At 64.5% G+C, this 56,933-nt stretch carries 59 protein-coding genes (2 of these 59 cut by a window edge); 24 read left to right on the forward strand and 35 right to left on the reverse strand.

Annotated features, from left to right (window positions below):
• The 4 genes from GGC64_RS31005 to GGC64_RS31020 form a co-directional block, all read right to left on the reverse strand.
• Positions 1-440, reverse strand: the 5' portion of a protein-coding gene (locus GGC64_RS31005) for a hypothetical protein (RefSeq protein ID WP_192726390.1). The gene continues 79 nt to the left of window position 1, outside the view; 440 of the gene's 519 nt are visible here — the first part of the coding sequence; the start codon lies at positions 438-440; its stop codon lies beyond the left edge, outside the window.
• A gap of 85 nt (positions 441-525) precedes the next feature.
• Positions 526-1,302 carry a hypothetical protein gene (locus GGC64_RS31010; protein WP_192726391.1) on the reverse strand — a complete coding sequence of 259 codons (777 nt, stop codon included), beginning with the start codon at positions 1,300-1,302 and terminating at the stop codon, positions 526-528.
• 232 nt (positions 1,303-1,534) lie between these two features.
• A complete protein-coding gene (locus GGC64_RS31015; protein WP_192726392.1) occupies positions 1,535-1,834 on the reverse strand; it encodes a hypothetical protein in 300 nt (99 codons plus the stop codon).
• Positions 1,831-2,169, reverse strand: coding sequence for a hypothetical protein (locus tag GGC64_RS31020; RefSeq protein WP_192726393.1), 339 nt, complete (start codon positions 2,167-2,169; stop codon positions 1,831-1,833). The genes GGC64_RS31015 and GGC64_RS31020 overlap by 4 nt, the downstream gene beginning before the upstream one ends.
• Positions 2,170-2,311: 142 nt before the next feature.
• Between GGC64_RS31020 and GGC64_RS31025 the strand changes: the two genes are divergently transcribed.
• Entirely contained in the window at positions 2,312-2,518 is a 207-nt protein-coding gene (locus GGC64_RS31025; protein WP_192726394.1) for a hypothetical protein, read from the forward strand.
• 712 nt (positions 2,519-3,230) lie between these two features.
• Positions 3,231-3,650: a hypothetical protein gene (locus tag GGC64_RS31030; protein ID WP_192726395.1), complete on the forward strand. Its 420-nt coding sequence runs from the start codon at positions 3,231-3,233 to the stop codon at positions 3,648-3,650.
• A 104-nt stretch (positions 3,651-3,754) separates the two neighbouring features.
• Here the strand turns inward: GGC64_RS31030 and GGC64_RS31035 are convergent, their stop codons facing one another.
• Complete coding sequence (locus tag GGC64_RS31035) at positions 3,755-4,816, reverse strand: FHA domain-containing protein (protein WP_192726396.1); 1,062 nt, start codon at positions 4,814-4,816, stop codon at positions 3,755-3,757.
• A gap of 331 nt (positions 4,817-5,147) precedes the next feature.
• On the opposite strand from GGC64_RS31035, the gene GGC64_RS31040 reads away from it, so the two are divergent.
• From GGC64_RS31040 to GGC64_RS31060, 5 genes are all read left to right on the forward strand, one after another.
• Positions 5,148-5,447 (forward strand): WhiB family transcriptional regulator, encoded by a 300-nt coding sequence (locus GGC64_RS31040; protein WP_192726397.1) that lies wholly within the window; start codon positions 5,148-5,150, stop codon positions 5,445-5,447.
• Positions 5,448-5,565: 118 nt separating this feature from the next.
• Complete coding sequence (locus GGC64_RS31045; RefSeq protein WP_192726398.1) at positions 5,566-6,264, forward strand: LpqN/LpqT family lipoprotein; 699 nt, start codon at positions 5,566-5,568, stop codon at positions 6,262-6,264.
• Positions 6,265-6,508: 244 nt separating this feature from the next.
• Positions 6,509-7,009, forward strand: coding sequence for a hypothetical protein (locus GGC64_RS31050; RefSeq protein ID WP_192726399.1), 501 nt, complete (start codon positions 6,509-6,511; stop codon positions 7,007-7,009).
• Between the two features lie 112 nt (positions 7,010-7,121).
• Positions 7,122-7,532: a hypothetical protein gene (locus tag GGC64_RS31055; RefSeq protein ID WP_192726400.1), complete on the forward strand. Its 411-nt coding sequence runs from the start codon at positions 7,122-7,124 to the stop codon at positions 7,530-7,532.
• A 17-nt stretch (positions 7,533-7,549) separates the two neighbouring features.
• Positions 7,550-7,831 carry a hypothetical protein gene (locus tag GGC64_RS31060; RefSeq protein WP_192726401.1) on the forward strand — a complete coding sequence of 94 codons (282 nt, stop codon included), beginning with the start codon at positions 7,550-7,552 and terminating at the stop codon, positions 7,829-7,831.
• A gap of 439 nt (positions 7,832-8,270) precedes the next feature.
• On the opposite strand, the gene GGC64_RS31065 is transcribed toward GGC64_RS31060, so the two are convergent.
• Positions 8,271-8,684: a hypothetical protein gene (locus tag GGC64_RS31065; RefSeq protein ID WP_192726402.1), complete on the reverse strand. Its 414-nt coding sequence runs from the start codon at positions 8,682-8,684 to the stop codon at positions 8,271-8,273.
• A gap of 132 nt (positions 8,685-8,816) precedes the next feature.
• Here GGC64_RS31065 and GGC64_RS31070 point away from each other — a divergent pair, with 132 nt between their 5' ends.
• Together GGC64_RS31070 and GGC64_RS31075 are read left to right on the forward strand one after the other, a co-directional pair.
• On the forward strand, positions 8,817-9,362 hold the full coding sequence (locus GGC64_RS31070; RefSeq protein WP_192726403.1) for a hypothetical protein: 546 nt from the start codon (positions 8,817-8,819) through the stop codon (positions 9,360-9,362).
• A gap of 442 nt (positions 9,363-9,804) precedes the next feature.
• Positions 9,805-10,131: an SseB family protein gene (locus GGC64_RS31075; protein WP_192726404.1), complete on the forward strand. Its 327-nt coding sequence runs from the start codon at positions 9,805-9,807 to the stop codon at positions 10,129-10,131.
• A gap of 111 nt (positions 10,132-10,242) precedes the next feature.
• Here the strand turns inward: GGC64_RS31075 and GGC64_RS31080 are convergent, their stop codons facing one another.
• The 6 genes from GGC64_RS31080 to GGC64_RS34905 form a co-directional block, all read right to left on the reverse strand.
• Positions 10,243-10,698, reverse strand: a complete 456-nt coding sequence (locus GGC64_RS31080; protein ID WP_192726405.1) for an Imm63 family immunity protein — start codon at positions 10,696-10,698, stop codon at positions 10,243-10,245.
• A 116-nt stretch (positions 10,699-10,814) separates the two neighbouring features.
• On the reverse strand, positions 10,815-12,779 hold the full coding sequence (locus GGC64_RS31085; RefSeq protein ID WP_192726406.1) for a serine/threonine-protein kinase: 1,965 nt from the start codon (positions 12,777-12,779) through the stop codon (positions 10,815-10,817).
• A gap of 61 nt (positions 12,780-12,840) precedes the next feature.
• Positions 12,841-14,082 carry a hypothetical protein gene (locus GGC64_RS31090; protein WP_192726407.1) on the reverse strand — a complete coding sequence of 414 codons (1,242 nt, stop codon included), beginning with the start codon at positions 14,080-14,082 and terminating at the stop codon, positions 12,841-12,843.
• Between the two features lie 136 nt (positions 14,083-14,218).
• Entirely contained in the window at positions 14,219-15,514 is a 1,296-nt protein-coding gene (locus GGC64_RS31095) for a MinD/ParA family protein (RefSeq protein ID WP_192726408.1), read from the reverse strand.
• Between the two features lie 21 nt (positions 15,515-15,535).
• On the reverse strand, positions 15,536-15,664 hold the full coding sequence (locus GGC64_RS35100; RefSeq protein WP_255528997.1) for a hypothetical protein: 129 nt from the start codon (positions 15,662-15,664) through the stop codon (positions 15,536-15,538).
• A gap of 92 nt (positions 15,665-15,756) precedes the next feature.
• On the reverse strand, positions 15,757-16,539 hold the full coding sequence (locus tag GGC64_RS34905; RefSeq protein WP_225952653.1) for a hypothetical protein: 783 nt from the start codon (positions 16,537-16,539) through the stop codon (positions 15,757-15,759).
• Between the two features lies 1 nt (position 16,540).
• On the opposite strand from GGC64_RS34905, the gene GGC64_RS34910 reads away from it, so the two are divergent.
• Both GGC64_RS34910 and GGC64_RS34915 read left to right on the forward strand, forming a co-directional pair.
• Positions 16,541-17,053, forward strand: coding sequence for a hypothetical protein (locus GGC64_RS34910; protein WP_225952654.1), 513 nt, complete (start codon positions 16,541-16,543; stop codon positions 17,051-17,053).
• Between the two features lie 806 nt (positions 17,054-17,859).
• On the forward strand, positions 17,860-18,096 hold the full coding sequence (locus GGC64_RS34915) for a hypothetical protein (protein ID WP_225952655.1): 237 nt from the start codon (positions 17,860-17,862) through the stop codon (positions 18,094-18,096).
• 146 nt (positions 18,097-18,242) lie between these two features.
• Here GGC64_RS34915 and GGC64_RS31105 read toward each other — a convergent pair whose 3' ends face one another.
• Positions 18,243-18,743 carry a hypothetical protein gene (locus GGC64_RS31105; protein ID WP_370582441.1) on the reverse strand — a complete coding sequence of 167 codons (501 nt, stop codon included), beginning with the start codon at positions 18,741-18,743 and terminating at the stop codon, positions 18,243-18,245.
• A 336-nt stretch (positions 18,744-19,079) separates the two neighbouring features.
• Positions 19,080-19,565: a hypothetical protein gene (locus GGC64_RS31110; protein WP_192726410.1), complete on the reverse strand. Its 486-nt coding sequence runs from the start codon at positions 19,563-19,565 to the stop codon at positions 19,080-19,082.
• Between the two features lie 148 nt (positions 19,566-19,713).
• On the opposite strand from GGC64_RS31110, the gene GGC64_RS34920 reads away from it, so the two are divergent.
• The 6 genes from GGC64_RS34920 to GGC64_RS31140 all read left to right on the forward strand — a co-directional run bounded on the left by GGC64_RS34920 (position 19,714) and on the right by GGC64_RS31140 (position 24,796).
• Positions 19,714-20,859 carry a hypothetical protein gene (locus tag GGC64_RS34920; RefSeq protein ID WP_225952656.1) on the forward strand — a complete coding sequence of 382 codons (1,146 nt, stop codon included), beginning with the start codon at positions 19,714-19,716 and terminating at the stop codon, positions 20,857-20,859.
• Positions 20,860-20,971: 112 nt separating this feature from the next.
• Positions 20,972-21,472, forward strand: coding sequence for a hypothetical protein (locus GGC64_RS31120; protein ID WP_192726411.1), 501 nt, complete (start codon positions 20,972-20,974; stop codon positions 21,470-21,472).
• A gap of 40 nt (positions 21,473-21,512) precedes the next feature.
• Positions 21,513-21,995 carry an anthrone oxygenase family protein gene (locus tag GGC64_RS31125; protein ID WP_192726412.1) on the forward strand — a complete coding sequence of 161 codons (483 nt, stop codon included), beginning with the start codon at positions 21,513-21,515 and terminating at the stop codon, positions 21,993-21,995.
• A gap of 104 nt (positions 21,996-22,099) precedes the next feature.
• Positions 22,100-23,695, forward strand: a complete 1,596-nt coding sequence (locus GGC64_RS31130; protein WP_192726413.1) for a serine/threonine-protein kinase — start codon at positions 22,100-22,102, stop codon at positions 23,693-23,695.
• 234 nt (positions 23,696-23,929) lie between these two features.
• Positions 23,930-24,328, forward strand: coding sequence for a DUF732 domain-containing protein (locus GGC64_RS31135; protein ID WP_192726414.1), 399 nt, complete (start codon positions 23,930-23,932; stop codon positions 24,326-24,328).
• Positions 24,329-24,490: 162 nt separating this feature from the next.
• On the forward strand, positions 24,491-24,796 hold the full coding sequence (locus GGC64_RS31140) for a hypothetical protein (RefSeq protein WP_192726415.1): 306 nt from the start codon (positions 24,491-24,493) through the stop codon (positions 24,794-24,796).
• A gap of 37 nt (positions 24,797-24,833) precedes the next feature.
• Here the strand turns inward: GGC64_RS31140 and GGC64_RS31145 are convergent, their stop codons facing one another.
• Positions 24,834-25,322, reverse strand: coding sequence for a hypothetical protein (locus GGC64_RS31145; protein ID WP_192726416.1), 489 nt, complete (start codon positions 25,320-25,322; stop codon positions 24,834-24,836).
• Positions 25,323-25,375: 53 nt separating this feature from the next.
• Here GGC64_RS31145 and GGC64_RS31150 point away from each other — a divergent pair, with 53 nt between their 5' ends.
• A complete protein-coding gene (locus GGC64_RS31150; RefSeq protein WP_225952657.1) occupies positions 25,376-25,831 on the forward strand; it encodes a hypothetical protein in 456 nt (151 codons plus the stop codon).
• 32 nt (positions 25,832-25,863) lie between these two features.
• On the opposite strand, the gene GGC64_RS31155 is transcribed toward GGC64_RS31150, so the two are convergent.
• The 4 genes from GGC64_RS31155 to GGC64_RS31170 all read right to left on the reverse strand — a co-directional run bounded on the left by GGC64_RS31155 (position 25,864) and on the right by GGC64_RS31170 (position 28,952).
• Positions 25,864-26,217: a DUF732 domain-containing protein gene (locus GGC64_RS31155; RefSeq protein WP_192726417.1), complete on the reverse strand. Its 354-nt coding sequence runs from the start codon at positions 26,215-26,217 to the stop codon at positions 25,864-25,866.
• A gap of 1,514 nt (positions 26,218-27,731) precedes the next feature.
• Positions 27,732-27,959, reverse strand: coding sequence for a hypothetical protein (locus tag GGC64_RS31165; protein WP_192726419.1), 228 nt, complete (start codon positions 27,957-27,959; stop codon positions 27,732-27,734).
• A 77-nt stretch (positions 27,960-28,036) separates the two neighbouring features.
• Complete coding sequence (locus tag GGC64_RS35105; RefSeq protein WP_255528998.1) at positions 28,037-28,165, reverse strand: hypothetical protein; 129 nt, start codon at positions 28,163-28,165, stop codon at positions 28,037-28,039.
• Between the two features lie 136 nt (positions 28,166-28,301).
• On the reverse strand, positions 28,302-28,952 hold the full coding sequence (locus tag GGC64_RS31170) for a DUF1345 domain-containing protein (RefSeq protein WP_192726420.1): 651 nt from the start codon (positions 28,950-28,952) through the stop codon (positions 28,302-28,304).
• Between the two features lie 241 nt (positions 28,953-29,193).
• Between GGC64_RS31170 and GGC64_RS31175 the strand changes: the two genes are divergently transcribed.
• The gene (locus tag GGC64_RS31175) at positions 29,194-29,922 is read left to right on the forward strand and encodes a hypothetical protein (protein WP_192726421.1); all 729 of its coding nucleotides are present in this window, start codon (positions 29,194-29,196) and stop codon (positions 29,920-29,922) included.
• Between the two features lie 15 nt (positions 29,923-29,937).
• Here the strand turns inward: GGC64_RS31175 and GGC64_RS35420 are convergent, their stop codons facing one another.
• The 11 genes from GGC64_RS35420 to GGC64_RS31230 form a co-directional block, all read right to left on the reverse strand.
• The gene (locus GGC64_RS35420) at positions 29,938-31,707 is read right to left on the reverse strand and encodes an AAA family ATPase (RefSeq protein WP_192726422.1); all 1,770 of its coding nucleotides are present in this window, start codon (positions 31,705-31,707) and stop codon (positions 29,938-29,940) included.
• Positions 31,708-31,725: 18 nt separating this feature from the next.
• Positions 31,726-33,675 (reverse strand): hypothetical protein, encoded by a 1,950-nt coding sequence (locus tag GGC64_RS31185; protein ID WP_192726423.1) that lies wholly within the window; start codon positions 33,673-33,675, stop codon positions 31,726-31,728.
• A complete protein-coding gene (locus GGC64_RS31190) occupies positions 33,672-36,266 on the reverse strand; it encodes an ATP-binding protein (RefSeq protein WP_192726424.1) in 2,595 nt (864 codons plus the stop codon). Before GGC64_RS31190 ends, GGC64_RS31185 begins: the two co-directional genes overlap by 4 nt.
• The gene (locus tag GGC64_RS31195) at positions 36,263-36,619 is read right to left on the reverse strand and encodes a hypothetical protein (protein ID WP_192726425.1); all 357 of its coding nucleotides are present in this window, start codon (positions 36,617-36,619) and stop codon (positions 36,263-36,265) included. Before GGC64_RS31195 ends, GGC64_RS31190 begins: the two co-directional genes overlap by 4 nt.
• On the reverse strand, positions 36,619-36,897 hold the full coding sequence (locus GGC64_RS31200) for a hypothetical protein (RefSeq protein ID WP_192726426.1): 279 nt from the start codon (positions 36,895-36,897) through the stop codon (positions 36,619-36,621). Before GGC64_RS31200 ends, GGC64_RS31195 begins: the two co-directional genes overlap by 1 nt.
• Before the next feature lie 13 nt (positions 36,898-36,910).
• Positions 36,911-37,864, reverse strand: coding sequence for a conjugal transfer protein (locus GGC64_RS31205; protein ID WP_225952658.1), 954 nt, complete (start codon positions 37,862-37,864; stop codon positions 36,911-36,913).
• Positions 37,851-38,831, reverse strand: a complete 981-nt coding sequence (locus tag GGC64_RS31210) for a hypothetical protein (protein WP_192726427.1) — start codon at positions 38,829-38,831, stop codon at positions 37,851-37,853. The genes GGC64_RS31205 and GGC64_RS31210 overlap by 14 nt, the downstream gene beginning before the upstream one ends.
• The gene (locus GGC64_RS31215; protein WP_192726428.1) at positions 38,824-39,123 is read right to left on the reverse strand and encodes a hypothetical protein; all 300 of its coding nucleotides are present in this window, start codon (positions 39,121-39,123) and stop codon (positions 38,824-38,826) included. The genes GGC64_RS31210 and GGC64_RS31215 overlap by 8 nt, the downstream gene beginning before the upstream one ends.
• 70 nt (positions 39,124-39,193) lie before the next feature.
• Positions 39,194-39,859, reverse strand: a complete 666-nt coding sequence (locus tag GGC64_RS31220; protein WP_192726429.1) for a hypothetical protein — start codon at positions 39,857-39,859, stop codon at positions 39,194-39,196.
• 76 nt (positions 39,860-39,935) lie between these two features.
• A complete protein-coding gene (locus GGC64_RS31225; protein WP_192726430.1) occupies positions 39,936-40,319 on the reverse strand; it encodes a type II toxin-antitoxin system death-on-curing family toxin in 384 nt (127 codons plus the stop codon).
• Positions 40,316-40,522, reverse strand: coding sequence for a CopG family transcriptional regulator (locus tag GGC64_RS31230; protein ID WP_192726431.1), 207 nt, complete (start codon positions 40,520-40,522; stop codon positions 40,316-40,318). Before GGC64_RS31230 ends, GGC64_RS31225 begins: the two co-directional genes overlap by 4 nt.
• Positions 40,523-41,129: 607 nt before the next feature.
• Between GGC64_RS31230 and GGC64_RS31235 the strand changes: the two genes are divergently transcribed.
• Both GGC64_RS31235 and GGC64_RS31240 read left to right on the forward strand, forming a co-directional pair.
• Complete coding sequence (locus GGC64_RS31235) at positions 41,130-41,996, forward strand: triacylglycerol lipase (RefSeq protein ID WP_192726432.1); 867 nt, start codon at positions 41,130-41,132, stop codon at positions 41,994-41,996.
• Between the two features lie 26 nt (positions 41,997-42,022).
• Positions 42,023-43,111, forward strand: a complete 1,089-nt coding sequence (locus GGC64_RS31240) for a hypothetical protein (protein ID WP_192726433.1) — start codon at positions 42,023-42,025, stop codon at positions 43,109-43,111.
• Here the strand turns inward: GGC64_RS31240 and GGC64_RS31245 are convergent.
• From GGC64_RS31245 to GGC64_RS31255, 3 genes are all read right to left on the reverse strand, one after another.
• The gene (locus GGC64_RS31245; RefSeq protein ID WP_192726434.1) at positions 43,092-47,159 is read right to left on the reverse strand and encodes a hypothetical protein; all 4,068 of its coding nucleotides are present in this window, start codon (positions 47,157-47,159) and stop codon (positions 43,092-43,094) included. The genes GGC64_RS31240 and GGC64_RS31245 overlap by 20 nt on opposite strands.
• A 265-nt stretch (positions 47,160-47,424) precedes the next feature.
• A complete protein-coding gene (locus tag GGC64_RS31250) occupies positions 47,425-48,810 on the reverse strand; it encodes a type IV secretory system conjugative DNA transfer family protein (protein WP_192726435.1) in 1,386 nt (461 codons plus the stop codon).
• A gap of 56 nt (positions 48,811-48,866) precedes the next feature.
• Positions 48,867-49,253 carry a hypothetical protein gene (locus GGC64_RS31255; protein WP_370582446.1) on the reverse strand — a complete coding sequence of 129 codons (387 nt, stop codon included), beginning with the start codon at positions 49,251-49,253 and terminating at the stop codon, positions 48,867-48,869.
• Positions 49,254-49,279: 26 nt separating this feature from the next.
• On the opposite strand from GGC64_RS31255, the gene GGC64_RS31260 reads away from it, so the two are divergent.
• The 3 genes from GGC64_RS31260 (at position 49,280) to GGC64_RS31270 (ending at position 52,754) form a co-directional block, all read left to right on the forward strand.
• Complete coding sequence (locus GGC64_RS31260; protein WP_192726436.1) at positions 49,280-49,489, forward strand: hypothetical protein; 210 nt, start codon at positions 49,280-49,282, stop codon at positions 49,487-49,489.
• Positions 49,490-49,588: 99 nt separating this feature from the next.
• Entirely contained in the window at positions 49,589-49,984 is a 396-nt protein-coding gene (locus GGC64_RS31265; RefSeq protein WP_192726437.1) for a hypothetical protein, read from the forward strand.
• 1,216 nt (positions 49,985-51,200) lie between these two features.
• Complete coding sequence (locus GGC64_RS31270; RefSeq protein ID WP_225952746.1) at positions 51,201-52,754, forward strand: CHASE2 domain-containing protein; 1,554 nt, start codon at positions 51,201-51,203, stop codon at positions 52,752-52,754.
• Between the two features lie 66 nt (positions 52,755-52,820).
• Here GGC64_RS31270 and GGC64_RS31275 read toward each other — a convergent pair whose 3' ends face one another.
• On the reverse strand, positions 52,821-55,619 hold the full coding sequence (locus GGC64_RS31275; RefSeq protein ID WP_192726439.1) for a TIR domain-containing protein: 2,799 nt from the start codon (positions 55,617-55,619) through the stop codon (positions 52,821-52,823).
• A gap of 286 nt (positions 55,620-55,905) precedes the next feature.
• On the reverse strand, positions 55,906-56,933 hold the 3' portion of the coding sequence (locus GGC64_RS31280; protein ID WP_192726440.1) for an NAD-binding protein. Its footprint extends 853 nt past the window's final position; only the last 1,028 of its 1,881 coding nucleotides appear in the window; the start codon falls outside the window, past its right edge — the gene reads right to left on this strand; it ends in the stop codon at positions 55,906-55,908.

A 56,933-nucleotide genomic window follows, 5' to 3' on the forward strand; every position in this document is an offset into this window, starting at 1 on the left:
GGGCGTGCGCGCACATAAGGCTGATCTAGCAATTTGGCGAGCAGAACCGTCCATGCGATGACACCGCCAAACAGCGATATCCACCACAACAGCGCACTGAACTGCTCTAGCGTCTCGCCTCCGCCGAACAGCTTCATCAGCGGTGACTCGTAGGTGCCCATCGCATCTGTGTCGCCGAGCGCCGCACCGTAAGTGAACATCGCTGCCCAGCAAGCGATCTGCGCCCACGCCTGCCCGGAGGTGAGCCGCACCGGTCTGCGACGCTGACGGAACATCAGCACAGTGGTGATCGTCAGGCAGGTCAGGAATATGGGGCTCGCCAGCAAGGTGACCTGAGCCGTCCATGCCAGCGTTGTGAACAGCCCCGGGCCGAAGATCATCCACGCCAGCATGGCGAGGTTGAGAGGAATCGCGAGTACGAGCACCGATTGCCTGAACATCACCGTGTCCTCCCGTCGTCGGCGTTGAGGCTGAGTTTGGTTGTGCAGTGTTCTCGCCACGCATGCAGCCGCTGCCGGGCGTGGCTCATTGCCGGGTGCCCGGCGGCGGAGGCGGCGCCGGTTCATCGGGGTCGCTGATGATGCCGTAGGAGATGTAATCGCATTTGGCGAAGTCGAGCTTCGCGTCGCGGCCGAGCGTGTGGTCAATGACATACGCCACCCGTATCGGAAAACCCTTCATGCCGGCATGGAGCTGCGTGCCGGCCATGAGGCTGGCAACGATGATCGCGTAGACCCACACGAACCGACCGGCCTCGTCCTCGGCGACGAACTGAGGAAGGGACCTCCCCCAGTCGAAGCCGTCTACGGGGTGGTACTTGATTGGTTGGTCGAGACGGCCGACAAAGTAGTCGGCGCGATCCGGTCCGGGGATCTGCCGCATCAGTGTGGCGGTCACCGGAAGCTGTCGTTGCAGCTCTTCGACGGCAGGAAACACTCCCCCGCCCATCTGGTCGTAATCGACACTGCTCAGAACGAAGCGCGCCATATCTAATTCCGAAACCCTTTGTAGTTGAGCGTTACTCGTTGGGATTGCCGGCGAGGACGTCATCACATGGTCCCAGGCCTGTTTGCGTAGCTCGCCGCCGATCTCGACCGCGAAGTCCAGGTCTTGGCGCGTGTACATCCACCCCGCTCCGTCGACCCACTGGCGTGGGACCAGTTGGGCGATTACGGGCTGCGGCAGGCCGCATGCATCTGCGACGTCTTTGACCGTCAGCGTCGCCTCGTCATCGCGGCATGCGCAGCCCGGGCTCTCTACACGCGGAAACGTCCGAGTCCTGGTCGGATTGGATATGGCCACAGTTTTGAGCCTAATGCCGGCGCAGATAGCGTCTGTACGCCAAAAGTTCATTCCGGTTGGCCCGTAAAACCCGACATCGTGATTGCTCGGTTGGCCCTTCATGACCCGCACATCGGTGGCACCGATTTTCTTACCCGCGGCTTGCGCAGTCATCAAGAATCAGAAGCCCCCGCGTCGCCGTCGCCGCCACGGGTGCGGGATCCACAGCCTGGCAGTGTCTTTGGCATGGGATCTAGTCGAACGCGACTGTTGCCGCGGCAATCACGAACACCGCAGAGAACAGCCACGCCAGTAGCGCACCGTGAGCGAGATGCTTGAGAGGGCGGCGATACCGCCGAGACTGTGCTGCCAGACCGAGGACTGCTGCGATCGCGATCGGGCCAACCGGGGCAAAAAGCCAGTAGTACAAAAACCAGTACGTGCACGACGACCAGATGCCGGCGCTGAAACCGGCGAGCATCAGCGGTGACCCGCAGGGTTGGTTCAGTCTCTGCCAGACGGCAGGGGCTTGCTGCTCCGACACCCTGTTCACCCGCCCAAGCTCGACTGCACGCCCACCCACGCCAGCATCATCCAGCCGCTCACGCTGCAAACGATCGAGCCGACACCCACGCTGCGGACAAGAACCGACGCCGCGAAGGCGGCCGTGAGGCCGCCGAGCGCTAGGGGCGCTGATGAAACCGCGGCGACTATGAGCCATTTCGTGTTCGGGGGAAGTTCGTCGACGAGCGGTGTTCCCAGCAACAGCCCGGCCAGCACGCCCCATAACGCGCCGCCGGTGATCGCGCCGAAGCAGAGCGCAGCCGGCCAGTGTACTGATCCGCGCTGGCTACCGGGACGGTCTGTTGGCGCTGCTGGTATGTACACGGGGTCGATCGTGTCACGCCCCGGCCCATGCGGTGCACGCCAATTTCCGCCCCCCACAGCGTGTTTGCGGACGCAGGTATCACCAGTCGAGGATCGTGACACTGAGTACGAGGACCCCGCGACTGGCCTGTGGTGGCGTCGCATGGATTGCCTCGACTGCTTGCGGATCATCAACTCTGCACGCCGTGACCGTGCGCAGCGCGCGCTCACGGACGAGTTGATAAAGCTCGCGGCACATGTTCGAGAACTGACGGCCGATAAGGTTGTCATCCTGCGCGAGCAAATCAAATTGGTGCGTCCGCCGGCGGAGGCACTCGTTAGGCTCGAAATTGCACGGTCCGTCACCTAGATCCCCACGGTGCCGCCCGATCTGACCGACGTCGATCAGATTGGCCTGTCCCGCCTGCTAATAGCGGCGAGTTCCGCGGTCAATCACGACCGTAAGACCAAGGGTGATCTGAGTAAGGTGTGATCGTTTCGCAGGGATAGCCGGGGGGGCCACACACGAACGTTTGAGTTTCGTCGGGGGGCTGCGGTGCGATGTACCCCTGCCCCGGGGACGACCCCGCGGGGTGAGTGGATTCGTTCGGCGGATGCGGCGGAGGGCACTGCCCGTCTTCACATTGGTTCGGCCTCGCCGAGGCAACACCAGCTGCCTCCATCGAGACGCCCGCTGCGGCCCCGAAGGCGGCCGCAGCGATGAGGACGGCGGGCGCTAGGCGACGTAACCGGGTCGAACGCGCGATCCTGCCTGTCATTTCTTCTCCCGATATGTGGTCGCGGTGCCCGAGCTGGGCCGCTAGTACTCAAGAGATTTCGCGATCACACAGGGGGTTCGTAATCACCGGAAAGCCAGACTCCACTTTCAAACAGGAAGGGTTTCCTATCCGCCAGGTAAGCCCAGCGGTGGTTCAATCCGCCACTCCAGATTCCCCACGGTGGCGGGCCGAACCTCGGCGCGAATTTCTTCCACAAAAAAGTGTGGGAGTTGGGGTGCCTGGTTGCTCCTAGGTGTTGAACGCAGCCCACAAGGGGCTACGAGCAAACCAAAGGAGAACATCATGAAGATCAACAACCACACCATGCGCGACCACTCAACCCGCACCCTTAAAAGGACGGCAGCCGCCGTCGCAATGCGAGCGGCTCGTCCGATTCTGCTGGCGGCCGTGGGGTTCGGGCTGATCCTCGGCGCAGCCGGAACAGCGAACGCCTTTCCGAACATCCCCCCCGGCGGGGACTCATACCAGCAAGCTTGCGCAGCCCAAGTGAACCAGATCCGTGATGCACTTCAGGAGTACTACGACAGTCCAAAGACGGCGGCGAACCTTCAGGCCGCGCAAGACAAGATTCGCCCTGCGGCCGAAAAGTACAACTCGTTGGGCTGCGCAAAAATCTGGGGCCCGCTCCGCCCAGAGTCTCTACCGGAGCCCCGGCGCGCAGCTTCGCCGGTGGTGGGCCAGGGGGCAACGAATTTGAACTAGCGTCTGCAGCCGCGTCCTATCCGATATTCGGCCCGCCACCCCCTCCCCTGGTGGCGGGCCGAACACTCGGAACGTCTCACAGACGCCGTGGCCCCTCGGTGCGGTCAGTGTTGTGCGAGTTGGGCGATCAACGATTCCAGCGCCGCCATATCGCCGGGCGGCACTGGCCGGTCGGCTTCAGCGTCGGCGACCGTTTGGGCATCGACGCCCGCTGCGTTGGCGGTTTCCTCGACGGTGAGCTCGGCGCGATGCCGTGCGGCGTAGAGCCGGTGGCTCAACCGGGCGCCCGGTGCGCCGGCCGCACGGACGATCAGATCGTTGTAGGTGCGCCGGATGTCGCTGAGCAGCAGTGCGATCCCCGGACCTTTCGAGCCTGCTGCAGCCTCGTGGGCGGTGGCTTGCACTTGACGCAGCTTGGTGAGCAGTTCGGCTGCCCGGGCGCCGAACGTGGGCGCGCTCTGCGATGGCAGTGCCGAAACCCGCCCCTTGATGTCGTCGAGGTGCAGCCTGATCGCGTCAAGGAACACCGAGACGCGCACACTGTCGGTGAGCACTTCGGTGGCAGTCTCCGCCGATTCTGTGGGGATAGGTCCGCCGCGGCGGATACGGGCAAGGGTCCCGGCCGGCCAGTCGACAGCCTGCTCCAGTTTGGCCAGAGTGCTGTTGCGGGGCCAGCTGCGGCCTTTCTCAAAGGCGACCAGATTGCTTTGTCCGATCACATTGTCGTCGGACAACTTTCGCTGCGAGAAGCCCATTTCTTCGCGGCGCACGGCGAAAGCACGACCGGCCCGCGCGAGCCCGGGGTCATTGGGGTTGCGCCGTTGGTGGGTGAAAGTCACCGGGATGCCGTCGGCGTCGCCGAGGTGAACGGTGAGGCCGTCGGTGACCCAGTGCGCGGTGATCAGCGCGCCGTCGAGGTAGGTCCCATTGGTGCTGCCGTCATCTCGCAACGCCCAATTGGCGCCGTCGCACTCGATGATCAGATGCCTCTCCGACACTCGCGGGTCCTGGATGCGCATGGTCGCCTCCAACCCACGCCCCACAGTGATCGGCGCATCGACGACGTCCACGGTGTAGGGCGCCATGTCCCTCACCGTGATCGACAACGCCGGCGCCTCGACTTGGCCGTGTTCGTTGATGTTCGGGCCGGTGTACGCGTGGGTCATTGCGCTCCGCTTCTCTGTGGTCGCATGCTGCTGTCGTGCTTTCGCTCCAAAGGCTCGGGTCGTCGCAGCTAATGATAGCAACCGGTATCGAGAGCGACAACGGAACCGCTATCGAATCCGCTCCGCGCCGCGCCGAGGATCCGAGTGCGGCCGACATTCTGGGCTGTTTTCTGCCGCTTGTTGCCAGGTCAACCTGCATTTACCCCTCTGGGCGCCGACCGCGCGCTACGGTATCGAACGATTGCGACTTGCTTTCGGAACGCTTTCGTTTATTGTAGATCTAACGACAGCATTTCGATAGCACTGAGAAACTGGAACGGAAGGTCCGGCGATGACCGCAGCGCACCTCATTAGGCCCCTGAACTCTCGCGTGAATCTGCCCTCGCCCTGCGTGGCCGATCCCGATCGTTGGCTCGAAGGCGGCGAAGACCCTGAACTCAAAAGCCTGTGCCGCGGGTGCCCCCGCCGCTGGCAGTGCGCCAAAGACGCCCTGGAAACGCCCGGTGTCGAGGGAATGTGGGCCGCGGTCTACATCCCGAGTGAGGGGCGCCGTGCCCGCACATCTGCGCTACGGCAACTGCGCTCGCTCGTCGAGCATGCCGACAGCGTCGGTGCCCCCACCCGGCGGTAGAAGCACCGCCAACAGATGTGCCGCCCCAGCCATGCCCACCTCCACATCTCCTCCGCGGCGATATCAGTCGGCGCGAATCGGCGAAAGGAACCCCCGCGTGTTGATACCCAATAGCGTTATGCGAGCGAGTGTTCGCAGTGTCGCGCTGATCGCCGTGGCAGCGTCGCTGGCCGCGTGCGGCAGTGACGAGCCGGCCTCACCCGAGGAGTTACTCGCCGGCAAGACGCTTCCAGCGGCAGTCCCCGCCCGCGTCGTCGGGGTCGGCGATGCGGGCGCGTGTCACCAGGTCGCCGCGCCCATGGTCGACATCGAGAGCCGAAACGACACCGAACCGCAGCTGCGGATCCCGCAGCCGGCGGGCTGGGAGCGTTTCACCAAACTCGACAGCGAAATCCTCCGATTCGCCTTGGCGAACAGGAATCTGGTCGCCAACCAGTTCGCCCCCAACGTCGTGGTCACCCTGGAACACACCCCTGACGCCGATCCCCAGGTGATTTTCGATCAGACGCGGGACAACGTGGCGAAAATGGCCGGCGCGCACGACATCACGGTGAACGCGGGCACCATGTGCGGGCTGCCGGCCGAGACGGTCACCTACGTTGCCGCGGCGATGGGGCCGGCGACCCCGGCGCGCCCGATCTCCGCGCTGCAGGTGGTGACCAGGACCGGCGGGCAAACCTACCTGGTCACTGCGACGATGCAAACCACCCAACCAGATAATCCCACCTATCGGCGTGACGTCGAGACCATCCTGATCGGCCTCCAGGTGCTGCCTCCCGTAGCAGACAAACTCACCGGCCGCCAGAAAGGCAACTGACATGTCACTCGCCTATCTTGCCGGTTATCTCTCACTGCCCATCACCGGACTCGTCATGCTCATCATCGGCATTGCCCAGCGAACAGGGTCGCGGACCAACGCGGCGCCACCGGCACCGCACGCCCATCCCGGGGCCTGGCCTTCGAGCCAGCACCATCACCGTGCACACCCCTACCCACAGCAGCCACCCCACTACGGCCCCCCGTCGCCGCCACCACGAAGCAGGGCCGGTACCGGGTTGATAGTGGCCGGCGCGGTCGTGGTTCTCATCACGATGCTGGGCGCCGTTGGGCGCGTATCCACTGCCTCCCAATCGATCGCGAGCCCAAATCGCATCGACGTCGGCGACTGCCTCACCGCAGAAAACCTCAAGCGATCGGGCACGCTGAAGCCCATCGACTGCGGTGACCCGCAAGCCAACTTTGAACTGGCCGCCCTGTCCGGTTCCGCAGAATGCCCAGACAAGCCTATAAGCGACACCGCCTACGTCTACCTCACGACGGCCCATACGACGATGTGCTTCATCCCGGTTCTGGCGCAGGGCGCGTGTTTTCGGGCCGACTCGGTGTACACAGTGTTCGACGTCGTCGAATGCGCGGACCGATCAGCCGGAGCCAAGTTGATCAGGGTCGTTAAGCGGATTGACGGCAGCACCGACAAGGCACTATGTCCCACGGCGACAAAGTCTTTGGCCTTTCCCCAACCCGCGCGGCTGTACTGCTTGACTACGGTGACCAGCACATGACGATCGCTGCATCACGTCCCCAGCAGTCGCTGCCGCTCGCAGGCGAGCCCTGGGCGTTTCGCACAGCCCGCAGCACCGACGACACCGGTGTCTATCTGACGGGATACTCGTCATGACCGATCATCGATCCGTGGCCGGCCGCAGCCCGCAGCGCGCGGCCCATGACCCACTACCCCTAACCGGTGCGCGCCGCGTCTCACGGATGGTCGACAACACGCTGAGCGTGGTGCTGTTCGCGGGTCAGATCGCGCTGTGGGGCGTGGCTTTCATCAGCTTCATCGCGTTGCCGATGAGTATCGACAACTGCGCCTACCAGGATTGCGGGCCGGAAAAGTGGATCGACTACGCGATGCTCACCGTGGCACTGACCGCCCCGGCCGGGGCGATCTTCATTGGTGCCGGCATCTATCTGCTCGCCACCCGCAAAGTCGGGTTCTGGGCGCCACTGCTGGGCTGCGCAGTCCAAGTCACGATGATCGCGGCCGCGTGGCTTATGGCCGGCAACGCCGGCCCCATCCACTGACAACCAGGAGGTACCGCGTGACCGAAAACGATGTGGCATACGAGGATCGCCAAACGGTCTACCAGGGCTACATGAATGGCGCCCACAACGGCGATGCGGTCGTTCAACGCGCTTTCGAGTGGTGGATGAACCGAACTTTGACCGATCTCGATCACTGGGCAGCCGTCCACGGCACCGACGCCGACACCTTCCGGGAGGTCCTTGAGCGGGCCCGCGCAACCGAGCAGCGGTCCGGAGCACACAACGGCTTCCACGAGATTTGGAAGTTCTTCCTCACCCTCATGACGGAGGGCCGATGAGGACTGCGTGCCTGCCGTCTGCCGCGGTAGTCGTGCAGTCCTGAACCTCGGAAAAAGGTTAGCCGCCAACGAGGTTCAGCCCCAAAGGGAAGCAGGGTGGTAATGCGCAGACTCGCTGCCGATGGGTCGGCTCAGCGGATTAGTTGACTGTGCGACACCTGGCCGCCCCTGTATGGGGCGATGGGGTGCACCGGATGTGATCCCGCCGCACCGTACGGGACGGGTGACGGGCCGAACCTGACGACGCAACGAGATAGTCACCGCCAGCTCGCTGGTAGACATCGTCCATGCGGTCTCCATCGAGGCGCATGACGGCGTGTACGGTCGCGCGCTGGGGTGGCTCGGATGCGGTGAAAGACCCGCGCACAGTGATCTCGCTGGACATAGCGCCTACCGTAGCGGCCCTCCGAGCGTGAGTAGCTTCCGCAGCACCGGCCACTCAGTCACGGCGGATTTCCTCGACACGAATGTCTTTCAACTCTTCAGGGTCGATGACGCCGGTCCACCCCATGTGCTGGTCGCCCGTTAATCCGATTTCGCGTGCCACAGCGGGAGAACCAATAAACCAGACCACGATTCGACCGTCTGGCAACTGGTGCTGAAGGGACACAGTGTGTCCACCGAGTGTTCCGCTGACACGGACAGCAACAACACCGTCGAGGGCAGACGTGGGGACTTTCACCCAGGGTTCGTAATGACCCTGTCCCACAGAGGACTCGCCGGACTGGAATCCGTCGGGCACCTCGGGCCCCGCTTTTGCGCGCAATGCGACCCAGTCGTCACCACTGAATACGATCCGAATCCGCTTCCCGCGGTACTGCGCTATCGCGCCAGTCACTGGAACCTCAGCCATTGACCTCCCTTGCAGAGTCACCACTGTGGTCTGCGGGGTTTGCCGCCGCCCGCTGCGCACACTGCGCGTCGATGATTGCAGGGTGCCCAATTGGTGTCCAGTACGTACTGCGACGGCCTTTACCATTGAACAGTGTCCGACGATGAGCGGTGGCGCCGTTGGCTCTACCAAACCCACTCAGCCGCAGAGCTTCACGACTGGGCATTGCGCCTGCGGTACTTCCGGTTCTGCCGCGCCGTCGGCGGCCACGCCAACGACGGCGACAACCTGCGCGTCGTGCTGCGTGCGGAGACCGAGCCCGCACTGCGCACCCTGTTCACCGTCCTTGGTATCACGCCCACCACAATCCCCCCAGGCGCGCCACGGCCACAACCAGGTGCCCGATACACAGCCACTCAGTATGCGGCCTTCCCGGCGCGCATCGACCGCTTCCCCACCCTCGCCCAACCTGCCCACGTGCATATCGCCGGGCATAAAGCCTTTGCATGGGCTTCTGCAGGGCGACTGAGGATTTCGCTGCACGACACGGATAACCCGTTCGAGGTCACCCAGCCCACGCTGCAAGCAGCGCTTGACATCGAGCAGCGGCTGTCACAACTGGCGACCGAGATCATAGATCCGCCCGTCGACAACCGCCACTGCATCTGTCCCAAGTACTACGGCGAGATATGGGAGTAAGTCTGGCGCCGCCGTCCTCCGCCGTCAGATCGGTCCCGTCGGCGGTGATCGCCAATACGTAGGTTATCCGCTGAAATATGAAGCACCGCAAGGAACGTGGAACAGTTAGATCACGCAGGCAAACGCGCAGTTGGAGACGCATGAACACCATCCGTATAGAACTCCTTTCGGGCTTCAAGTCCGACGGGGTGGTGTTGTTGGCCGCCGAGGCCGCCGGGTTGGATACCTTTGAGGCGGCGCTGACCGAGGCCCAACGACGAGGGTCAGCGCAGCTCGACCATGACGGAGTGATGCCGGCTGGTTGGCCCGTATCACCGATCGCCACGATGACGCCGCGCTGTACCAGGCCGCCGAGGATTTCCCCCGTGGCGAGAGCGACAAGTGGTACCGCGGCCGATCAAGTTGTCGACCGAGCCGACACGCCCGCCACAAAGGAGACACCGTGGGTCTATTCGCAAAGAAGAAGAAGTCACAACCAGCCGCCGACGACGCCAAGGTGTTCTACTCCACCCCTTTTGGCGACACAAGAGACGGCAAGCAAAAGCCCTTTCTGCTTGAACGCGACGGTGTTCGATACTTTCCGGTTTTTCGTAGCGTGGAGTCGATGAAGGAGTGCTTCGAGCGGATGAACCGCGCCGGGTACATAGTCCTCTCCGGAGACGTAGAGGCGGTGATGGACACCATCCGCTCAATTGAGCTGTTGAAAGGCACGGGGATTGTCATTGAACCTTGGAGCGAACATCCGGTCGAGATCATGCCTGACGTGTGACGGACACTGGCTGGCAAGGCTGACCGCGGCAACCCGTTCGCCGCCCAAGACGACACGCCAATCCGCCAGCCGTCCCGCGCATGTAGCTGGCCCGGGCTGCTGCGGCTCCTATCAGGAGCTTGACGGGTGCGGTCCGTTGCGTTCAGGGATGTCTGGCAGCAGCTCGACGTCTTCGCCAAACCCCCACGCTCGCAACTTATCTGCGAGGTCGCGTACGCAGCGCGCGCCCCAGCGAGGGTTAAGCCGGCTGAGCAGCTCATATTGTTTGGCCCACATCACCTTGCGGTGATTCTCGTTTTCGGCACAATGCTCGGCGGCGTACCCGCTGCCGATGCTGGCAGTTACACCCTCGGCGAACCAGTAAAGGACGTCGTCGATCCCGCCGACACGGTCGAAACGTTCGCGTCCGCGCTCCCAGTAGCTGTAGTGATACCTGCCCTCAGGGTCGATGAAAATGTTCACGTTGTCGTCCTTCAAAATGACGCCCACTTTCAGCGGCTCCGCGTTGAGTGTCGCAGCGAGCCGGATAATCTCCGACTGCAGGTGCGCCGCCTTGTCGTCACCCATCTGCTGACTCTAGCCGCGCGGGAGCCACGAAATTGACACGAATTATTGCCGTCATGAAGTCGCTTGGAGCACAGACCGCCTCGCGGGATGCGTACGCGCTGGTGGTCTGGCGGCGACTACGGCGCCGCGAGCTGGCTGACTACGTGGTCGTCGAGGTACTTGGTGGCGAGGTAGCCCCCTGGTTCATCCATGAGGGCGGCGACGGTGTCGGGCTCGTCGATGATCACCATGTGTCCGGAGTAGGCGGCGAGGGGTTTGGGTAGTCCGGCGTAGCCGCCTTGGCCGGCCGCAGAGTCGGTGCGGATGATTAGCAGTGTGTCAGTTTGGATTTGGTAGATCTGGTTGAGGTCGGCGATGGGCTGGGTGCTACCGGCGGCGACTGGGTTGCGGACGAGGCCGGCGTTGTAGCGGAACCCCAACGACTCCAGGTAATCGCTCGCGAAGGACGGGGTGAGTACTTCGGACACGCCGGTGTCGGAAAGCGTTACTGCCTCAACGGATTTGCCGCTGAAGCTGAGGTTCTGGTTGCTCAGGTCGCCTTGCCGTGAGCGCACCGAGTTGAGCAGCTCTTCTGCCTTGGGTTGACGGCCCAGGATGCGGCCGATCCAGGTGAGCTGGTTCTGCCAGGTCCAGCCCTCAGTGGCGTGTTCTGTTGGGCGGGTGATGGTTTTGGCGATCGCGGCGAGCTTGCCATAGGTGTCGTCGGTCAGTCCGCCCGTGGCGATGATGAGATCGGGTTTGGCCGCAGCCACCGCAGCGGTGTCGATCACCGAGAGCACCGCGGGGTTGCCCGTGACCGCTGACTTCTGCCAGCTTGGGAGTTGTCCGCTCGGGGCGGTGAGCGCGACGGGTTGCACGCCGAGGGACAGCACCGCGTCAGCGTCACCAGGTCCCAGCGCGGCGACCCGCATCGGCGCTGCGGTGATCTCCGTGTTGCCATGAACGTGGGTGAAGGTTTGCGCTTGGTACGTCGGCTGATCCGGGCCCCCGAGCCACAGGACCGCTGCCCCGCCGGCCACCGTGGCGATGACCAGCAGCACAGCGGCGATGATCACCGCGCGGCGGCGCAGCCGACGGGGTTTCGTGGGCGGCGGCATGAAGCTGGGCGGGCTAAACGGTGCAGGAGCGGGACTGGGTCTGCTGAAACGTCCAGTCGGGTAGGTGATCTGGGTGGTCGCCGGGTTCGGTTGAGGGGGCGGCGTGGGTTGCCACGGCTGGGTACGGGTCGGCGGGTCGGGTGCCGCGGATAGGGCTTGTGTTGCCGCGGCCGCGAGGTCGCGGGCGGTATCGTAGCGCTCGTTGGGGTCCTTAGCCATCGCTTTGCCGACGACGGCGTCGATGGCTGCTGGCAGTGCGGGAGCTTGTTCGGTGACTCGTGGCGGTGGCTCGAACAGATGGGCGGCGGCTAGGCCGCCGGGACCGCCTTCGGCGGAACGGAAGAACGGTATCTTGCCGGTCAGCAGGTGATACAGCGCACCGCCCAGCGAGTAGATGTCAGAGCGGTGATCGACGGCGGCCGTTGGTTTGAGGCTTTCCGGCGAGGTGTAGGGCAGACTGGCGATCACGTTGCCGGCCTGGGTGAGCCGGGCAGCGCTGGGGTTGCGCACGCGGGCAATGCCGAAGTCGGCCAGATAAATTCGCTCGTCGTCGGCGCTGAGCAGGAAGTTGGCAGGCTTGACGTCGCGGTGCAGGATGTGGCGGCGGTGTGCGTAATCCAGGGCGGCGGCCACTTCGCCGATGATGCGCACCGCGCGTTGCGGAGTCATCCGGCCGTTCTTGATTTCCTTCTCGGCGTCGCTGCCGTCGACGTACTGCATCGAGATCCATAGCCGCCCATCGGTTTCGCCGCGATCGTGGACAGTGACGATGCCGGGATGTTCGAGGCTGCTCGCAAGCTCGGCTTCGTTGAGGAATCGGCGCCGGATCTCGTCGTCACCAGAAAGCTCCTCCGACAGGACCTTGATGGCCACGCTGCGCGGCAAGTTGGGGTGACGGGCACGGTAGACGACACCCATGCCGCCGGAACCAACTTTTCCCTCGATGGTGTAGCCGGCGAACACGCTTCCGACCTCTAGCGCCATGGCCGCCCGACCTCGCAGGGCCCCGGCCATGCCAAGCAGTCCGGTAATCGAACTGGTGGCGTCATCGGGCCATCAGCAGCGCGTACTGGGCCGCGGTCTTCTGCTGCGCATCATGCAGTTGGGCGGCTTGGGCTTCGATGGCGTAGCGATCGGCGGTTGCCAAACAGTAGAAGCTGGCGACCTTGCCTTGGGAGATGTCCAGGCAGCGGCTGTTCGGCATCTGTTTGACCGGCGCGGCCGGCTTGCCGGTCGCCGACGCTTCGGCGAAGAATCCGTCGGTAATCCCTTGGGCCGCTTGGGCGTCGCGGGCTTCATAGACGGAGGTCGCTGCGTTGGCCATCTGGTTCATGTCCGTGTCGTTGAACAGCTTGGAGCTGCGGGTGGGGTCGGTCTGAAGCTGCAGGGCTCCGCGTCGTTGGTACACCGCGAGCTGGTTGACGCTGGCCGCGGCGGGACTTATCGGCACGGTGCGGGCCAGTAGCCCGGTCGGGTCGATGGGCAGTTCGGCGAGTTTGGCCGGGTCGGTGGGTGTGAATTGGTCGATCAGCGGCACCTGCAGGTCAAGGGCCTTGGCGATCAGCCCAACCGCGGTGTCGATGTTGTCGGTGGCCTGGGCGGACATCACCAAGACGAAGGGCCCATGAGCGGTGAACGCCCGTACCTGCGTCCACTGCAGATTCTTGGCGGATTCGGTGAACGTCTGACTGAAGCCGGCGGTCTCGGGGTGGCCGGGTATTGGCACCGGTGTTACTGGCGGATTCACGACGGGCTCGACGGCGGCGGCGTCGCCGATTTCCCTGGCGGCGTCGGCTGCTGAGGCGGGGTCGGCGAAACGAAGGACCGCGTTGTCGAGTTCCTTATGGTCGGTGTCTTCTCGCGCGGTGTAGTACCCGGTGATGAAGTTGTGTCGGGCGGCAGGGGCGGCCAGGGATTCGGGGAGCACAAATTTCACGGCGCCGGCGTTCTTGATGACCAGGGCGCCGTTGGCGGAGCCGCCGATGAGGGCCGGGTCGACTTCCCAGGGGCCGGTGACGTAGTTGGCCAGTCGTTGACCTTCGACGATGGCGCCGAGTTCGGGGTTTCCGGCAGTGCCCAGTGGCCGCGGTTTGGTCGGGTAATTGCCGACGTCGAGTAACGCGACGTCGATCTGCCCGGGAGGGGGGCCGCCTGCGGCCTTGACAGCCTCGCCGTTGATCGCGGTGCTGCAGGAGGCCACCAGCATGGCCGTGGCCGCCAGCGCCGCAGACGCCGTGAGGAACTGGTCTGATCGGCTCCGTGTCGGTGTGTCACGGACACTGCGCATGTCAGCAACCTACCGTGAGAGACAGAAACCAACGGAAACCACTCACGACGCAAGCCCGGCGAGAAAGGCATCCAGGGGCCGTGGCCGGTGCAGTGACTCGGAAACCTCAGTGAGCACGGCGCCAGGGGGCTCAGATTCAGCGCATCGAATAGGTGTAGGAGTTGCCGATCGCAGTGAGCGCTTGGTCGGACAGCTCGGGATGACGCTGGTGCATTACAGCTTTGACGTAGTCGCCGGCCTGCCCGAGGGTCATCCGGTTCCAGTCAGGCTCCACCCGCATTGCTTCGTGGAGAAGTGACCGGACCATTGTTCTGGCGGTCTCGGCTCGGTCTGGCCCGTAGTGTGCGTCGAATTCTGCGTCGTTCTTCCCGGGACTGTGTTTGAGGTAAAGCGTCACTGCCTCGCTCGCATCGATTCCGTGATCAGCTGCGCCGGCCACCGCTGTCGCGTCGGCATAGCGTGCCGGCTGGCGCTGCGGTGGCGCGGTTGGCGCGGCCGCGACAGGGCCCGCGAGCGTTGAGAAGTCGTCGGAGAGTGCGGCGGCCAGCTCGGTGATCGCGCGCCGGAATCGACGGCTCACCAGGTCCATATGGATCTCGTTGCCGGCTGCGATGTGCGCGTCCCACGGGATGAGCACAACGCGGCCATGGCCCACGAACTGCTCGTATTGGCGCCCCAGATCGGTGACGTCGATCTGGGGCTTGACGGGCACCAGGTGGTTGATCACCACACAGGATCGTCGGGCCAGATGGTGATATCCGTTCTGCCCCAACCAGTTCATCGTGACCGCGGCCTGCCGTGCCCCGTCGGCGGTGGCGCTGCAGACGATCACAGCGCTGGAGATCGTCGACAGCACCGCACGCGTGGCCGGGTTGTGCAGGCCTTTGCCGACGTCGGCCAGGATGAGGTTGTAGTAGGGGCCGACGATGCGGGTGATTGCGCGCCAATCCTCGGCGCCGAATTCTCGGCGGGCGCCGCCGTAGTCGGGGGCGGCCAGCACCTCCAAACCGGCGCCGGTCATCTGGGTGTAGGCGCGGATGTCGTGGTAGCGCACCACATTCGCGTCGTGCAACAGGTGTTCGACGGTTGCCGGCGAGTGGCGCGCGGTGCGGTCAGCGAGGTTGCCGGCGTTTGGGTCGACGTCGATAGCCAGGATCCGGTCACGTCGAATTTCGCTGAAGGCCGACCCCAGCGCGGCGGTCACTGTGGTCCGCCCGACACCGCCCTTCAAACCGATGACGCCGATCTGGTGCCCGTCAGGTGCGGGCCGCCGGACCCGGCCGTAAAGCGCGCTGTCGTGCAGCTCGTCTGGGGACGGGCCGACATTGATGCGCGTGGCCTGCCAGAGCCACCGCCGCCAACCGTGTCCGGCGACAGGTTTCTGCGCTTGCTGCTGCGCGGCCGTCACCCATCGCGAATTGTCGTGTTCCACAGTGCTATCCCCGGTCTTCGCCTAGAAGTCGGCGTCTCCGACCTTCTCCGCCCAGGTGTTGATGACGAGGTCAAAGGTTCCGAACAGTTCTGTCATTGCGGCAGCACCGCTGTCAACAACCAAGTGATCGAGTGGCTCACGATCAGCCACTCGGTGACCACGAGCACAACCCCTGCGGTGACTAAACCTGCCTGAATCTTGCGCATCCCTCCACCGTCCCGGCATATCTGCCGCGGCTGGGTTCACTCCGTAGCCGCAGATAACTCGATTTGTCTTGCCAGATAAGCAAGTTCGGGATACTTGATCTCGTTATCGGTCTCATCGAGGTTCCACAGCAGCAGCATCTCCATCAGGCGTGCCAGATCGTGATAGGAGCGCGCATGCGCGGAGGCGGGCATATCACCGGCCATCCGGCCGGGACGCAGCGCCGCACCCGTGCCCACCGCCTCCAGCATGGCCGACTGAAGGTTCACCCAACGGTCGGGCGGCACCCGCACGCCCTTGCCGAGCAGGTCGATGACTTCCCGAACCACTGGTGGCACAACGAAGTCCAGGAGTTCGCCCGCCCGGCGCATCGTCGTATCGGCCGCGGTCAGCGTCGTGCGCCACGCCTCGGACTGATCGGGGCGGCGGCCGTCTCCCAGACCGATCAGCCGCGTGTATTCGGCGTGGTCGAGGGTTTCCAGCCGGTGCAGATGCTGGCTGTCGAGGGCCATCGCGGGGGCGTCGTCGCGGATCGCCGCTGCCGAGTTGACTGAACACTCGGCGAAATGCGGGACCCCGGCTTCACGGGCCGGTGCCGACGAGCCACCGTGGTCAGTGGAAACCGCCAGCGCCCATAATTCAACGTTGGGATTGTTGGTCGTCACCAACTCCGCGAACGCCACCATGGTCTCTGCCGGATTGGCCCAACTGAACCAGCGCGAGGCGAACCGCGGACCCAATGTGGGATCAGAGAACAACATTCGGGCCGCACGCGGCACGAAGACACCCTGCGGGATATAGCCGGTGCCTTCGCTGCTCACGATGATCGTTTCGACCCCTGAGCGGGTCCGGAACATCCCGACGCACCAGTCCAGGAACAAGTACAGCCGCGAGGCGTGGAGCAGCTGGTACACGATCTGCTCGGCCGACTCGAGCAGCGGATCGGGAAGTGACGAGCGGATACCCTCGCTCGCGGCACCGGCAGAAGCTCCGACACCTGACCCGACCACACCCGGGGGAAGGGGGGCGACCGGAGCCGACGACGACGAAATACCGCTGGCCGCAGGGCTTCCGCTCGGGCCGCCGGCCGCTGGGCTGACGGGGCTCGACGTTGCTGGCGCGCTCGGGATGTCCGATCCGAACGGCGGTAGCGGCCCGACCGGACCGGCGGGAACGCCGGCTCCGCCGGGGCCGGTCGGAGGCGATGTCGGTGCCGACACCGGGGTCGGCGGCCCAGTGACCGCAGGGGCACCTGACGCCGCTGACACCGGCGCGGGTCCGGAAGCGAATCCGCCACTGGGTGCACCGCCACCCGCTGTGGGCGGCGGGCTTTGAACCGGCGGCATCAGCGGAGCCGCCGGACCCCCCGAGGCCCCAAACCCGGCGTTGAAACCGCGAGAAAGTTCTGCTGCTGGTGTTGGAGGTGGCGCCATACCGCCGGCGGCGTTGGTCGGCAGACCACCAGACATCGGCGACGTCATCCCCTGCGTGGGCAGACCGCCAGTCATACCGCTTGGCGCGGAAGGCAACTGCATGCCGCCACCAGACGGACTGCTGATAGGCGAGGCCGGCACGCTCGGGGTATTGCGGGAAAGCGGAGGGAGCACACCGGGAGAAGGTCGACCGAGACCGCCACCTCGCGCGTCACCGGAAGTCTTCGGACCGTCTGTGCCAATCACCCCCGAGGCATCCGCAGCACCTGGCTCGCCGCTCGTGCTGGGCGGCCCAGCGTTATCGCCGCGCCTGGCTCCGGAGTCGCCGCGAGTTCCATTGCCGACTGGTTGCACACTCCCATCCTCGCCACGACGTGAGCCCGAGCTCGAAGGCTTCGGTTCGGTCGAAGTATCGTCCGTTGGTGGCGGCGAGAGAGGCATACCGCCTGGGCCGCGTCCACCCCCTATCCCGCGACCCTCGTTCACAAGCTCACGAAGCTCAGGGTTCACGGGGTCGGAATCGTCGCTCCCAGGTCGTTCGGTTCCGCGGCTTTGGCCTGAATTCAACTGTGTGCCAAGGGTTGTGACATGGGTTGCCAGCTGTGCCATCGTGCCACTAGCAGTGGCCGATTTCGCCATGGCGGCAGCCCGCGCAGTCGCCAACACCTGCTCGATCTGCGACCACATCAGCAAGGACTGACCAAGCCCATGCGGCTGCTGCTCGATGCGCGCGATCTCCTCATGAGCCGTTTGATCGATTTCATCCAGGTCGGCACGCAGTCCATAGAGCAGCCGTCCCGCTTCCTCGGACGTCCGAGCCATCGCGAAATACCTGTCGGCCTGCTCGGTGCACGTGGCGGCGAAGTCGTAGCACCAGTTGCAAAACCCATCAACAAATTGCCCGGACTGCTCGTTTGCGACTTGCCTCGCATCGCTTCGGACTGAGTCGGCTGCCTGAAGTCGCTTAACACCTTCGCTGTGTTGTACTTCCGAAGCGGCGTGGAATGTTTCGGGTTCAGTCAGCGGCCAGAGCCCCCCGACGATCATCGCCGAGTATTTACGCGTTGGCATGCCCGCTGGGGCGGTCGTCGCTACCACGTAATGCCCAGCTTGGCGCACACGGAAATAGGACCTTCATACGCTGTGGTCCCGTCCTGATACGCCTCGTCGTTATAGGGAGTCAACGGCCCAGGCTTCAGATTTCGCACTAATAGGATCTGGTCGTCGATGAAGCGTTGGAGAGTTCGCTTGAAGAACGGGTCCGCATTTTGATGTCCGTCGAGCACGTCCTGGGTACGTTGCGCCCAACCCTCGGTATCTGATTGATATTTCGGCAGTGCTGCGTCCCGTGCGGGCGTCCCGGGGTCACCCGTCGCCCGCCAAGCATTCGTTGTCCGGTCACTCTCCGCCATCAGCGGTGCGATGGCAGTGCACAGCGACTTGTCAGCCGCCGAAGTGTTCGCTGATGGTGTCGGCGCCCCCGCCGATGTTGACGATGTCGTGGGCGCCGATGCAGGTGCAGAACCGGAAGTCGGCCGGAACAGGCCGATGACTCCCACCACCAGTGCCGCCACCGCGATTACCGTGGCCACCAGCGCCAGCCAAGAAAAACGAGGCCGTTGTGGCGGACCGCTGACGGGCCGGTGAGGCGGCGATGCCCACGGCTGCTGAGGCGGGCTCATTCCACCGCCCTGCTGAGGGTGCATTTACCCAGCGTAAGTCACGAGCGGAGAGGTCCTTGCGGCAAAATTGGCCACACGCGTCGTCATTGTCCTGATTGCACAAGGTGCCAGGTCGGATAGCGCCGCCGCCCGTCGAGGGCTACGTCTAGATCAGCGGAACAAGACAGCGCGTTGAGACCTACGCTCAGCGTTGACGGAATCAAGTCGCGTGAGCGCAGTCTGCTCATAGTTCCCACGGCGCAGGCTTCATTGTCGGGTTGGCGTGACGTCGGGTCCGTCAAGCACCCACCCGAATCGGGACCAGAACCAGTTCCGGTTCGCAATCAGACCGGCGAGGACGAGCAGCAGCATGACGGCGAGCACAATCGGACCAAAGTTGAGCGTGGAGTGCGCGACAGCGGCCGCCACGGCAAAAACGCCTGCGAATGCCGCCCTACTCATGCCGTGCGCGAGGGCGCGCTGGCCCAGCCAGAATCCGAACATTAGGGAGCCACCCGACCAAATCGCCACCCATGTCAGCCACAGCAGCACCGTGGAATGACCCGCGTAATAGAGGTGTTCGGCTCCCCGCACGATGACATTCAGCAGCGCTGCTGCCAGCAATACGCGTAACCGCGCCCCCAATAGCAGCGCCAACGCGATGCCGGTGAACGCCAACTCCTCCTGAAACCCCGAAATGAGTGCAATCGGTGCGAGGTTCGCGATTGAGAGCGCCGCCGCGGTCGTATTCATACATCGCGGGCTCAGCGCCACCGCATGCTGAAAAACCGAAGTGAGGAACCTCGCGACAGAATAGGCGCAGTAGGTGAGGACCAGCACGGACCACCGCCTGGGGCCAAGGTGTCCTTCGTTCTGTTCCGCCGATCGCGGCCATAGGGCAATGGCCGCCAACAGCGCTGCGGCGATACTCGCATCGATCACACGGCTCAGCAGCTCTAAGCTTGAACCCGTTACTGCGGCGCTGCTGGCCGCGCAATCCGCTTGCACCATCCACATTTTGAGGGCCATCAATGGTGCAAAGCCGTATGTGGCAAGCAGGCTCGCAGCGTATCCGGCCAGCCGGGCACAGTCGCTGCAGTGGTCCAGTCGAGCGGTCACCCACACGACTACCAGCACCGCCCCACACGCGCACCCCAGGCGCAACACCGTCCCGACGCCGACTGGGTTGGGGTTGACCACCAAGTATTTCGCGCCGATGCACGCGGTGGCGAGTGCGAAGAAGCAAATGCTGATCTTAGATTCGCTGACCACCGCCGGAATTCTCCGCGCCCAATATGACGCCATCCAGCGGAGTCTACGAGCCAGCAGCACCGCATCCGTGTTAGTCGAATGTCTGTGGGCGCGTGGACCACCTGCAGATCATCCGGGACTCCGCGATGGTGTTGTCCATCTGCCCTTCGGGTTGTCGACAGCCCGTCAGGATGATGCGGCGACCCAGCGCCCATCTCCCGGGTTCGCTTCGCGAGACCTTTCCTCGCTCGAGTCAACCTCGTCGACAAAGCGCATCGCTCGCATGACGGCGTGCTCCGTAGAATCACCTCTAGCGCACCACGATCGGAAGCCCACCTTGTTCCAGACGCTTCACGCCTGCGAGAACGGCGACCTTTACCAGGTCGAGCTCGACAGCGTTTCCGACATAGCCGACCTCGTCCAGGAAGACTGCCTGGAATCTCTCACCAGCACCGACTGCACAATCGACTTCTGGCTGACGCCGGCGCTGCGCGGCATCCACCGGTCAGTCAATCGCACAGCTACCGAGTTATTGTTGGCTACAACACGATTCGACGCACATACTGTGCCGCTGCTCCGCGGCAATGTCGTGCTGGCCAGCCATGACGGCGACGGCAACCTAGCAGGATTGGCAGACGCTCAGATTCGCTGGCTCGTCAACAGCGAACCCACCCGCAGTGAGGAATGGACGCTTGGTCGCCGGTTCTCCAGCGACGAACGAGGGCAACATCGCACAACCAAGTCTGATAGCGCGCACCGCAACTCGCTGCGACGCCTCTGGCGGTCGATGCACTGAGGCCATAGCGCCGCTGTAGCCCAGACCGAGTAGCACGGCGGTTCGCCCGAATCCTTGTTTGTCACAACGATCCAGGCTGGCGCCGATCCGCTGAACAGCTACTGTTGCGATCGTGCTCGGCCTGGCCATCGTCATGTACATCGTGGCGGCACTTTTCATCTTCCTCGCGTTCCGGCCTGGACTCGTGTTCTACGCCCAGCAGGGCTGGAAGTTCCGCGAGCGCCTCAGCCCGTCAGGTCTGTACAGCGGAGTGAGCACGGCGAGCTGCCTGATCGTTGGGTTGGCGTCGGCGGTGATCGGCACCGTCGTGTTGGTGAAAGTAGTGACACATGACCCCAGAGCCGACGCACAACGACACTGCATCGATGTCGTGCAGCCGGCGTTTGCGCGCTCCATCCGATGGGACGGCGGTCATGTCAGCAACCCCGACGTCGTGACCGACCTCGCGCGGGTGCACGGCGTCGAAGCCAAGATCGAACCCAGCCCGGGGGGCTACGACGAAGTCGCCATCTACGACCCCACACACCACTCCCCACCCGATCAGGTCGTGTTCTCCTTCTCGGGTAATCCGATCGTCGGTGCCGACCACGCCGACTCACTGTGCAACTACTGACGCATACCCGTCGGGCAACAGCGGTCGTATCCTCTCGGTCATGACGGAGGACGGCACGGAGTTCCCGACTACGGCCGCGATCGCGCGGTTCGGGCGCGCCGCGTGGTTCTTCGGCAATGCCTATGAAGCCGCCGTGGGTGTTCCGGAGTTGATCGCGAGCGCCGATCGGCAGGACGGAATCTTGGGCGTCGGCAGCCCTGTCCGCTACTTCGCGCCCATCGGACCGGCAGCGGTCGGCGGAACTGCAGCTGTGCTCGCAAGGTCGTGGCGGAACGGCGGTGACCGGCGCAAAATCACCGCGGCAAGCGCGACGCTCGGCGCTGCTCTCGGTGTCAGCGCCTATCTGATCGCGTCGATCAATGTGCCGCTGCTGCGTGGGAAAACCGCCAAGGAACAGCGTGGCCAGTTGATTTCGCGCTGGCACTGGGGCAACTGCGTGCGTCTGGGACTGCTCGCCGCGACCGAGATTCTGGTGCGGCGGGTTGAGGTGTCGGCGCAATCGGCACCACGCCCGCAGCCCTAGTCGGCTGACGGCCTCGGCGCCGTCGCGCGACCCGCCGATCCAGCCACCCACGACACCGTGCGCATCGTTGGCAATTGACGTCACCGATAGGTAATGCTGGGGCCATGCCTCTTGGCGTCGGCTCCGTGGTCGCGGGATACCGCATTGAACGGGCGCTCGGCACGGGCGGCATGGGCGTCGTGTACCTGGCCAAGCATCCGGCCCATCCGCGGCGCGACGCGCTGAAAGTGCTCAGCGCGGAGCTCTCGCGCGATCCCGGCTTCAGGGAACGCTTCCTGCGGGAGGCCGACATCGCCTCGATGCTGTTCCACCCCAACATCGTGTCGGTCTACGGCCGCGGCGAGACGGACGCCGGCCACCTGTGGATCGCCATGCAATATGTCGAGGGCACCGACGCCGAGCGGGCGCTGCGGGACGGGACGATGACCCCGAACCGGGCCATTCACATCGTCCGGGAGGTCGCCAAGGCGCTGGACTACGCGCACGATCGCAACGTCGTTCACCACGACGTGAAACCCGCGAATTTCCTTCTCGACAATGACTTCGGCGATAAAGACCACGTCCTACTCAGTGACTTCGGCGGGGCGCGAACCATCGGCGACAGCGATACACCCGTCGAAGGACTCCTCACCGCGACCCTGGCCTACGCCGCCCCCGAGGTCATCGCCGGTGACCCCGTCGACGGTCGGGCCGACCTGTACTCGCTTGGCTGCACGCTGTTTCGGTTGCTCACCGGCAAGCAGCCGTTTTATCAGGCCAGAGGCGAGTCTGCCACGGCCCGAGCGCACCTCGAAGCGGCGCCGCCGCGGGTGTCCGACCATTTAACTTGGGCGCCAACGCAACTGGATCAGGTGATCGGCAAAGCCCTTGCCAAAGACCCGGCGAAGCGGTTCACCTCCGCGCGGGAATTCGCCAACGCAGCAACGGACGCCATCCGCGGATCCGCGCCTCGGCTAACCGCGCTCACACTCAGCAGCGACCCAACGCTGAGTCCTCGCCACCGTCGTACTCGCAGCGACACGGTGCGATCGGCAGCTCCGCCTCCCCAGTCCGTTGGGAAGCGAGATCACCGCCAGGCGGCAAATCCGCCCCATCAGCTCAGCGTTCCGGTCATCAATCCCAAACCCGCGCGGTGTGTCTCGCCACGTCTGGTCGTCGTAGCGATCGGCGCGATGGCGCTCCTGGCGGCCGTCGTGAGCGTTGTGGTCTGGTTACCGCGATCTTCACCCCCGACAACGGAGAGGTCGGCCACCCCAGAACCGATACCACTTAACAACGAGGCTCAAGCCCGACTCAAACTCATGCTGCCCCTTGGGTATCCACCGGGCAGGTGCATCCCGGCGAGCACGCCCGCGGGGGCGCAAGCGGTGTTGTCCTGCGGAGCCAATCTCGAGTCCGGCGGACCGACGTCTGCGACCTACACGCTGGCGCGCGACCCCGAAACGTTGCGGGCGGACTTCGACGCGGTCGTCCACAGCGCGTCAACCGTCAACTGCCCTGGGAACATACAATCTCCGGGGCCTTGGCGGCACAACGCCAACCCAACGGTGCCCGTAGGGACGCTGTTCTGCGGCATTCGCAACGGCCAGCCGCTGGTCGCGTGGACCAATGACGCACAACTGTTGCTCAATGTGGTGCAAAACGCTGCGCCGGGTCCAACGCTCGAGCAATTGTATGCATGGTGGACCACCCATTCCTGAGGCCTCTCCAGATCAGAACCGCTTTTTAGTTCGACTCGGCCTATCTGGACATCCTGGTCGTAGTAGTCGCCATGGCACACGCCTCGGTGTTGTATTCCGTTCCGGTCGCGATTCCCGTTATGTCGAAACTTGTTCAGCCGTAGGGCGCGACGGTGGTGTTACGAAGCTATCGGAAGCTCCGCACCCCCACTACGCTCGTAAGCGAGAGAATGAGGCTACTTAAAAGGGGGCCATATGATGAAGCGTGCATTCTCGGCGGCTCTGTTCGGCCTTTCAATAGCGGCGCTTATAGCAGCGGCCCCAGCAAACGCTACATACGAAGACGACCTTTATTTCGGATTTCTTCAACGTCAGATCGGCTTCGACCGGGCCCAGTACTCAGATGCTCAGCTCGCAAAGCTCATTCAGTCAGGCCACCAGATTTGCGACGACCTCAGATCAGGTGTTCGGATCTACGACGAACCAGATTTATTGATGCAACGGCAAGCGGCGACACCTTCCCCTGCGGCGCGCCAAGCTGCGATTACGGCGATTTCGGCTGCTCAGTATGGCTACTGCCGCGATACCACCATCGGAAGCGGGGGTCTTGATCCGTTCCCGTGCGCGAGCACTGACGAAGGCTGTCGGCCCTAGTTGTGGCAATGGCGTGCGCATGAGCACCCATATAGCGAGTCGCGCGCCGTGGGTGGCAAGTCTGTACCAGCTGCCAGTCGGTCTATTCCGCTATGTGATCAACGAAGTCGGAAGATCCGGGATTGGCCGAGGCGCCCGCAATACCACTAGGGAGGGACGATCATGAAGACGTGCTTGATCGCTACGCTGGCCGGTGTTGGTGTTGCATTGTGCGTGGCTCCGAGTGCACAGGCGGAGTGTTGCGAGGGCGGGTTCGATTGGGGGCAGCCATACGTCGATGCGCTGAGGAACCACGATCTGGGCTACCTCGTCGATAGTCGCGGCATCCCGGTAACTCTGGCAGCAGAAGCGGTGTGCAAGGGCCCGTCGGCGTATGGCATCGCCGATGATTACCAGATTGGCCTCGCGACCGCCGAGCAGGTCGCTCGTGCTGTCTACATGGACGTCTGCCTGGAGATGGCTCCGTAGTCCGCTTCAGGTCCGCCGCCGAGGCGGTAAGCGGCGGTTAACCAGCTCCCATCTTGTTCAGTTCTGCAGCCGTCATTGAGCCCAGCGACTTTCCTGCGGCATCGACCACATCAACTCGCTGAACAGTCTGGCGGAGCCACACACCTTCGTCGTCGTTGAAAGCCACCGGAGTCCCGAACATCTTGGCCAGGTTGTCGAACGGGCTCAGTTCTAGGACGACTGGCTTCGCGTCGACGGTGACAGTCACTATGCCGCCACTCACCGCCACCGAGGTGACCGACTGAGCCAACATGACACCACTAGTTGCTCGTTCGTTGATGTATGACTCGAACGCCTCCTTGACCTGTGCATCGCTCGGTGCGGGCCGAATCTCAGCGGTGGTCTCCATCGTCCTCGTCGGCGAGACGATTTGAACTGTCGTGGTCGCGGCGGTGCTGTTCGTCGCCTTGGATGACTCGCCACCGCCACAGGCCGCAAAGAGACCGACCATCGCAATCAGAGCCGCGACCGCCATACGGTTTCGCATTTCCCCTCCTAGTGGCACGTCGCGTGCTGACGGGTTAGCTACCATCCCCGAGCATGGGGGTGGTGAAGAAAGGTATCGGTTGCGGCGTCGTATTGGTGGGCGGTTTCTTCCTGGTCGGAGGCTGCGTTGCTGTGATGGTGGCGGTGTCTAGCCAGGATGACTCCTCCAGCGGCGCGACGACAGGAGGACAAGCCGCGCCAGCTGCGCCTCCGGCGGACGATCACGCGACGATTCCCGGCAATGGCACCCACGAGATGGGCGGGATGGATGGGAAGGACTGGGGTGTCTACGAGGCGACTGCGACCGGCAACTGTCAGTGGTCGATTCGGTCCGTCGCTCGTTACCGACCGGGGCTGATCCTCGACGACGGCACAGCCGCCCCCGGTGAGACGGTTCGGGTGAATATCCAGCCCGACGGTGACGTCAGCTCGTGGGACGGGATGATTAATGGCGACCACCGCTTGGTGTTCATGACCAACGGCTGCGGGAAATGGCGGTTCGTCAATTAGACGAAATACGGTCCGCCGGGTAGCCACAATTCTCAAGGGTTGGGCATGATGCCGACAGCAGCGAAGTTGCAGAGGTGGTTCTCTGCTGCTGCAACGATTGCCCGCGCCTGGTCGATGCTCATCGGTGTGCCGCCGTAGACGCGTTGGATGACAACACTGCGCGACGTGCCGCTGGCGAGCTGACCACAAAGGGTCTGGCCCCGGTTGACCATGACTCTCGGGGAATCCGTCGGCGTGATGCCCACCGCTGCGAGGTCGTTAACGAACGCCTGCTCGTTTACGCAGAGGGTGTTGACGTCGTCGCTGTCGGTGCAGGCGTGCGCGAGCGGAGCGGCGATCAGTGCACCGACCGGCATTGTCACTAAAGGCGTCAAGAGTGCAGTCACGAGCGCTCGGCGCATCAGGGATATCCCACTTCTGGGCACAGATCGTCGACAGCCACGTGAACAAGAGAGCCAACTTCGGCACCTACCGCAGGCCGCATACCCGAGGCGTCCCAGGTTTTCCAAATGGCTGCTTTTGCATCGTCGGACGAGCCGCCGCTCCGCCGCACCTGGCACGCCTGGTGTCCGAGTTCAAGGATGAAGACGTCGGTGGGTCGAGGCAACAATAGGTACTGACCGGCATCAGCCAGATATTGCCGTTCGGCTGGGGTGTTGCCATACGGATCCGCGGAGGCGGCTGGAAGGGCACCCGCTGCGAAGCCGACCGAAATGATCAGCGGGCTAATACAAGCTCGGAGTGCAGTCGACATCCATTCCCTCTACTTGCAAGTCCCTGTGCTCGGGTGGCCCGAGCGCAACTCTTGTGTAAACGCCACCATAATCATCGTCTTCGAGCCATGGCAGCAAACGACCAATAACGCGAGGTGGTTCCTGGATGCGCCTGCGGCCACCGGACGGTTCAGCTCCCTGGAGCGAGGCGAGCGAAGCATCACCTGCAGACCGTGGAGAAGATCGCCGATCCCGCCGGCGCCGCCGGCACCCCCATAGCGAAGAGCAGGCCGCCGCTTCCCCATCACCACCGTTGCCGTCGGACTGGCCCGCGACCGTGGCGGCGGCACCTTTGCCGCCAGCCGCGCCCACACCGAAATACCCCACATTGCCGCCGCTACCACCCGCGCCATTGTTGACTGGGCGATGCCCGCCCCGCCGTTACCGAGCACGCCCCTACCGCCGGCCGGACCCGGTGCGCCCTGAAAGCCGTTGCCGATTAACAACCCTGCATTCGGATGCCCGTCGGCGCCGCAGCCGGCCCCAGCAGCGTGGCCGCCAGCTTGGGCGACGTCGGGCGACGTCGGCCTCGACTTCAGAGGCCCCCGACAGGTAGCAGAACGGACCCACCCACGAGTCGTTCGGCGGCGACAAGGGTGCCGGCAATGCCGATTTCACCGCAGTCAACCGCACCGCTGAGGCGTTCGGTGGCGTCGCGGGGCCGTGCATTGGGGCTAGCCATAAACCCGCCCCGGCGACGGCCAAACCTGCAGTGACAGACGAACGAAAAGGCACAGCCATCACGGCGTCTCCCGATCGGAGTCTCATCGCGCAGGACAGCATCCATTGTCTGCCGGACGGCTGGCGGGATTCTCAACGAAGTGCGACCAGTGCGGCTGTCGTTTGGTGGAGTCGGTTCCGGAACCTCGGGTCGTTCACATCAATTCCCGCCAATGGCTGAGTGGTGCGGCTTCCTGGTAGTGCATGGTGGATTTGCGATGATTTCGGCGAACAGCGACGACCGATTGCTCTCTCGGCATTCGGGCGCATATCGGATGCTCGACGGATCGAAGCTTCAGGTTGCTTGAGTCATCCCTTGGACCATGCCGACCAGACTCGCCCAGCGATCAGCCAATACGTACTCCGGCGCCTCCCACCGGCGATGAGTAGGCGGCGCGGAACGGAGTTCAACCAGTTGCTTCGTGCTCCCGGTGAAAAGCGTCGTAGGCCGCCGTGATGCAGTCCGCGTCGGCGTCTGGGTGGTCGTATGCGACGGCGTCGACGGCGGCGACGGTGCCCGGACCTAGACCGCAGCGGGTCGGCGCACCGCGTCCGCGGGCGAGCGCGAGATTCAGCAACCCCTGAAAAGTGGTGCGTAGCCCGTCACGCGACGGCGGATCGGCTGACAACAACAATCGACTATCATTATAGGCACCGATCGAGCCCGAGAACCCTGCGCGGCAACCTAATTGCACATCGTTTACACGATCGATCACCCCGAGCACAGCAGTGACCGCGTCGGCGGTTTGGCGCCGGTGTTGTCCGTGACGACATGCCGTTCGGTGACCGCCGGTTGGGTGGGCGGCGACGATCGACTGCACACCGGGGCGGCGTCGATCATACCTAGCTCCCGCGGCTCGCGAATCGTTGTCGGACAGCGACGTTCGGGCGCAAAAACATCCATCGATCAAGCAAGTCAGCACGGTCGCGGGCGTATACGGCGGGCCAGGCCGCAGCGGCGCAGCCTGCCGGACAGATCAGTGAGTGCCCAATCCTGCGATCAAGTTGATCGTGGTCGCCAGGACCACGGCGCCGAGCACGTAGGACAGCAACGCCTGGCGCAGCGCTGTCGCGCGCATGCCAGGGGTTTGCAGATCGGTGTCAGAGACTTGATAAGTCATGCCGATGGTGAAGGCGAGGTAGGCGAAATCCACATATGCAGGCGGATCGTCCTGGTTGAAATCGACTCCGCCGGTGGGCATTAAGTAGTAGAGCCGCGCATAGCGCAACGCGAACACCGTGTGCACGATCAGCCACGCCGCGATGACGCTGGCGATCCCGACCGCCGCCGCTGCCTCGGCTTCGCCGCCGTGAGCGGACCCAGCCAGCAACACGTAGCCGACGCCGGCCAAGCTCGCGATGCTCGCCACGACCATGATCGTGCCCGTGGCGGCTCGAGTGGGGTCTTCGCCCGTCGCATGCGACGCGGTTTGCTCCGGTGTCATGCGCCCGACGGCAGTCCAGGTCCAAACCAGATAGACCGCCGAAGCCGTGATCCAGCCTGCTACTGGTGCGTACCTCACCTCGACGACAAAAGCGACTAGTAGTGCAACCGCCACCCCGGCTGCCGCAGCCACCGCCAACCGAGTGGCGGCAAGTGCGTCGGCCCCGAGCAACCGTGATGACATCAGGCGGGCTCAGCGATGAAACCGACTGGACCGGCTCTCACCGGACTAGTCCTTGTACCAACATCAGTGCATCTCCTGCGCCCGGTGATTCCTGTCAGGGCCGAATACCCGAACGCGGGTAGCCACAATCGACAGGTTCCTCACAGCCGACATCGAGCCGAGGAGAGGTCTGAGGTCGGCGGGCACAATGGCTAGCGTGGAACGACCCGCAGTGCCGGACCAGGTTGTTCAGGACCTATGCGTGAGAACACCGGCGAACCACCGGCCGGTCACCTTCATTCATCCGGACGATCTAACGGACCGGGAGCATGCGGCGGTGCCGCAGCTGTGGCTGGATGCCGTCGCCGTCGGCGGCCGCGACGGTGTGGGTCTCATGATCGACGAGTGGGAGCGAGTCTTGCCCGGGCGCCTTCCCAAAGTCACTACGCGGTTCCGCGCTGCCAGCACCGATCTGTTCCTTGGTCGACAACTGGGCGTCCCGGTGTTGATCTACTTGCTCGCAGGGCATTTCGGTGACCGCGCATATTGCCCGTGGTTAGGTACGCCGCCGGTACCGATCGGTGATGTGCCGCAGCATCTTCGACTGCTGCCGAAAGACGTCCTTGCGTTCCACACCAGGCTGCACGACGAGCTGGACTCACCGCTCATGGGTGGCATGCTGCCGATTGCCTTCATGGATCTGGTGAGCACCTACCACGACCCGAGTTGGCCGTTCGAGATGTTCAACAGCGCCTGGAGCAGTCCGCCGATCGCGGCGCCCGCCGAACAACCCGACTGGAGCCAAGTGGTCCTGATACACAACAACGGCGGCTCGGGCCGCGTTTGCGCAGTGCTCGGCGAAGACCCGGACAACACCGAGGGCTGGTACTGGTTCGAAGGGTCCATGTCACGCGAACGTGACATCTGGACGATCATGGACGCCTTCCTCGAGCATGGCGCAACGGACTGGTACGACGACAAAGACGATTAAGCGGCCCGCCCGCCCTCAGTCCATCGCCGGACCGGACTCGGCCAACGCCCGCGCCATGTCCTCAACATGTACGTGCAAAACAGTCGGATCGGTGCGCACCAATTCCTCGAGCTGCTGGGGTGCCGGGGCCAGCTTGTGCAGGCGCCGGGCGCGTTCGCGCTTGCAGGCGGCCACGACCTTGCGGGCGTAACGCCCGTTGCCGGCCACGTCGAGCAATGTGCCGCTGCCAGAACGCATTGCGCGCAGCCGCGCGGCCTCGTCACGCAACAATGACCACGCCTGCGGACTGACCACCAACCGTTCCCTGGCCGCCATCTGCTGCCCGATCGCCACGATCTCCTCGGGCGCATAACTGGTGAACGTCAAGGTGAAATGAAACCGTGACGCCAGACCGACATTGGCCTTCAGGAACGCCTTCATCTCCTCGGGATAGCCGGCCACGATCACCACGAGTTCGTCGCGGAAGTCCTCCATGTATTTCAGCAGGGTGTTGATCGCATCCAGCCCGAAGGAGTGGCCCTCGGTCTTGGGCACCAGCCGGTAGGCCTCGTCGATGAAAAGCACGCCGCCGCGGGCCTCTTCGCACACCTCCTTCATCCGGGTGGCGGTCTGCGACACGTATCCGACGACGATGTCCTCTTCTGTGACCTCTTTGACGTCGGGGCGCGCGATCTTGCCCAGCCCGAAGAGCACCTCGCCGACCACCCGCGCGAAGGTCGTTTTGGCGGTGCCCGGCGGGCCGAGGAACACCATGTGGTTCTCGTTGGCCGACTCGACGGGCTGACCCTGGGCGGCCATCAGCTGCTCGATCTGAATCTCGGTGCGCCACACCGCGATCTGCTCCTTGGCGGCCTCGAGCCCGACGAGCTCCTCGATGCGGCCCTGCGCCAACGTCAAGACTTCCTGGCGGTGGGAGGCGAGTTCGGCTTCGGCGCGCTGGTCGGGATTGACCTGCGTGGCAGGATCCCATTTGTCGGTGCGGCTGGCGATCGACTCCGGATCGGTCACCACGATGCGGTAGTGCGGATTGTCCAGCGCGTCGCGGGCCTGCTTGATGAGTTGGCCGTCGACGACGGCGGTGCGAAATGCGGCCTGCGCATCGTCCTCTCGGCCCAGCTCACGCAGACACCAGCCTTTCGTCAGCGCGGTGTCGGCGGTGATCAACTGGTTGGGTGTGTCGATCGTCTCGGCAAGCTCCAACGCAGGCGCCAGCGCACCGAGGCTGGCCAGTGCGGCCGCGCGCAAAGCGGTAGTCGCCGCGGCGATCTCGCGGTTGGTATAGGTGGCGGTCCGCGGCGGAGCGACCTCGGTGACGGCGCGCACATCGGTCCAGCGCGCGGTGAGGTGATACAGCGCGGCGAGCACGAACTGGCGCAACTGCGCGGCCTGGGTGTCTTCCACCAGCGCCGCGTCGCTCAGCACCGCCTCGGCCTCGGCGTAGCGGTCCGCGGTGATCAACGCGCTGGCATACGCCAGCGCGATCGTCCCGCGTGACCACGCAACCAACGGAACGTAGAGCGGGGCGGCCACGGTCGCCTGCAGGGCGCCGTCCTCCAGACCGATACGGCGGCTCTCGCGGTACAGGGCGCGAGAGTTCTCATGGGCGCCGGCCAGCGCGGGCAGGCTGTGGTCCCCGCACGCGAGCCGACCCATCCAGGCGTCCGACATCGCCGGATTCTCGGCGGTGATCCGGGCGAACGTGGCCAGCGCCCCTTCGCGGTCGCCGCCCTGGAAGCGGGTGATGGCCGCGTCGAACGCTCGGCGGTGTTCGGTCGGCGAGTTCACGTCTGCGCGGCCCTTTCGCTAGCTGCTGCCGGTGATGGGATCGACGGTAGTCGCCGCCGGGCCGGCCTCGCCCGGTGGTGGCGGCGGCTCCTCGTCGGCGGGGGGTTCCTGCGGCAGTGGAATGTCCTCGCCGACACCGGTGCTCGCCCCCTCGGCGATGGGGTCGACCACGACCGCCTCGCTGTGCCCGACCGCAGCCCCGAACCCCTGCACTCCACCCTCCAGTCCCCCCTCGCCGGGAAACGCCGGGGCCGCCTCACGAGCACCGGTGCCCCCATCCGACTGACCCTCACCTCCCACCGGATCGACACCCGGCGCGCCTTCGCCCGAACCCGCAGCGCCCCAACCCGGTGCGCCTGCAGCGCCGTCGTCGCCACCGGTCCCGGTCGACACGGTGTCGGCGCCGCTGGCAACCGGATCGAAACCGTCCAGCGGTTCGCCCAGCACCTCTTGCGGCGTCTTGTCCGCGATCTCATCGGCCAGCTCCCACGGCGCCTTGCCGCCCGATCCCAGCTTGGTGCGCAGACCGCGGGCACCACCGACGGCGGCTGAGCTCACCCCGCCCACCGCCGCACTCATCGCCAGACCGCCGACGAGCTGGCCTCCGCGCACCAGCAGGCCCGGCCCGGCCGGGCGCCCGGCCAGATCGGCCCGGATATGGCGCAGCAGATACAGCGCCGCCACCGACGCCGCGCCCATCATCACGACGTGGGCGAACGGATTGGCGCCGCCGAGCTCGGCGGGCAGCGGCGCGGCGATGAGACGTTCGATCGCCAGCCCGATCACGCTGACGAACACGATGAACACCGTCACCTCGAGGCCGTGCTTGAAGAACTGCCACACCACCGCCTGGGCGTGGCGCTGCGGCGCGCCGGAGATCGCGCCGGCCAGCAGGCTGGGCACCAGCTTGACGGTGGTGTAGAGCGCGCGCAGCGACGCCATGAACACCGAGGCGCCCGCCGACACCATGAACCACCCGAACAGCAGCGCGGCGGCCACCAGTACCAGCCCGGTCCACACGTTGGTGCCGTCGAGGTGCTGTGCGTAACGTACCGCCGCGCCGTCCCCGCAGCGGGCCATCGCGGTGATCGGCCCGTCGGAGGCTCCGGCGCGCACCGCCGCCGACCAGTGCGCCCCGCAGCCGCCGACGCGGTCGACGACGTGACCGAAGTTGAAGACCTGCAACGGTTCCCGCACCGCGTGAGTGATGAGGCTGGCCGTCAGCGTGTCGACCTGGCCGGTGAACCCGCCGCCGCTGACCGGCCCGTTGTGGGTGGCGGCCTGCGCGGTGGAGAACCCGATGCGCCGGCCGAAGGCCAGCAGCCCGTCGGGCCCGTACATCATCCCGGCCGGATCGGAGAACACCGTCACCGCCAGCGCGGGCATGGTCAGGGCGGTCAGAATCAACGTCGCGCCCCGGCCCGCTTCACCGCGCCGCACGGCCAGTACCCCGAGGAACACCCCGACCGGCACCGCCACCGCGATCAGCCCCCACCGCGTCGTGACATTGATGACCGCGGTGGTGATCGCCCTGGCGACCTCCCCGATCACGGTCAGCCAATACGTCGAGATCGTCACCCGCATCACCCACAGCGCCAACGTGATGACCCCGACGAAAAAGCCCGCCTCGGCGGTCAGCATGCTGGCCGCGGCCACGCTGGTCAACAGGACGTCCCAGCCGTGCACCATCCACGCACCCCACGTCGCAGGATCCCACGCCGATCCCTGCGGCCCGCCGGCGATGAGCTGATCGCGCACCGAGGCCAGCGACAGGTAGTAGTCGCCGACGGGCACCCCGTAGCTATCGTGCAGACCCGTCCAGTTGAGCACCACGGCGTTGGTGGACGCGCCGGCCGACGGCGCCGTGCACACCGCCATCGCCGAAAGCACCTGCAGTGCAACGAAAACCCACACGTTGCATCGGACGCGGGGGTGCCGCGCCAGCCAGTACGCCGCGCGCACCGTCACGGTGTGGTCCCCGTGCGCATCCGCCTGCGGTACGGGTTGGTGTCGTAGAGCTGCGCCAATTCCGGTGTCGGGGCAGAGAACAGCCGGATTTTGCCCCACCCGCCGAACTCGTCGAGCATCCACGCCTCCCCTTCGCGGCCCGGAATCACCCGGCCGTGGCGGTGATCGATGGTGTCGTCGCCGTAGGCCATGACCTGGGCGGGGCTGGTGTTGGTGACGTAGTCGGCCAGCAGCTTGGGGTGGCGCTCCAGATCGCGGCCACACCAGCGCAAAGTGTCCTCGGCGATCGTGGATTCCTTGAACCCCAAGCAGATTCGTTGCTCGATGAAGTGGTCCTCCAGCACACCGAAGTCGTGGCGCGGCGCCTGGCTGATCCCGACGAACTGTGTCCACGCCTTGCGGCCCTGGCGGATCAGGGTGTTGGCGCAGCGCTGCCCGCCCGGGGAATGCGTCCACGCCGCGCACTCCTCCACCACGAAGACATCGGGTGCGGTGTCGCGGGAGAAGAACATCGACTGCGCCAACTCGGCGGCCATCCCGTACAGCGCCTGGGCGGCGCGCTGGCTCGGGGTGCTCTGGTGGTGCAGATGGGCCTGGTATTCCTCGGTGACCGTCGGCAGCTTCAGCCCGCCGAAGTTCCAGATGACCAGCTGCCGTGACAGATCCGGCGGCGGGGCGGTGTCGTCGAACATCGGCGCCAGTAGCCGTTCGGCGCGCAACCCTTCCAGGGCCACCAGCAGGTCGTCGTCGACGCCGACGCGGTCGGCGCGTGTGCGGTCGCGCAGCAAGGTGATCAGTCCGTTGGTGGTGCCGATTCCGTTGGCGTGCCGCGACTCTGGGGCCAGCAGCCCCTTCAGCCGCGCGGCCTGCGGGCTGACCGGGGAAAAGCCCATCTGCGGCAACAGATGGTCGACCGTGCGTTCGGCGGCTTGCGCGAACGGGAAGATGCGCAGCCCGTCGAGGGTGAACCGCGGCCGTCTGGCGTCGATGACGATCTTGCGTTCGTCGTCGAACATGTTCAGCGCGTGTTCGTGCTCGCGCGCCTCGGTCGGGTCGATGAGATGCACCCCCGCACCCATCCGCAGCCACGACAGGATCAAGTTCTTCGCGCACTGGCTCTTGCCGCGTCCCGGCGAGCCGCCGATCACCAGGTTGCCCGGATTGTCACGGGCGGGCGCGTTGAGCAGATCCAGCAGCACGACCTCGCGCAGGCCCGGGCTGGTGATCGTCTCGCCCAGCGGCACACCGGTGTTGTTGCCCAGCCCGGTGGCCAGCAGCGGAACGAACTTCCCGAACGCCGCTGTGGTCGTCGGACTGCGGATCTCATGCAGCGCCGCAGAGCTTTCCGTGCCGGGGTTGAATGCGCGCCACCACGTCTGCTGGCTGCCGCGGCGCCGCCGCAGATCCAAACCCTGCCTGCGGTAGCGCCGGATCACCTCGCTGATCGCGGTGTCGACGGTCTGCGGATCTGGCGCCGCCGCGGCCACCAGCACGGCGGCGTTCACCCCGCGCTCGGCGCCGCGTTTGAGCGCGGAGGCAAGTTGCTTGCCGGACGCCAGCTTTCGGACCAGCTCGTCGTCGCTGTGGGCGTGGCGGCCGATCTGTCGGGCCTGGTCTTTGATGTTGAGGATCACGTTGTGCGCGGTCGCCACCGCCACGTCGGCGGAGTCGAAGGTCACGTGGATCGTCCAGTCCACGGTGGCGCTCGGTGTGCTCAGGTCATCGAGCACCTTGAACAGCGTCGACTGCGGCCAGCGCACGCCGGTGTCGGGAAACGACTCGATGCCCAGAAACGCTTGATACGAGTCGGGGATGCCGTCGTCGGGATCGCGGTAGGTGCGCAGGAAAACCTCGGCGTCGCTGCGCGCGGCACGCCAGCGCCGGCCCTGGGCGCCCGCGCCGGAGGGGTCCGTCCACACCGGGGTGAACGCCGAGGCCGGCAGCCGCGCGTCGGGGTCATAGGGTGTGGTCGGCAGCGGCTGGCGCCAGACGTGGCGACTGGCGGTGTAGTTCCAGTGCCACCAGATCTGTTCGGCGCTGGCCGGTTTGGCGAACAGCGGCGGCGGCAGCGCGCCAACCATGCCCGCCGCGAGCTCGCGGTACCGGTGCAGCGACTCGGCGCTGTCCTTGTCCCGCCCAACGACCGAGGTCAGCCGCCGCTGCCAGGTTCCGGTCGCGGTGGCCCCGCTCAGGCCGTAGTCCAGGGGCAGGCTCAGCCAGTAGATGCGGCGGCGTGATCCCCTGCGGCCCAGCGCTGATTCCCACGTCCGGCAGTGCGCGACCCAGTCGCGGGTATGCGCGGGAAGCGCTGCGCCGGCGGCGACCCGCGCGGGGTGCAGGTCGGGGTGGGCGAACAGCATCCGCCGGGCGATGTTGCGGGTGGACACGTCGGTGGTCAGCCCGCTGAGCATGGCGCCCGACGGCAGGGCCCGCAGCAGCTCGGCATGCACATCGGCGACCCGGTCTTGGGCGTCTTTGGCCATGAAGATGAACGGCAGACCCGATAACAGGTAGTCGGCGTACACACCGGTATCGGTGAACCGCAGGTTGCCGACCGCGGCGCGCGGGCAGTCATACCGGGCCGAACTCATCGGCGGGCAGCGTCATTCGTCGGATGCGAGCACAACACCCGGGGCCGAAGATCGGCGAGAAACCACGCCACACGGGTGCGGATCGACGGCCGCGAGGCGGGCAACTTCGACAGCAGCCACACCGCGGCAGCGGTGACGGCAACACCCACGACGAGGATCAGCAGCGCACGCCCACTGTCGAGGTTGAGCGTGACCGCGGCACCGGTGACGATGAAGCCGATCAGCGCCGCGCACGCGTCTGGCAGGCGCCAGCGCTCCTTGAACGGCAGCCGGAACCCGTCGCCGGCGTCGCCAAGATAGATCGGCAGATCACGTTGGTCGGACCAGACTTTGGCCGGTGACTCGTCGACCATCACTGTCCCCAGGGGTTGGGAACGTTGACGTGGTTGGTCACGCCGTGGCTCTGGAACTCGTGGGTGATCAGCGCGGCGATGCCCGCGGAAAGGAAGATGGTGACCGACAGCCCGATGACGAGGAACTGGTGGGTCATCCCGGCGCCGGCACCTTCTTTCGACGTCTTGCTCAGGGTGGTCATGGTGCCGGCCACCAGCGCGACCGCGGCGAGCAGGCCTTCGATCATGTACGCGATCGACGTGCCCGAGGTGAACAACCCGTCAGCCAAATATCCCATCCAGTAACACCTTTCAGCTGTGCGGAGCGCCCACCGGTGTGGCGGCGATCTCGTCGCTGGTCTGTGGGATCAAGTCTATGTCGGCGATCATCCAGGTCCCGCCGCTATTTTCGACGGTCAGCGGGAAGCTGAAGTTCAACACCGCGAACTGCGACGTTTGCGCAGACACGATGGCGCGCACATGGATTCGGGTCCCCGCGGGGGCGTTGTCGGGGATCGCGACCGCGGTTGCGGCGGTGGTGAGCACCGCGCTGTGGTAGCCGCCGACCGGTTTGATCCAGGAGTCGGCCATCACGTAGCGGTCCAGCCCGCTGGTGGCGGTCAGGTAGGTGGTGAGGAACCCGCTGACCACCGCATAGACCGGGCTAGCGGGATCCAGCGGATGGGTGTAACCGATCTTCACATCGGCACCGGGGCCGGGGTCGCTGATGGGTGTCGGCATGTCCATGGCGCGCGGCTGATAGTTCCAGATCGCCACGGGCACACGGTAAAACGCGCGTGTCGCCTCCGCGGAGGCGTAGGGCCGCTGCTGCACCTCGATGGTGACGGCGTATTCGCCGACATCCCCGGTCGAGCCGGCCGGGACAACCGACCACACCTTGGGTGTGGTGATGACGGCCGCGGGCAGCGATCCGGTGGGCGCCGCCTGCGTGGGCGCCGCCGAGTCAGGCAGGGTGACGTAACGTTGCAGGGCAGCGCTTTTCGAGCTCGGCGTCGTCAGCACCGCCCACACGAAATCCGCGGCGAACTCGCCGGCGGCGGCACGCTGGTTGGCGACCCTGGTGGCGATCGCGGCCACGTCGGCGTCGTCGGGGTGCGGGGCGTTGAGAAACACCTTGGCCGCCGCGCACGCGCCGAGCACCGCGCACACCACCAGAGCGACCACTCCGGCGGTGCGGGCGCGGCGCCGGCCGGTGTCCAGACGGTGGCGCCACGTCGCCGACATGGCCCGTTCAGTTGGGCGCATGACCCAGGAACTGCAGTTGGCTCATCGCGAACGTCGCATCCACCGGATCGGTGAACGCCGCGGCGTCACTGGAGGTTTCGGTCGTAACAGGGGTCTCGGTCGCGCTCTCGCCGTCGGTTGCCATCGGTAGCGGGGCGGCCGGGGGGCGGCCGGTGTGCAGGACGAGCACGTCGACATGCGACGCCAGCACCCGGGTGGGCAGGGTGGCGGTCACCGGGCCGTGCACGCTGTTGGTGTCGACGAAGAACGGATCGGTGGCCAGCTGGTTGCCGTTGAAGAAGTTGAACTGCAGCCGCGTCACCACCCGGTGCGCCAGCCACTGGTCCTTGCCGCCGACGGTTTTGGCGACCCAGCCGGGTGTGACCGATATGGAGGTGAGCATGTAGCTGCACGCGGACTCGGGCCGGGACTGCTCGCAGGTGAAGCGCACATGCAGCACCTGGCCGTCCAGGAAGCTTTCCTGGCTGCCTCGGGCGCACACCCACGCCGAGTCGGTGCTGGTGTCGGTGAGCGCTTGCGGCGAGGTCGAACCGGGCCCGCAGCCGGCTGTGGCCGCGGTGAACGGCACTGCGGCCTCCGCCAGTGGCGCCGATTGTGCGCTGGTTGTGGGGTCAGCCGAAAACCCCGGCGGCACAGCGATTCCCCGGTGTTGCGGGCTGGGCTCAGGGTCGGGGCCGCCGCCGAACACGGCGAATGCGACGATCATCACCACCGCCACCACGACAACTCCCGCGCACAGCCACAGCCCGACGCGTTTGGCGCCGGCGTCGGCGTCCACGGGCGCGGCGGCGGGTTCGACGTCGAGTTCGACGGGCGGCTCGCTGGGCGGTGACTCGTCGTTGCCGTCCGGCAGTTCGTCGTCACCGGCATGGCCAACGGGTCTCGCGTGCACCGGAAGCGGCGTTTCGGTGAACAGTTGATTCACCCACTCCTGGGCCTCGGGCGTGGCGAGCGTGTGCTCACTCACGGCGGGTGCCGTTCTCGTCGAGGACGTCGATGTCGATGACTGGCGGCCGCGGGGCCTCGATCGGCACCATCTGCACCGGCACCAGGATCCATCCGGGCGGTGGCGCCAGCGCCTCGGGACGCACCGGTGTCGGCGGTGTGCGGCGGTTCCGCTCGAGTAGTCGCAGCACCAGCACCGCGACCAACGCGACGGCGAGGTAGGGCAGCGCCGCCACGAGCGCTTCGGCCACGGCGATCAGCGCTACAGCGAAAGCGATCGTGCCCATGACCAGAAACGCGAAGACGATCCTCATGCCCGCAACCTAACCCTGCGGTCTGACACCGCGACCGCACCGAATCGCATTGATACACAAGACGTATGCGTCATGGCAGCGTCCTCTCCCCCGGCTTGTTGAGCGGCGAGGCGGCGATGACGCCGGGGCCGGTGAGGTCGTAACCCCCGAGAACGGCGGCGGCGTCCGCAGCTGTCAGTGCGCGCTTGGCCGGAGTCAGGGGCCACCACTGTTCGGAGCCGGCAACGGCCAACCAGCCGTTGGCGATCCCATAGATGCCTGCGACCACCGGCACGGTAGCCACCTGCAGGCACAGCCACGGCAACACGGCGATCTGGCCCAATGTGCCTGCGGGGTCGTAGCACAACGCGTAGAGCAGCAGCCCGACCAGGCCCAGCGCAGCACCGACCCACAGCATCGCGGCAATCGGAAAGGCGCGCAGCGTCTGGGGAATCAACCGCACGATCGCCTGGTAGACCACGAAGCCGGCTGGCCAACCGATCGGAGCGACAACCGCGGAAAGCAGGACGGCGCAGAGTTCCAGCTGTGCGCCAGGAGATTTCGACGCGCGCAGCCACAGCGGAGCGATCAGGGTGTCGTCGTGCGGGTCGGGTACCGCTGAGGTGCGGATCCGCTGGCGCTTGCGGACGACGCGACCCAACTGCTCGGCGCGACGCCGCTGAATGGTCGACCAGCCCTGGTGATAGGCGATCCATTCGCGGCGCACCTCGTCGAACCGGTCAGGGGCCAGCTGCATGCATCGAGCCTAAGGGCCGTCAAACATGCGCCAGGGCGCTATTTTTGCGCCGCAACTACCGTCGCCAATGCGGGATTCAGAGTTCCTGGTGGCTCCAATTGCGCAACTGCTCGGCGATTTCGTCAAGCTCACGTAGCGAGCCGTCGGCCACGGCGATCACGAGGTCAAAGCGGTCATCTTCCGGTGCGCTGATCCACTGATCGTTGAGAGCCAGGAATGTCCGGCATGCCGTCCAGGCCAGCCGTTTGTTGCCGTCGACCAAGGCGTGGTTGCGCGCGAGGGAGTGCAGCAGCGCGGCGGCCTTCAGATGCACATCGGAGTAGGCGTCCTGACCCAACACCGTCGCGCGCGGCCGCGCCAGAGCGGACTCAAGCAAGCCGTAATCCCTGACCTCGAGACCCTCACCGATGGCCGACAGTGCGACGAGCAAGAGGTCGTCGAGCTCGAGATAAACGGTCACGCGTCCTTGAGACGCTCGAGAACTCCAGCCTCCTCGCGCACCACACGCTGAAGTACGTCGGCGACCTTGGCCTTGTGTGTGCGCCGGGAAATGTACTCGTCGATGGCCGACAGGGCGACGGCCTGCATCGACCGACCCTCGGCGGCAGCTTGGCGGCGTAGCGCTTCTGTCTGCTCATCACTGGTGCGCAGCGTCATGCCCATAGGAGAATGATATCAAAGTGATACCATTCCCGGCCTGATGACGCGCTCCCCGCACGTCGTCGCTAGCGTCATCACCCATAGCGGTGCATCGGCATAGTCGCGTCCAATCCAAGCTGATCGACCGTACGTACTAGGCCGACGCAGCACGTTTGGGTTCAGCAGACAGGCGGCATGAGCAACGGTGAACAGGGTGATCGCGCTCGACGAAGGACGATTGCAGGCCCGGACGCAGTATCGAGGACGTCCTCGGAGAATGCGCCGAAGTGGCCTTCTTCCTATCGGACTTACGAGTCCGTGCTCACCCGAGCGATCTCGCTCGCCATGTCAGAAGCGCATCAAGCGTGACGCGTTCATGCTTAGACGTTCGGCGACGGAGTTTCTGTCGTCATTGCGCTTCTCGACACGATCGCTTCCAAACAGCCTCTTCGGCATGCGCCTACCAGACACGTTATGTACGCGAACCGGGCTGCACCATCGTTGGGGCCGCGCTGATGGATTTGCTGCCGTCAATCATGCGGCGGTTTTAGGGTGAGGTCGTGGTCGCGACGCTGTGTGGCCGGGTATGTGTTTCGAAACTACGGAGCCGGTTCGTCGGGGGGAGCAGCAGTTGACTAAGACGCCCATCACGCAGGGGCACTCGCCGTTTCGAGACGGACCCGCGGGCTGGACCCTATATGTATCGCGTAATCCGTCAGTTCGCCGTCTGGTCGTCTTCGTTCACGGGTTCAACGGCAAACCGGTCAAAACCTGGCTTAATTTTCCGGATGGCAGTAGATACAAGGGTTGGTGGCAGGAATCAGACCTCTTGTTCTTCGGATACAACTCGGTACGGGAAGGCATCGGTAACACCGCTAATCGCTTGCGTTCCCAAATCCCATATTTCTATCCAACGCCATACAGGCGCGCTCTGGTGGTCAACGGGAAGAACGTTCGAGAAGACGTCGATAGCGACTATGAGGAGCTAATCCTCGTCGGTCATTCGCAAGGCGGTGTGGTGGTACGCCGCGCACAGCTGGACGCAGCACAGGAATGGGACAGCTCGGGGCAAGCCGCGGATACCGTTCCGGTGTTGATGAGCAGACCAGCGAAACTGTTCAGTCCGGCCCTGTTTGGGTTCTTACCCTCTGGAAAGCTCGGCGCCGTAAAGGCCGCCGGCGGCCTTTGGCACTACGCAGAAATCATCCTCCACTCTTCGATCAGTTTTAATGAACTGCAGCCAGGGTCCCGGATCCTCGACGAAACCAGAAAACGGACGGAAGCACTGGCCCCGCTGGACGGCTTTGAAGCCTTGAGGGCCCATATTGCCTTCGCTGAGCGCGAGGAAATCGTGGTTATCGAGCGATATGATACGGATCCGCCCTATGAGACCATCGAAAACACCAATCATATGTCGGTCTGTAAGCCTGTGGCCGGGGCATTCGAGCGCCCTTGGGACTTCGTTCAGCAACGCGAAAGCGCCAGGACGGTAAAATGATGGATATACCCGGGTACCACACCGAAGTGCTTAAGGTCACCGAGATTGCGCCGGTCCTCGCTGAACTGTCCGATTACGCCGGAGAGGCCCTCGAACTTGCGGCAGCGTGGGTCTCTAGCAGTCTTGGACAGTTGAGACAGTCGGCACCGACCGCCACACAGCCGCTGCCAACCATCGAATCATCGCGAGCGGCCATCGCGTTATTGAAGCTCGCCGACGAACTGCGCTGGTATGCGGTCGGGGGGCGTTTCGGATATTACGATCTCGCCCGAGAACTCGAGATGCTCTCTGGCAATGGCGAATTCACCGCCAGCGGATGGATGGGTATTCTGATAAGTGACGTTCGCGAATTGCGACTGCAGGATGCGGTGTCCGACGCCGGCGAATTCCAGAACGCTCTTGCCGCGCTGCGCGACGACCTTACGCCGTCGACATATGAGTCGATTCGGTTGGTAATCTGCGCTCCGGACATGGAGTGGCAGCGGCGCCTCTTGCAGCTCGAATCGATCCTGGAGCGCGTGGCATCCAGCATCTTCGACTTCCCCAATACCGTTGGGAATGGGCAGGATGAAGCACTAGACAACTCATGGGGGTTGACGGGCAGTACTTGGATTGACGAGGAAAGCAACAGCGAGGCGGCAGATGCTGTGGAGAAACGTCTGAAGTCCATTCCGATGGAGCTGGCGTTCCTTGCGCTCGCTCAGTCATCTAGAAGTCGTGCTGCATCGCTGAAGAGCGCACGCGACCGGTTCGCTCACCGCGTAGACGATGTGTTGAAGCTGCAGAAGCTCGATGACTTCGACACGGAGTGGATAGCGCTTGAAGCAGGGCAACTCGATTTTCGCTCTATCCCGTCACCGCAAACTGACCTCTATGAGGCCGAGTCACTCGACCCCGCCTTCCATGTGTCGATTTCATTGAGGTCAGGTCTCTGGGTCGTACGAATCAATTCCGCTGGAGCACATGGGCACTTACATCTCCGGGTGCAATTCGAAAGCGGTTATGTCGCTGAGGCACGAGGCCGGCTGGATCGAGATGACCAACTGAAGTTCCAGATCTCGACGCCGAATGCAGGCCGGCCTCGAGCGATCGGGGTCACACTGAGCGATCAGTGAAGTACCAGCAGTCAGACTTCGTCGGGGGCTCGGCGATACCGAACTTCGCATAGATCGACGCGACGGCCTGCGTGCTGAGGGCTGTCACTTGAGCTTGGCCAGTGTCGTTCCAGCCCTGCCATTGGTCACGCAGAATCGTCGAAACCACCTCCATCTGCCGAGTGTCCCAACCGGTAAGTGCCCGCGCTAATCGCGCAGTGCAGCTAGAAGTCCCCAGCAATGCGACCAGGATATGTTCGGGCTCGATAACGCGGTCGTGATTTTGTGTAACGATGTTCTGCACTGTGGCGATCAATTGCTCGACGTCTGTGTCGATACCAACCGACTGGGTCGGTATTCCGGATCGCGGCATCCCACGCGCTGAAGCAAGCGTTACCAGGCCGACGGTGATGGTGGTGGCCATGAGTATAAGGCGACGCCATTTTTTAGCTTCGTCGTACCATCCGTATCGCATCGCCTGCACCCACAGGTCCCACATCGCGACGGTTCGGCTGCCGCGTTTTGCGGCAACCGTTGCCGCATTGTCGATGAACTCTACGAAACCTGTTGCTACATAGGCCGATCTCGGCTTGTGGGCGATCAGTTGGCCATCCCCGGCGAACACACCCATCAGTGTATGCCCGGCCCAACGAGCCGGCGCACCGCGGCGACGGCCGTTGCGCCAATGGCCTAATTCTGTTAATTGCACACGGCGGAGCGCGCAATCCAATGGTTCCGATTCGATCGCCCGTATCAGCGATATCTCGAGTTCGGACGTGTCCACGATCGGGAATACAGTCATAACGCTTCTCGTGCTGCCGGCCCATAACATGCTGGGGCCCAACGTTGTCCATTCCCCGTTCACCACGTTTTGCAGGTCGGCCGATCCGCAACCGAATAGGAGTGCTTGCGTGGGAAGTACCGCGCCCTCGGCAAGAATCTGTTCGGCCCTGAGGTACCCGTCGACATCCGCGGCCGAGCTGACATGACCCACCAAGAAGCCTGCGCCGCTATGACCATCGACCGTGCCGACGTGGCCAACATAGACGAAGGTCGACTCGGTATCGACACTCCGCAGCGCGTCGAGCAGCAGCGCTGCGTCTGGTCTGTCACGTGCCGTCAGCACACGGGCGGTCGACGGAAGGACGATCAAGATCTTCTCCGCATTATCGAGATCGCCGGTCGGGTTCACCACTGCACATGCGACAGGTAGGGGTACATCGGATCTGATGCCGCGAGTGGTGACCTTGCTCAGCAATGCGACCGGCGGAGCGACGGCAATTCGTGCACGCTCACACAATCTGGTTTCACCACCTGGATGGTCCACGATGACGCTCGCCCAAGGGATCACGCCATATTTGGGAGCGGGCGCGATCGCCAACGACACGTCGTCATTGGGACTCGTCAACGCATCACGTAGTTCGACGGGCAGAAGGTCAGCCAGTCGGCGCGCAAGCTGTCGTTCCCGCAGCCGAGGTCCAAACAGAAGAGGACTGTCAAGCATCCGGTCCACGTATGCTTCATCGGTCTCGTCGCTGCTGCGCAGAGGCAGTGCGCGGTGAAGTTCTTCGAGAAGTTCTTCTTCGCCGGAAGAGGAGCGGACGCCACCGACAACTGGCTTCCCTGGGCGCACCAGGGCCCAGTACATGTGATTTCCAGCATCCCACGTGCTCCACCACCAAGTGCCTGGCCCCAGCACGCGGGAAGCGGCATCTTCTAGTTCGTATGTCTGCGGTCGTGCCGCCCAGCGTTGCCAAAGGCTGCACTCTAGTCGGGAACTCCCGTTAACCCTCACATACGGCGCGGCTTCGCCGCGGCCATTGGTGTCTGTAACCACGGGATCTTGTTGCAGTCGGGCTGATTCGATGAGCTCTGCGAGCGTCTGCCAGTCCATGCCATCCGCCGCGTCTCGCATGGCCTTGGTCAACACATTCGAAAATGTGGCCCACCAGAACTCCCGGTCCTCGCGATCAAACAATTCATGGCGCGCCTGGTTCAACGCGGTCAGCGCATTCACCCGACAGTCCAACGCGGTGCTCCGAAATTCTGGTAGGCCGGCGAGCCGATCAGCGACGCTGTCGAACGCCATCGCGCCCTCGACAGGCTGACCGAACGAAAAGAGATATCCGCATGTAGTAGTCGCCCTGTTCACGCACTCAGTGAGGGAAACACCAGCGCGAAACATTGGGTTGACGAGTTCGTGTTTGAACATCTCCACCATGCATCGCATGCCTTCCAGGTCGAGCGGCCTGCGGTGATCCGCCAAGTCGAAGTCACCGCTCTGGCCGCTGAGCATCAGCGACTTACCCCCGAGTCGGTAGGTTCTGGTCAGCAGGAACACATAGCTGGCATAGTGATCTGCTAACGGGGGATTTAGTGCTTCGCAGGATTGTGCAGCCAAGCGAAAGAGCCGAAGCGTGCGAAACAAGTGGTCAGGACCGATGCGTTCAGGTACAGCCCGGCTGATCGCACCTGGCAGCGCCATCGTTGCGCCCCTTCGGATTTCGTCTTTGATTCCTAGCAACAGCCACTCCGGCTGCAGACGCGCGGATCGATAACCGTTGTTTGCTCGATAGGCAGCCAGTCGTTGTTCGGCTTCATGCACTCGTCCCAACTGCATCGCCGCGGCGCACTGGATGAATGCTTGGAACTCGCGACGCCCTTGAAAATTGTGTGCCAACCGCCGCGCTTCACCGGGTCTGGCGATCTCGATCAGGCACCATGCCCGTAGAAAGTCGAGTGGGTCTCGGCGCCGGTGAGGCATGGTGGCCAACAAATCGAATGCTGCTTGAGGACGTTCTCGGCCGACAAGCCGACGTGCACGAATCGCGAGCAGCAGGGTTCGGGGCGTATAACGCAAGAAGGAGTCCCAAGGGACTGGTACGGGCTTGGACGGCACACGGTGGTGCAGGGCTGTCAGGGCAAGCGCGAGCCCAGCGGGGGCCAGCACCGCTATGGCGAGGTCGACGCGCCATCCAAAGATCAGGAACGCCACAATCATGGTGAGGGTTGTCAGCATCGTGAGCCGGCGAGCAGCGAACATCACCGCGAAGACGATGACTGGCCACGCGGGCGTGAGCGGTATTACCACCGTGCCCAAGGGCACGAGGACATACAAGGGGACGATAAAGTCGACCCATCGGAAGCGCACACCATAGCGGTCGTAATACTGTGCCGATCGAGCGATGACGGCTTTGTCCGGTCCGTGCCGCGAAATCGCGGGCCCGAAAGCCCTTATGGCCTTGGCCTGCAGGTCTTCGCCGAAATAGTCGACGAAACCCAGGAGGAAGAATGCGGTGGCCATCAATTGGGCCTGGGGCCAGAGGTCAAGGAGGGTCGCGAGGACTGAAAGCACTGGGAGAATTGGCCAAGGGCTCGGAATGGCTAGCCGAGGTATTGTGTCGACACCGGTGAATTGCCATTGCCGCCGCGTGTCGGTGGTGGCCATCGGCGCCAGAAAGGCAAACACCCACGCGTACCAGGGACCGAAACGCCACGCCATATAACTAAGCAGTGCTGCGAGCGCCACACGACCGACCACGTCGGTCCGCACCGCGATCTTGTCCGCTAGTAATCCGAATCGTTCGAATCCGCGGTCTATCTCATGATGGGTTACCGGGCCTTGACGTTCCGCTTGCTCCAAGCGGAGTAGGTGCTGATTCATGATTTGCTCACGGTTCTGGAGGACACCGAGGCCAAATTCCGAGCTGACCAAGTCGACGATCTCGTCCTTCCGGGCAGATCGCGACGACGCGACCAAGGCGACCGCAATATCCGGTACTCCTATGTGGTCGCCGCCATACAGCAGCGCAACTGTTTCGGCGATTTCCAGTACATGGCCGAGGTCGTACGGGCTTGCGTGGCTGCTGGCCCATCGCAGTGACTCCAACTCGTAGGATTCCAGGGCGAGTTGGACGCGAGACCATTGTTCGCTCGCCACGATCTCCAACGCCGCGAGGAGCCGATCGCGCTCGCGTCGCCTGACCGACTGACGATCGACGACGTTGAGCAGGGTATGTGATTGTTCCGACAGGGGAAGAGTATTCGGCAACGTGACCGTATCGCTCATGCGATGAATATATGGCTGCTGCGGCTTCCCGCGATGTCGAACACCGCAGACTCGGCCGGTGATTGCCGGAGCGGACCGAGAATGCTGGCGCGGCCGAAGCTTAGGGCTCGATGATGGACGCGCACCTCGTTGCCGCACCCCGCTGCGTGGACGGCGCCTCCTAACAAGCACCACGGGCGGGAGGTTTCAGGCGCTAACCGCTCCAACGCCAAATCTGCTGAATCGCTTATGTCTGAACGAACCAGGCCACGATCCAGGACGGTCGTCAATCGTGGGGGCACGCCGCCCGCTGCCGCCGCCAGGCCTCCCGCACCTCGTCGAGATACACCACGAATTCATCGAAGTCGATCAGCTCGACCATCTGTCCTGGCTGTCCACGGGGAATCAGCCGGGCCTCTGAAGTGTTGCGGGGCAACAGTTCTGCGGTCTCCAGCGCGTTGCCGAACTGGCGGCCGGTGGTTTTGTCGTCGCCGTTGGCGGCATAGGACTGGTGGCTGCGGGTGGTCTTACCGGCCCACAGCGCCGCGGACTCCATCACGTCGCGTTCATGCGACCCGTACATCACCAGCGAGGCCGGCGTGATGTCGCGGATGGCCTTGCCCTGCAGCGGTCCGTAGACGGCGTCGAGTTGCGAACCGGCTTGCGCGGCAAAGCAGATCGAGCAGCCAAGGCCGCGGGACTCGGCCAGATACTGGGGCAGTCGCGGGATCGGCGTGTTGGTGATCTCATCGAGAAACAGTCCGATGCGGGTGAACTCCTCCCACTGCGCGACCTTGGTGCGCTGCCGGTTGATCACTGCATCCATCAACACGATTGCCTGTGCAGCGACCGTGCCGTCGGCCGGCGTCAACAGATACAGCGTGGCTGCTGGGTCGTCGAAGAACGACAAGTCCAGTGGAGGGAGGGGTCTGTCACGGCGTGCAGTCAGCAGCCAGGCGGTGAGCACCTTGGTCACGGTCATTTTCACCGAGTCCCGTTGCTTGGGTTCCATGTCCAGCACCGAGCGCACCCGCGCCTGTAACAGATGGTCTTGGCTCCACGCGGCGGCCTGCGCCCATCCGGGTGCTGTGCTGATTTGATACCCGCCGGCCCCGGCAGGACTGTCGACATTTTCCGACGCCTCCAAAGTCCACTCCATGCCCAGCCCGGTCGCCTGCGGGCTGGCCGCATACAGCAGACATGTCAACGGTGCCAGCGCCAGCTGGTCCCATGGCCCCGTGTCGCTGCCGGTGCGAAATGCCGTGCCCGACAACGCGACCGCCGAGGTGGACAGCAGGCTCTGAGCGGCGGCACTGGCATCGTCGAGTGTCGTGATCAACGCAGTCGGGTCAAAGCGATGCGCGACAAAGTCTTTCGGATAGTAGGGTGCGCTGATCGGCCGCAGATCCAGCAGGGCAGCCTGCCCCGGCCGCCGCGAGGCCACCATCTGCATCAGGTCGTCCTTGCTCGAGGACACCAGCGCCGGACCCGGCCACAACACGGCCGCCTGCGACAACCACTTGCGGGTCTTCCCGGTGCCAGGCGGCGCGTAGCCGCCGACATGCGGCGCCGACTCCAGCGGCACGCGGCGCCCCGCGTCATCGCGGGTCCAGCCGGCGAACGCGGTGACCGGCGCCCGATACCGTTCGGCCAGAGCGTCATTCGCAGCCATGACTCAACCGTAATGGCTTCTCGACTACGTGACCGACGCTAATTCAGCGATTGCCGCTAGCTGGGCTCCTGGGGGCGGTGTTCCCGGCAAAACCCCTGCGGCTCAGCATCATCGCGCAGCACCCAGCCTGCAGCGTCGACAGCGTCGGCAGGTTCGGCGCCGCAGATCTCACACCGCACGCACACGCCCGCCTTGGTCCAGGCCAGGAAGCGCCGCAGATTCTCGCCCAACACGATCGACGCCGCCATCTGCTCGCCGGTGTACATCCAGCCCACGCCGTCCACCCAGGTCCGCGGGACGAGCTGCGCAATGACGGGGCCGGGCAACCCGCAGGCAGCCCCCACGTCTTTGATCGTGAAGCTCGCGTGACCGGATTCGCCGGCGTGCCCGCGCAGCGGGCCGAGCGCCCTCGCCGGGTCTTGCGCGTGTGCACCGCCATTCACGGGCTCAAGCTTAGAGCTTGCTAGGCATGTCGCCATTAGACAGCGGCCAGGCCGTGGGCCGCCCGCTGTACGGACACATGGCCGCAGTTTTCGGGGTGGTGTTCAGTCCCGACCACCGCAGCCCGGTCGGTGACCCGCTTTCCGGCCACAGGCTCGCTATACGCGGCGTTCACCACGCCGCAGCGGCATCCGAATCCACCGCAGCCCGGTATTGGCGATTCGACGGCGCGGCCTGACCGCCGCACCTATCGTGTTGCTGAACCGCACCGTGGGAATAGCCCGGCGAATTTAGTGCCATGGCGTCGATTCAAGGTCGAGAAAGGTGCGCAATGAACATGATGCCTCTGCTCCCCACCGCGATAGCGATAGGCGTCGCCTGTGCCCCACTGGCACAGGCAGATGTGCCAGGACTCGGCCCGTTCGTGGGCCAATGGGTAGCCCACGGGGAGAGCTTGATCGTCAACGCCGACGGATCGGGCAGCGAAACCTACAACGGCGGATCGGTGAACTTCCAAATCAGCGGTGTCCAGCCCCCGCCACCTCAGCCCGATCACACCGCGTACGGCAGCATCACCAGCGGCGGCAACGCCGAGCGTGGCAGCTATGTGACGATCACGCTCGTCGACGGTGGCCAGGGCATTCTCCTAAGCGTTGCGAACGGGGACACCGGGTTCCCGTTCTGCAAGGTAGTCAACGGCAACAAGCTCAATAGCGCCGACTGCGGCGGATAGCCGCCCTTCCGGAGCACACTCCGCGAAACGTCTGGCGCACTTCGAAATTGCCTGGCGGGACTGACTAGCCCGCGTCGAGGTGCGCTGTGTCCTCTGCGAAATACAAAGTGTCACTTCCTCTTTGGATCTGCGTTGGCCGCGGCCAACACTTCGCCAGTTGAGGCTGCCGGCCGCCACGCTGCAGGCGATGACCACGCCCGCGAACCTGTGAGACCTCTGTTTACTGATATCGAGTAGTCGAACACCAGGTTTTCCCACCGCTCACGATCTATGGTCGCTTTACAAAATATTTTCGTATCGGAAAGTAGTTGCTATGCGAAACATCGGGGGAGCCCATATCGCGGAGATGGGATGTGCTTCGCGGAAACCGATCCAGACGAATGATCAAGGGTGGCGAAGCGGCACGATACTGCGAGATGGACGGTGTTCTGCAGGGCGCAGAGTTGTGAGCCGGTTCGTTTTCCCTCTCGCTTGTGCAGCATTGGCGTGTCTGGGTACCGGGCCGCCGAGCGCGACGGCCGACCCGGGTGGGGACCGGCTCGGATGTGGAACGTTTTGCCAGAACGCGGGCGGCTACGGCGGCGCTGGGCCGGCACCTAGTCAGTACGCCGTGACCGTTGTTCCCACCGGCACTGTCACCGCCGACCCGGATGGGTATGTACCAGTGACCTTGGCGTGTCATCTGTCATCGCAGTGCACGGGAGTCGTCATAGTCTCAAGCCCGGGGGCGTTCAGTGGGCGCTCGGATTTGGTCGTAGCCGCTGGTGCGACGCGGACTATCGGTGTCCCCCTGCCGCCCTCGGCGATCGCCTACCTCCGCGCCAATGGCCCGACAGCCTGTTACGTGACAGCTGACGCCCGGGCATCGGCCGGACTGAGCCAACAGGCGTACGGTCCAGCCGCCATCAACGGCGAGGACATGCTCACGGTCGCGGCGCCGGGATGAGATGAAGCTGCGGTCGTCCAGGCTGACTCTCCTTGCTGATGCAAGTCTGACGAGTACGTGCTTCAAGCTGCCACAGGTGATTACGAGGCGCGCGCAGCCCAGCGGGTCGCCCGATGGGTACTGGCCCCGGGAGTCGGGCCGCCTCAGCGATGATGCCTACCGGCCGTCGAACGTCAGGCCAGCGTGACGACCGCCAGCCGACGGCGGCTCCGTCGATTCACGCAGCGCGAGGCCCTAGTTGCGGCGGTCGCGGGCGTCGTCGCCGCAGTGATGATCGTGCTCTATTGGCTGAGCGCCCTGGCAGACCTCGAACGGGCCAGTGTTGACACCCGCTTCTCGATACGCGGGCCACAGTCTCCCGGCGACGGGATCGCAATTATCGCCATCGACCAGAAAACGCTGACCGCGCTGAACGTGCAGCCACCGATCGCACGTGCCGCCTACGCCCAAGTTCTGGACCGAATCCACCCTGCGGCCCCGCGACTCATCGCCATTGACACCCAGTTCATCGGTCGCTCTCACCCGCCCGACGACCAGATGCTGCTTGATGCGATCGCACGCGATGGACCTGTCATTCTGGCCACCCATGAGGGCGATCAGGGGCCCATCCCCGTGCCCGCCGGTGTAGCCGATGCCCGGGGTGCCATACCGGCGAGCGCCGCCGTCGACACCGACCCAGACGGCGTGTTGCGCAAGATGATGTTTGCGCCGGTACAGCTGCCCACGCTGCCCGTTCGCGCCGCGGAGCTGCTCAGCGGCCATTCGGTGCAGCCCTTCACGCACAAATGGATCGACTATCGGGGCGGTCCCGGCACTCTCCCGCACTACTCGTTCGTCGATGTGATGGCCGGCACCGTTCCGGCGAGCGCCTTTGCCGGCAAAGCTGTCCTCATCGGCACCACGGATCCGGTTAACGACGTCTTCGTTACCCCGATCTCCTCGGCGCCGATGGCCGGCGTCGAGGTTCAGGCCAACGCGCTGTGGACGCTGCTCGCCGGCGTGCCTCTCAAATCGGCAGCCCCGCCGGTAGACATCGCGCTGGTCCTGCTCGTGATCGCCATCCCGGCGCTCATCGGTGCCCGCAACGGCGCGCTCTACAGTTTCGGTGCCGCGCTGGGCACCGTTCTACTCTTCCTGGTCGGCGCACAGCTTGCCTTCAACGCCGGGCTGATCGTGTCCGTCGCCTACCCGCTGATGGGGTTGGCGACGGCAACAGCCGGCGTCATCGCGGTCGACTCATTCATGGAACGGCGTCAACGCCAGGCTCTGGAACGGGCACTGGGTGACCTGCTGCCCCCGCAAACGCCGCCGGCGTTCTTCCTCAGCTACCGGCGCAGCCAGAGCGCATGGCACGCCCGCGACATCAAACGCGAATTAGTCAACCGTTTCGGTGCGTCCAGCGTCTTCATGGACAAGTCGTCTATCGAATACGGTGAAACCTTTCCGGCCCGCATCGCCGAGGCGATTCGCGGATGCAGCGCCATGCTGGTGCTGATCGGACCCAATTGGCTCGAACAGGTGGACGGCCGCCGGCGCATCGACGATCCGAACGACTGGGTGCGTCGGGAGGTAGAAGCTGGACTCCAACGCAGCGAGGCTGTGGTCGTGCCCACCCTGGTGGATGAAGCGGCGAGCCCATCGGCAGCCGAGCTGCCGGAGTCGATCGCCGCGCTGGCCACGCTTCACGCCGTCCAGCTCTGCGGTGACGACCTCGAGGCCGAAATCGACAAACTGGTTCAGTCCATTCAACGTGGCCGCCGCCGCACCAACGGAGAAGCCAAGCAAACCGCGGTCAGAACCGACGGGGACGCGACGGGCGGATAGGCGGTAGCGCCGCCCTCCAAGCAGCGACGATGAGCCCGGTACATCCGATGACAAGCGCTCTCGAGGTCAGTCAGGAGCGATGGGCAGTCCGGGGCAGGCGGGGATATAGCCGATGTCGGGCGACACCCAGTCCCGCCACTGTTTGCGACTCATGTTGCTGGTCAGCTTGTCGCACAGCTGTGCGGGATCGGCGACGGCAGGCCAGAGCCGCACCGTTCCGTCCACATTTGACGCAGCGACCAGGCGGCCATCGGGGCTCAATGCCACTCCAGCTATGCCATCGGGGGTGGTGAGCGGAGCCGCCGCCGGTTTCCCGGTGGAGGTCTCCCACAACCGCAGACTGGCGTCGATCCCACCCGTTGCGAGCTGATCGCCGACGCCAAATGCCACACCGAAGACAACGCTGGTGTGACCCAGCAAGGGACTGTGCGGCAACGGCTTTCGCGTGTCGGCGTCCCAAAGGTCGATGACGCCGTTCTCGTGAACAGCGGCGATGACCTTGCCGTCCCGGCTGAATGCCACGGTGGCGATCGGGAACGGGCTCGCGGTGGTCATGACAGGTCCATCGACCTGAGCGGTGTCGAGCTTCCACAGCCGCACGCCATCGGCGTAACCCGCGACGATTCGACGCGCATCGGGGCTGAAATCTACAGAGAAGATCTGTTTGTCAGCGGTCATCGGTTTGCCGAGGGCACGACCGGTCCTGACGTCCCAGAGCTGCACGGCGCCAGTCGATGTCTGACCAGAGGCGGCCGTGTTCCCGTCACGACTGAACCCGAACGGGATGCCAAGTCCGTCAACTTCTTGGCCCTTGGTCTGTACGGGCTGCTGGAGAGGCTGCGCGGTGTCGGCATCCCACACCTGCAGTGTGCCGCCGCGTGTCGCGGTGACGATCCGGCCGCCGTCGACGTAGCGGAAGTACACCCCGGGACCGCCGCTAGGTGCCAGCGGCGGTAGCGGCTGGCCAGAACCAACGTCCCACCGCTGGACAGTGGTGTCGCCGGAAATCGCGACGCGGTGGCCGTCGAGGCTGAACATGACGTTCGTCGCAGCGCGGTCAGGGCCCTTCATCGGGTAGCCGACCGTGGCGTTCCACAGTCGAAGCGTCCCATCTGCGCTGGCGGTGGCGATTTGTCGGCCGTCGGGGTTGAATGCCACCCCGTGCACCTCGCTCGTGTGTCCGGTCAAGGTCGGACCAACCTGCACACCGGTGTCGGTGTCCCACACTTGCACAGCTCCGTCGCTGCGGCCGGTAACGATGCGATGGCCGTCGGGACTGAACGCGACCCCGAAGTAGTTAAGGAGGACATTGCCGGCGGGCATCGCGCGGATGGCAGAGCCGGTGTCTGCGTTCGACCACTGCAGAAAGCCGCCGGCTTCCACCATTGCATGCCCATCGGGGCTAATGGCGCTTTGCCATACCCTCGTCGGTAAACCGTTGTTGAGCGGCATCAGCATTAGCGGCGTACGGGGCGCACCGGTCACGGCGTCGCTGATAATCGTTGCGCCCATTGAACTCACGGCCAGAACCTTGCCGCTACGGTCGAATGCCACGTCGGTCACAGGCGGGGCAGCGTCCCCAGGGTTCTTGGGTACGAACACCTGCCTGGTGCCGCGGAGTTGGCCGGTGCGCGCATCCCAGGACCTCAGATTGCCGTCGAGGCCGCCCGTGAAGATCGTGGAGCCGTCGGGGCTGACCGCGACGCTCGTAAGCTGACCCGCATTCGACGGGCTTTGGTTGCGCGCCTCGCCGGTGTCGGCATTCCATAGCCGCAGCGCCCCGTCAGCGCCCGCAGAAACGATGGTGTGCTCGCTTCTGAACGCCACAGATGTCGCCGGGCCGTTGTGCGCCTTGATCGGCGAACCGATTGGTTTACCGGTCACCGTGTCCCACTGGCGCACCGTCCCATCGACCGCTGCGGTGGCCACGCGGCTTCCGTCCGGGCTGTACGCCAGATCCAACGGCACCGATGAAATGTCGACGATCTTCTGCGTGGTGAATCGGTTGATCTGCGCGTTCAGAATCGACACGGGGTTGGGCACGATCGCGTTGGCTGCCAACAGTTCCTGGAGGCCGCGCGCGTCGCCGCCGGGAGCGACGCCGGCAAGGATGGCTGATCCCTCAGCATTGAGTTTGGCAGCGATTGCCTCGTGCAGGTGTTGTTCTGCTTGTTGACGCTGGGCGACAGCGACGACGGCGAAGACGACCGAAGTCACCGTGAGCATGACCAGCCCCGCGACCGCCGCGGCGCGCAGGCGGCGGAACCGCCGTCGCTCCCGCTGATCATCGCCTTCCAACTGATCTTTGGGCTTCCCGTGAATCGGGGCAGCGAGCGCGGTTACTTTGTCGCGGAAGCTCAGCGAACGCAGATCCCACGGTGAATCGCCGCTGACATCGATGTACAACGGCTCGGCTCTCAGTAATCCGGGCACCCTCAGCGCCGGTGGAGCAGCGTCCGACGAGTCGTCGAACCGTCCATGCTCGGCATCCCAGTTCAGATGGCCCTCGGCTAGCACGAGCATCAGCTTGTCGTGGCCGCGATATTCGAGCCAGTATGCGAGTTCTTTGTCGACCCACTTCGACGCGGCCGCCTGCGGGGACAGGACGACAATCATGAAGCGCGAAGAATCAAGGGCTGCAGTGATTCTCGCCCACAGGTCGGGTGCGGCCTCCAAGTTGGTGTCGTCGCGAAACACTCGTAGAGCCCGTAAACGACCGAACCTGCAGCCGATGCGGTGCAGCCCCTTCTGAATCGCGGTGGTGACTTGCTTGTCGCGATGGGCGTAGGACAGGAATGCGTCGTAGGCGATGGGCGCGGCAGGCGTGGGGCTCAGAGATTCAATGGGCTGTGCCAACTCCGCCATGTCTCGCCCCCGGAAATCGTGTCGATCCAGCAGCAGCGGTCGCGCTGTGGCAACCAGCTCAGTTTGTCACTCCGAGCGGCGGGATTAATCACTTTGATGCAGCACCAAACTGAAAAGGCGCGGTACGGGTCGCGCAGTGGAGCGGGCTAGTCCACTCCTGGCGGCCGCGACGCTGGCGGCCGCGCTCACGGCATCGAAGCGGGGTGTGGAACGGCGCCTAACTGCGGAGAAGGATGCGGCGGTCAACGCTGCATGAAGCAGGACGTTTACCGAGGTTGGCGCGGGATCACGCGAGCTCGGCAGGCTCGGTCTTCTCCAGGCGTAGGACTTGGAAGCCGGCGTTGGCCAAGATCTGCGGAATCGATCGCACGAACATCCGGTCATATTCGGCGATGTGGTCGGGAAGCTCGTCGAACGGGATGAGGTACTCGGTGAGCTTCTTGTCCGGATCCTTTGGCCCAGCGCGCCAACCCGCCTGAACGCGTTCATCGATCCAGCGGTCGTGCTCCTCGATTGCCAGTTTCTCGACCTCCTCGGGGTCGAACGTGAAATCCGATGCCCCCCAGTCCCGTAGCGGTGCAATCACGCAACCGATCATGTGCAACTTGACCGGGATGTCACGGGCCTGCGCGCGACTGGAGTCCCTGCGCGATTCGTCGAGTTCTTCCCACAGGGGTGCCGGCTTGTTTTCGGCGAGCTGCTCCTCGCGCCAGCGATTGTGGACGGCGACCGCGATCAGCTCGAAGGAGCCACCCTGTACGAATTCGGTCGTGCACACGTTCTCCAGCGTAGGGAACACGTCGATGCTCCTGAGCGCGCCGCTGGCTCTGGCGTCTTCGATCAGTCGCGCGACCCCGTGGGCGCGTGATAGCGCCACGACAAGCGGGATGCCCGCGTCGAGCGCGTGGCGCAAGGACAGGGCCGCCTCAAGCGCGTCTTCGTCGCGGTATGCCGTCACGTAGGCGCTGGTCATCGGCGGTGCTCCGGCGCTGGTATGGAGTTCGGGCAGCTGCTGTACTTCACGATCCAGGATCGAGATGCATACGAAGCGGCACACATACTCCAGCGCCGGAAACTCGTTCACCAAAGCCTGCTTGCGGTCCTCGGCGTGATCATCGATGACGGTGACCCATAGCGGGGTGTCGTCGGTTCGGGTGTCGTACCACTCGCGGGCGGCATGTTTGACGAGCCAGTTTCCGAGCGCGTCGAGCCGACTGATGAGCAGATGTGGATGCGAGCCGGGTGGGCCAACGGGGAAGTTGTCGAGCCACAGCCGCGCTCCGATCTCCTCGGTGTTGAAGAAGTCGAGCACTG

Source organism: Mycobacterium sp. OAS707 (assembly GCF_014873705.1).
Classification (GTDB): Bacteria; Actinomycetota; Actinomycetes; order Mycobacteriales; family Mycobacteriaceae; genus Mycobacterium.

Bases quoted from the DNA above. Each gene is read 5' to 3' on its own strand.
- GGC64_RS31025 (WP_192726394.1), top strand. From the start codon at position 2,312: ATGGATTGCCTCGACTGCTTGCGGATCATCAACTCTGCACGCCGTGAC.
- GGC64_RS31030 (WP_192726395.1), top strand. From the start codon at position 3,231: ATGAAGATCAACAACCACACCATGCGCGACCACTCAACCCGCACCCTT.
- GGC64_RS31035 (WP_192726396.1), bottom strand. From the start codon at position 4,816: ATGACCCACGCGTACACCGGCCCGAACATCAACGAACACGGCCAAGTC.
- GGC64_RS31040 (WP_192726397.1), top strand. From the start codon at position 5,148: ATGACCGCAGCGCACCTCATTAGGCCCCTGAACTCTCGCGTGAATCTG.
- GGC64_RS31045 (WP_192726398.1), top strand. From the start codon at position 5,566: ATGCGAGCGAGTGTTCGCAGTGTCGCGCTGATCGCCGTGGCAGCGTCG.
- GGC64_RS31055 (WP_192726400.1), top strand. From the start codon at position 7,122: ATGACCGATCATCGATCCGTGGCCGGCCGCAGCCCGCAGCGCGCGGCC.
- GGC64_RS31065 (WP_192726402.1), bottom strand. From the start codon at position 8,684: ATGGCTGAGGTTCCAGTGACTGGCGCGATAGCGCAGTACCGCGGGAAG.
- GGC64_RS31080 (WP_192726405.1), bottom strand. From the start codon at position 10,698: ATGGGTGACGACAAGGCGGCGCACCTGCAGTCGGAGATTATCCGGCTC.
- GGC64_RS31085 (WP_192726406.1), bottom strand. From the start codon at position 12,779: ATGGCGCTAGAGGTCGGAAGCGTGTTCGCCGGCTACACCATCGAGGGA.
- GGC64_RS31090 (WP_192726407.1), bottom strand. From the start codon at position 14,082: ATGCGCAGTGTCCGTGACACACCGACACGGAGCCGATCAGACCAGTTC.
- GGC64_RS34910 (WP_225952654.1), top strand. From the start codon at position 16,541: ATGATCGTTTCGACCCCTGAGCGGGTCCGGAACATCCCGACGCACCAG.
- GGC64_RS34915 (WP_225952655.1), top strand. From the start codon at position 17,860: ATGCGGCTGCTGCTCGATGCGCGCGATCTCCTCATGAGCCGTTTGATC.
- GGC64_RS31110 (WP_192726410.1), bottom strand. From the start codon at position 19,565: ATGAATACGACCGCGGCGGCGCTCTCAATCGCGAACCTCGCACCGATT.
- GGC64_RS34920 (WP_225952656.1), top strand. From the start codon at position 19,714: ATGGCCGCCAACAGCGCTGCGGCGATACTCGCATCGATCACACGGCTC.
- GGC64_RS31125 (WP_192726412.1), top strand. From the start codon at position 21,513: ATGACGGAGGACGGCACGGAGTTCCCGACTACGGCCGCGATCGCGCGG.
- GGC64_RS31130 (WP_192726413.1), top strand. From the start codon at position 22,100: ATGCCTCTTGGCGTCGGCTCCGTGGTCGCGGGATACCGCATTGAACGG.
- GGC64_RS31135 (WP_192726414.1), top strand. From the start codon at position 23,930: ATGATGAAGCGTGCATTCTCGGCGGCTCTGTTCGGCCTTTCAATAGCG.
- GGC64_RS31140 (WP_192726415.1), top strand. From the start codon at position 24,491: ATGAAGACGTGCTTGATCGCTACGCTGGCCGGTGTTGGTGTTGCATTG.
- GGC64_RS31145 (WP_192726416.1), bottom strand. From the start codon at position 25,322: ATGCGAAACCGTATGGCGGTCGCGGCTCTGATTGCGATGGTCGGTCTC.
- GGC64_RS31150 (WP_225952657.1), top strand. From the start codon at position 25,376: ATGGGGGTGGTGAAGAAAGGTATCGGTTGCGGCGTCGTATTGGTGGGC.
- GGC64_RS35105 (WP_255528998.1), bottom strand. From the start codon at position 28,165: ATGATCGACGCCGCCCCGGTGTGCAGTCGATCGTCGCCGCCCACCCAA.
- GGC64_RS31170 (WP_192726420.1), bottom strand. From the start codon at position 28,952: ATGTCATCACGGTTGCTCGGGGCCGACGCACTTGCCGCCACTCGGTTG.
- GGC64_RS31190 (WP_192726424.1), bottom strand. From the start codon at position 36,266: ATGAGTTCGGCCCGGTATGACTGCCCGCGCGCCGCGGTCGGCAACCTG.
- GGC64_RS31195 (WP_192726425.1), bottom strand. From the start codon at position 36,619: ATGGTCGACGAGTCACCGGCCAAAGTCTGGTCCGACCAACGTGATCTG.
- GGC64_RS31200 (WP_192726426.1), bottom strand. From the start codon at position 36,897: ATGGGATATTTGGCTGACGGGTTGTTCACCTCGGGCACGTCGATCGCG.
- GGC64_RS31205 (WP_225952658.1), bottom strand. From the start codon at position 37,864: ATGCGCCCAACTGAACGGGCCATGTCGGCGACGTGGCGCCACCGTCTG.
- GGC64_RS31215 (WP_192726428.1), bottom strand. From the start codon at position 39,123: ATGAGGATCGTCTTCGCGTTTCTGGTCATGGGCACGATCGCTTTCGCT.
- GGC64_RS31220 (WP_192726429.1), bottom strand. From the start codon at position 39,859: ATGCAGCTGGCCCCTGACCGGTTCGACGAGGTGCGCCGCGAATGGATC.
- GGC64_RS31230 (WP_192726431.1), bottom strand. From the start codon at position 40,522: ATGGGCATGACGCTGCGCACCAGTGATGAGCAGACAGAAGCGCTACGC.
- GGC64_RS31245 (WP_192726434.1), bottom strand. From the start codon at position 47,159: ATGAGCGATACGGTCACGTTGCCGAATACTCTTCCCCTGTCGGAACAA.
- GGC64_RS31250 (WP_192726435.1), bottom strand. From the start codon at position 48,810: ATGGCTGCGAATGACGCTCTGGCCGAACGGTATCGGGCGCCGGTCACC.
- GGC64_RS31260 (WP_192726436.1), top strand. From the start codon at position 49,280: ATGTCGCCATTAGACAGCGGCCAGGCCGTGGGCCGCCCGCTGTACGGA.
- GGC64_RS31265 (WP_192726437.1), top strand. From the start codon at position 49,589: ATGATGCCTCTGCTCCCCACCGCGATAGCGATAGGCGTCGCCTGTGCC.
- GGC64_RS31270 (WP_225952746.1), top strand. From the start codon at position 51,201: ATGATCGTGCTCTATTGGCTGAGCGCCCTGGCAGACCTCGAACGGGCC.
- GGC64_RS31275 (WP_192726439.1), bottom strand. From the start codon at position 55,619: ATGGCGGAGTTGGCACAGCCCATTGAATCTCTGAGCCCCACGCCTGCC.